This is a genomic window from Kutzneria sp. NPDC052558 (assembly GCF_044547355.1).
GTDB lineage: Bacteria > Actinomycetota > Actinomycetes > Mycobacteriales > Pseudonocardiaceae > Kutzneria.
Window position 1 is genome coordinate 1 of sequence record NZ_JBIUAG010000043.1, and the last position, 55,492, is coordinate 55,492.

Sequence of the window (55,492 nt, forward strand, 5' to 3'; positions counted from 1 at the left end):
GACCGCGGCATCGGCGGCCCCATCCTGTCCGCCTCCTCCTACTTCATGAAGTCGCCGCCGGAGCAGTACTCCGACTCGCAGGCCCACGACGCCGTCGAGAAGTTCATCCGCGGCGAGCTGGAGCGCTAGAACTCGCCGTGCGGTGATCGGTCCAGACAGCAGGTGAACCAGTCGAACAGCGACTCCCGCACCTGTGCCACGTACGACGACGCTGCTGGATGGTCGGCGTCGAACCATCGCCCGAGCACGATCACGGCGACGCGTTCGGCGCCGGCCAGCCGCAGCCGGGCCGCCGCGGACTGGGCGTTGGCTCCGGTGGTCCAGGTGTCGTCCACCAGGAGCACCCGCAAGCCAGTCAGATCCGCGTCGGTGTCGAAGCGCGACGGATCGAAAACCCGGTTCCCGCGATCAGCGCCGACGCGAAGCAGGTTGCGGTAGCGCTGACTGGTTTGCCCGATGGTCCGGCCGAGCATCGCGCTCAGTGGATGCGGCGCCAGACCTCTGGTGCTTGGCACCGAGGTCACGACGTCGAACCGCGGCGCAGGCCACGGCGACACACCGCTCGTGGCCGCGGAGGTAGTTCGCCAACACCGCGGCCAGTCGGCGCTGTTTCTCTTTCCGCACCGCCTCGCGGGGCGAGCGCTTGTACTGGTGGAGGTCGTCGGCGAACTGTTTGCCGGCGAATGCCACCGATATCGGCACGACAATGTCGGCCAGCAGGTCGGCCGCCGCCTCGCGGTGCGAATTGCATCGATAGCACCGCCGGTGCGGCCCGGACACATCGCGATGACACGTCGCGCACACGCCCGGGCCGGATGGCGGCACGGGCACCAGGATGTTTCGGTAACTCTCAGCCAACCAGGACAACGGATTCAGACCTGGACCATCTCCGCGGTCAGTTCGCCGAGCACGCGGAGCAAATGCTCAGGACCTTCCAGGACGGTCGTGTTCGGCCGGTTGGCGAGGTCGACCGCCCACTTGTTGACCAGCACCTCAGGTAGCAGAAAGACGTGACGGCCGTGCTCGACGGCGATTCGGGCCTGGATCCGCGCGCCGCTGTGCTCCCCGGCCTCGACGACGACGGTGGCGATGCTGCAACCGCTCATCACCGCATTGCGCATCGGGAACTGATGTTTCGCCGGGCCGGCGTCCGGCCAGAACTGGGACAGCACCGCGCCGGTCCGGGCGATCTCGTTCTGGAGCTCCGCGTTCTCGGCCGGATAGCAGTGCCGAAGGCCGGTGCCGACTACCGCGACCGTGCGCGTTCCAGCATCGATCGCCGCCCTGTGGGCGGCGGTGTCGATCCCGGCGGCCAGGCCGCTCATCACCGGGAAGCCGTTGTTCGCCAGGGTGCTGGCAACAGCTCTCGCCCGCCGCAGCCCGGCGGCGCTGGCCTGTCGGCTGCCCACCACGGAGACCGCCGTGACGTCCTCGGCATCGACCATGCCACGGTAGGTCAGAAACGGAGGATGCTGGTGCACCAGCATCAGCTGCACCGGGTAGTCCTGGTCCAGGACGGTGGTCACGCGAATGCCCTCGGCCAACCAACTGTCGATCTCGTCGGCCGTTCGCCTCAGATCCGCGTCCAGGTCACGGTCGACGTGGTCCAGCGTCGGAGTGTTCGGGGCCAGGAGATCGTCCAGGATCTCCAGTGCGGAGCCGGCGTCCTCGACGGCGGCCGTCACGGCCGCCCAACCGCGATCGCTGTGTCGCAGTGCGAGCAGCAGCGCGGCTTGTTCGAGGTTGTCCGCCACCAGCTCATCCTAGTCGAACGCGGGTTCGAGACCGTCGGGCGAACGTCCGGACACAGTAGCTGGTGTCGCCCGTTCGGGTGCTGGCAGGATGCGCGGAGTGCGCATCCTGATGCCCTTGCCGGATCACGACTTCGATGTCACCGAGGTGGCGGTGCCGTGGCGGTTGCTGACCGATGCGGGCCACCAGGTGGTGTTCAGCACGGAGCGGGCCGGGGTGAGACCGGCGGCGGATCCGCGGCTGCTCACGGGCGTGATCTTCGGGCAGTTGGGGGCCGAGCCGGAGCCGAAGCGGTTCTATCAGGAGCTGACGGGCGACGCGGGGTTCGCGGCGCCGATCGCCTGGGAGGCGATCGAGCCGTCGGACTATGACGGCCTGATCCTGGCCGGCGGGCACGCCCCGGGCATGCGGCAGTACCTGGGCAGCGCCGAGTTGCAGGCGAAGGTGGCGGACTTCTGGCGGCTGGAGCGGCCGGTGGGCGCGATCTGCCACGGGGTGATCGTGCTGGCCCGGGCGGGCGTGCTGGCGGGACGGCGCACGACGTGCCTGCCCAAGTACATGGAGCGCATGGCCTACTTCTCGACGGCGTGGCGGCTGGGCCGCTACTACCGGACGTATCCGGCGTACGTCGAGGACGAGGTGCGCGCGACCGGCGCGAGATTCGAGAGAGGACCGATCACCTCGGCGAGAGGCACGGCGACCGACGACGGCCCGGCCTTCACCGTGCAGGACGGCAACTACGTCTCGGCCCGCTGGCCCGGGGACGCCTACCTGTTCGCGCGCCGGTTCGATCACCTCCTGACGACCTGACGTGCGCGAGGAGTGGCTCGACCCGGACGATGCCCAGCTGAGCTGGGACGGCCTGGTCGAACTCCGGCGCGTCGGCGAGTGGTGGCAGCCGCTGCGGCTGCCGTCCGGCCGGATCCCGACGGCGAGGCTGGCGGAGCTGGCCCGGATGCCGGCGGGAGTGCGCGTGGGCATGCGCACCGACGCGCGCCTGTTATCCATGCCGCTGTTCGGCGACCCGGACTACTCGTCGCCGGTGGACGTGCTGGTCGACGGCCAGCTGGCGCACCGGATGGCGGTCAAGCCGGGCGAGCAGGTGCTGACGGTGGCGCTGCCGGGCCAGCCGGCGAACGTCGACGTGTGGCTGCCGAACTACGGCGCCACCTTGGTCGGTCGCCTGCGGCTGGCGGCGCACAGCATGGTCCGGCCGATGACCCGCACCGGCCCGCACTGGGTGGCGTACGGCAGCGCGATCACGCAGTGCCGGCTGGTCGACGGCCCGAGCCAGACCTGGACCGCGGAGGTGGCGCGCCGGCACGGATGGCGGCTGACCTGCCTGGGTTTCTCCGGAGAATGCCATCTCGATCCGGTGGTCGCGCACACCATCCGTGAACAGCATCCCGACCTGGTGACGCTGGGCGTCGGCCTGGACATCCATCACGCGGCGAGCTTCAGCCGGCGCACCCTCGGCCCGGCGCTGGAGGCCTTCCTGGACGTGCTCGCCGACCAGCCGGTCGTGGTGGTCACGCCGCCGTTGGCCCCGGCCCGCGAGCAGGTGGTCAACTCGGTGGGCCTGACGCTGGCCGACATCCGCGGCCTGGTCGCCGAGGCGGCCAGCGGCGTGAGCGTGATCGACGGGCGCGACCTGGTCTACGCCGATCTCGTGGTGGACGGCCTGCATCTGGGACCGGAGGGCTACCAGTCGCTGGCCGAGCGGATTTCCCCGCTGCTGATCGCGGAGCTGGGTCAGAAGCCGGCGGCGGCGTACTCGGCGTAGTCGGTGGGCGGCGCGACGTCGACCCGGCTGCACTCGGTGTTGCCGGCCCGGGTCTTGGGCCACTGGGTCAGGTAGTAGATCTGCCGGCCGGTCCGGCGCGCCGCCTCGGCGAAGCCGGCGGCGGCGTCCTTGTCGTCGTAGTACGCCTCGCCGATGATCACCGGCTGGGTGGACAGGCCCTGCTGCCGCAGCTGCTGGTCGTTGTAGGCGAACAGGGCGGACTCGTCGCCGTAGATGTGAATGTCCATGATGGACGGTGGCTTGTCGCCGTACATCTTGCCCACGTTGAGAACCTGGCCCTGGTCGTTGCCGTAGATGGAGAAGCCGACGGTGTCGGCCCGGCCGAACTGCGCCGTGTACGCCTGCCACAGCTGCTGGTCGTAGCGCAGCACCAGGGGCTGGTCGGTGGAGGCGGTCAGCTCGCCGCCGAGGTCGAGGTGGAACGGCAGCCCGGCGGCCGCGATGATCGGGTGCAGGGACCGGATCAGCTGCCAGTTCTCCTGGTACAGCTCCTCCTGCCAGGACGACCAGGTCCGCGGGTCGTTGCCGTCGGAGGGATGCAGCACGACGGTGATCTCGGCGAAGCCGGCCTGTTTGACGGCGGCCAGCAGCCCGGCCAGGTTCTCCTGGCCCTGCGGCGTCAGCCGGCCGTCGGTGGAGTCCATCGCGGTGCCGTCGTCCGGGCCGTGGTGGTGGTAGACGCCGATGGACAGCCGGTTCTGGCCCGCGTGCTTCATGCCGGCCAGCTGGTAGGCGATGATTGTCGGTGCCTTGTTGAACGCGTCGACCACCTGGTACGGCTGCCGGTAGCAGCCGTCCAGGTAGTAGTAGTCGTAGTTGGAGCCGCCGGAGACGGCCGGCGGCGGCGCGACCGGATCGGCCCCGGCCGGGGGCGCCAGCGTCGTGACGAGCAGGGTGACCCCCGCGACGACCAGTGTCCGAGTGCCCATGACGGAACCCCCGTCCGGTCGCGACTGTGCTCTTCGGCCGAGCCTGACACCGTGGCCGGGATCCGACCGGCGCACGACGGCCCATTTCACCGCTTCGGGTGGGTTTTCGCAGGTTAGGCCGCGTGATCGCAGGTCGTGCAGCTGCAGTCCGCGCAGGTGCAGGCGCTGCACGAGTCGGAGCAGTTCGCGCACTGGCAGGTGGCATGGTTGCACGTGGCGCATGCGCAGTCGGCGCAGGTGCAGTTCGCGCAGGAGTCGTTGCAGTTGGCGCATGCGCACGCCGAGCACTCGTCGTAGTGCACGCCGTCGCCCGCGTTGTGCTCGCGGTGCACGTGGCCGTTGTGCAGGTAGTCCACGTGGTCGGCGTGGACCACGGCCTCGTGCCCGCAGCCCGGTCCGTGGGTGTGCCTGTGCTGTTCAGCCGGCCTGTGCTCGGTCGCGATGGTCATGCGTCCGATGCTCATATGCGCACTTGTGCACGACCATCCGAAGTACGGCCGTTCGCCCGAACGAGTTAGCTTGGGGATCATGACCTCCCGACCGACCGCCCTGATCACCGGAGCCTCCCGGGGCATCGGCGCCGCCATCGCCGCCGCCCTGGCCCCCACCCACCACCTGCTGCTCGGCGGCCGCGACGTCGAGGCGCTCAAGGCCGTCGCCGCCGGATTCCCGTCGGCCAGTCCCTGGCCGGTCGAACTCACCGACCCCGAGGCCCTCGCCACGGCCACCTCGGCTCTCGACCGCCTGGACGTCCTCGTCCACAGCGCCGGCGTCGCCACCCTCGGCACGCTGGCCGAGACCCCCGTCGAGGTCTGGCGATCCACCCTGGAGATCAACGTCGTCGCCGTCGCCGAGCTCACGCGCCACCTGCTGCCCGCCCTGCGCGCCGCCGCCGGCCAGGTCGTGCTCATCAACTCCGGCGCCGGCCTCAACGCCAACCCCAACTGGGGCGCCTACGCCGCCAGCAAGTTCGCCCTCCGCGCCTTCGCCGACGTCCTGCGGGCCGAGGAGCCCCGGCTGCGCGTCACCTCCGTCTACCCCGGCCGCACCGCCACCGACATGCAGCGCGAGATCCGTGAAAGCGAAGGCAGCGCCTACACGCCCGACGACTACCTGACGCCCGAGACCGTCGCCCAGGCCGTCACCTTCGCCCTGCTCGCGCCCCCGGACGCCCACGTCAACGAGATCAACGTCCGCCCCCGCTCCCGCTAGCCGCCGATGGGGTCCGGATCGTCGAATGGGGTGCCCACGAACGGGATTCGACGCAGGTCGTCGAGTGTGCCGGTGAGTCCGGCCAAGGCGCACACGACGAGTGTGTGCGGCGGAAAGCCCGGCGTTGACATGGGGGATCACGCTATCGAAGGCGTGGTGCGGGCGACGTGGGTGTCGAGCAGGTCGAGCAGCCTGAGCACGGCGGGGTGTTCGGCGACGGCGTCGCGGACGCGGACGGAGATGCCGCGGCGGGGCGTGGGGTTGACGATCGGCACGGCGACGGTGGACTCGGGCAGCGTGCCGAGGCCAAGTCGCGGGATGACGGTGATGCCCATGCCCTCGGCCACGAACTTGATCGCGGTGGGGTAGTCCTGGGTCTCGATGTGGAAGGCGGGGCTGAAGCCGACGGTGGAGCAGGCGTCGAGCACCATCTGCCGGCAGGCGCCGCGGGCCACGTCGTTGTCGACCCAGGCCTCGTCGCGCAGCTCGGCTAGGTCGATCTCGGCCCGGCTGGCCAGGGCGGAGGACTTCGGCACGACGGCGAGGTACGGCTCGGTGAGCAGCGCCCGCACCCGATAGCCCCGGGTGTCGCCGGACTGCGCGCCGTCGACGAAGATCTCGACGTCTGGCGGCCCGGCGTCCGAGCCGACCAGCTCGATCAGCCGCAGGTCCAGGCGCAGCCCGGGGAACTCGCGGGCGAGGGCGGCGACCATGGGCGGGATCCAGACGGCCCCGGCCGAGGCGAAGTAGCTCACGGACAGGGCGCCGACCCGGCCGGCCCGCAGGTCGGAGACGACCGACTCCAGCTCGGCGAGCCGTTCGAAGACCCGGGCGGCGTGGGCCGCGACGGTGCGGCCGGCGACGGTCGGCTCGATGCTCCGGCCGGAGCGCTGGACCAGCGTGAGGCCGGTTTCCCTTTGCAGCGCGGTGATGTGCTGGCTGATCGCTGACGGCGTGTAGCCGAGGCTGGTCGCGGCGCCGCGGATCGAGCCGTCCGCCACGACCGCCCGCAGCACCCGGAGCCGGTGAATGTCCACGCCCCGACACTACAGTCGTACTGAACAATGCGGCAGGTTTTCTTGCTTGTGCTTACGTTTCGGGCAAGTCATCGTCGGGGGCATGCCATCCAAGTACCGCGCCCTGGCCGCCGTCGTGACGACCGTGCTTCTCTGGGCCTCCGCCTTCGTGGTCATCCGCGTGCTCGGCGAGGAACTCTCCCCCGGATCACTGGCCTTCGCCCGTCTCGTGGTCGGCACGGTCGCGCTGGCTCTGGTGGCCCTTCGCCACCGCCGGCCCCTGCCCCGCGGACGGGCGCTCGCCTTCGTGCTCGGCTACGGCGTGCTGTGGTTCGCCGGCTACACCGTCGTGCTCAACTGGGCCGAGCGGCACCTGGACGCCGGCACCGCCGCACTGCTGGTGAACGTCGCGCCGATCCTGGTCGCCGTGGTCGCCGGCGTCCTCTTCCGCGAGGGCTTCCCGCGCCCGGTCATGATCGGCATGCTCGTCGCATTCACCGGTGTCCTCGTGATCGCCGTCGGCGGTGGCGGCGGCGGTGTGGTGGACACGCTGGGCATCGGGCTGGGCCTGGTCTCCGCCGTGCTCTACGCCGCCGGGGTGCTGATGCAGAAGGTCGCGCTGCGCTCGGTGGACGCCGTCACCGCCACCTGGGTCGGCTGCGCCGCCGGCCTGGTCGCCACCCTGCCGTTCGCCCCGCAGGCCGTGGTCGAGCTCTCCCACGCCTCCGCCGGCTCGATCGCCGGGGTCGTGTTCCTGGGGATCGGCCCCACCGCCATCGCCTTCACAACCTGGGCCTATGCCCTGGCCCGGACCGACGCCGGCCGCATGGCCGCCACCACGCTCTGCGTCCCGGGCATCGCCGTGCTGGTCTCCTGGGTGACGCTCGGCGAGATGCCCACCGCCCTGGGCCTGCTCGGCGGCGCACTCTGCCTGACCGGCGTCGCCATCAGCCGCCGCAAGCCCCGAGTCGTCGAGCCCGTCCCCGCGCAGGTCGCCGACGAACCCTGCGAATCAGCCGCCTAGGGCGCCTGCGGCCGCCCGACCGCAGGCGCCGCTGATCAGGCGTCGAGCAGGCGGCGGGTGACCTTGTGGACCTCGGCCGCGGCGGCGGCGCGGTCGACCTGGGTGGCCTCACCGGCGGCGACGACCTGGTCGCCGGCGACCCAGACGTCACGGACGCGGCGGGAGCCGGCGGCCCAGACGAGGTTGGACAGCAGCTGGGGGGAGGGCACGTCGATGCCGGCGGCGAAGGCGGGGTCGTCCAGGTCGACGTGGACGAGGTCGGCCCAGCAGCCGGGGGCGAGGGTGCCGATGTCGTGCCGGCCGATGGCGGCGGCGCCGTCGCGGGTGGCCATGAGCAGAGCCTGGGCGGCGGTGAGGGCGGCGGCGTCGGAGCCGGCGAGGCGGGCCAGCATGGCGGAGAGCTGGATCTCCTCCCACAGGTCGAGGTCGTCGTTGCTGGCCGGACCGTCGGTGCCGAGGCCGACGGGCACGCCGTGGCGGCGCAGGTCGGCCAGGCGGGCGATGCCGGAGGCGAGCTTGGCGTTGGAGCCGGGGCAGTGTCCGACGCCGACGCCGTTGGCGGCGTAGAGCTGGATGTCCACATCGGACAGATGCACGGAGTGGGCGGTGATGACCCGGCCGCCGAACACGCCGAGGGAGTTGAGCAGCAGCGGAACCGAGCCGTGCTCCTCCCGCAGGTGGGCGTCCTCGGCCAGCGACTCGGCGACGTGGATGTGCAGCAGGGCGGAGCGCTGCTTGGCCTCGGCGGCGATGACGGGCAGGGCCTCGGCGGGCAGGGTGTAGGCGGAGTGCGGCCCGTAGCCGAGCTCGATGCGCTCCCCGGGCCCGAACCGCAGCCCGTCGGCGTCGATCCACGCGCTGATCTGGTCGGTCATGTGCAGCCAGCTGCCCAGCCGGTCCCAGCCGGGCGCGGCGATGACGGCGGGGGTGAGCACCATGCGGGAGCCGACCTCCAGCACGGACTCGACCATGGGCTCGCCGTAGAAGTACATCTCGACGCTGGTGGTGACGCCGTGCCGCAGCATCTCCAGTGCCCCGAGCCGCATGCCGGCCCGCACGTCGTCGCCGTCGAGCCGGCCCTCGGCCGGCCAGATGACGTCCTGCAGCCACGACATCAGCGGCAGGTCGCCGCCCATGCCGCGCAGCACGGTCATGGGGCTGTGGGCATGGGTGTTGATCAGGCCGGGCAGCAGGATGCCGGAAAGCTCCCGCACGGCGACGCCGGCGGAGAGCTCAGGGGCGTTGGACGCGGGCCCGACATAGCCGAGCCGGCCGTCGGCGCCGACGTCGACCACGGCGTCGCGCACGACGGAGCAGTTGGCGTCACAGGGCAGCATGACCGGGGCGTGTAGCCGGAAAGCCTGATCCATGACCGGATTCTGTCATCCCCCGAGCGGCAGCCGGGCGACGACCGTCCAGCCCCCGTCCCCGCCGGGACCGGCGCTGAACTGGCCTCCGAGCAGCTCGACCCGCTCCCGCATGCCGACCAGACCGAAGCCGCCGGACCCGCCGACCGGGGCGGCGAGCTGACCGGTTCCGTCGTCGGCGACCCGCACACGCACGCAACCGTCGACGGTTCGGACGTCCACATCGATCCGGCTGACGCCGGCGGCGTGCTTGCGGGCGTTGGTGAGCGACTCCTGCACGAGCCTGATCACCGACTGCGCCAACTCGGGGGGCACGGCCTCGGAAAGCTGCACGTCCAGCCGCACCGGCCCGCCGACCTGCTCGACGGTGCGCCGGATCTGGGCGGCCAGCTCGTCGTTGTCGCGGCTGGTCGGGGTGGCCTCGGTGCCGCGCAGGGTGCCGACGAGCCGGCGCATGGCGGCCAGCGCCTCGTGCCCGCTGGCGGTGATGATCGGCAGCACCTGCCGGGCGGCGTCCGGGTTCTGGTCGACGATGGCCTCGGCGGCCTGGGAGTGCACGACGATGCCGGTGACGTAGTGGGCGACGACGTCGTGCAGCTCCCGGGCCAGGGCCAGCCGCTCGGCCTGCTGCGCGGCGGCGACCGAGGCTTCCTCGCTCTTGCGTCGTTCCCGGTCGCGGGCGCGGAAGTACAGGCCGGTGCCGATGGCGATGCCGAACAGGACGGTCGCGACCGCGATCAGGTTGGGCAGGCCGTAGTCGCCGGCGGCGTTCAGGTAGTTCATGCGGTCCAGGTACTGCGTGATCCCCCAGGCCACGACCAACAGAATGGTGCCGATGACGGCCCGCCCGCGCGGCGCCTGCCGCACGAGGATGGCGGTGATCGCCATGCCGGCGGCCAGCGGGACGAAGTCCCCGCCGATCCTGATCAGATGGAGCCCGTGCAGCAGCAGCGCGCTGCCGGCGGTGGCGATGGACGCGGCCAGCGCGGCGTCGAAGGGCCGGCGCGGCGAGACCACGGCCAGCACGGCGACGACAAGATCGGCCGGCAGTTGCAGCCAGACCCCCGGCTCCAGCCCGCGCCACGACACCATCTCCCCCGCGATGATCACGAAGAGGGCGGCGGCCAGCGGCCACTGCCGGCGGGCCAACGTCCGCCAGCCGAGGTACCTGTTCTCCACGCGGGACACCGTAGGACGTAGCCGGGGCCACCGCCGTCAACCTGGAGAACGGTGCCCTGTCAGACCTGCGGCGTAGCCAGGGACGATGCCCCGGGCCGACGCCGGATGACCCTTCCGCCGGCCAGGCTTGAGCCGACATCGGAGGAAGGGGCGCGAGATGGTGACGATGGTGATGACCTGGAGCGGCGCGATTGTCGGCCTGCTGGTGCTGGCGGTCATGGTGGTGACCGGACTGCTGGTGGACGCCGAGCAGTCGTAGTCCTCAGCCCAGCTGCTTGCGCAGCAGGGCAGCCAGCCGACCGCCGTGGGGTTCGGTCGGCTGGGTGTCGGCGAAGCGCGCCGGAGTGCCCTGTCGGGCCCGCTGCGCCGTCGACGAGTCGACACGGAACGCCGGCCGGTTGCCGCCGGCCCGCTGCCGCGACCGCAGCCACGCCAGCCGGTGCAGCGCCTCGGCATGGTGGTCGGTGATGGTCACCTGGGCGGCGTCGAACGAGTGCAGCACGGCCCGGTTGAGCTCGACGGTCGCCCGGTCCCGCCACAGGGTCCGCTCGGTGCGGGTGTCCAGCCCCAGGCGCGCGGCGACCTCCCGGGCCACGGCGTACGCGCCCTCGTCGGCGAGGCTGCGGGTGCCGATCTCGGCCCCGACGAACCAGCTGTTGAACGGGGCGGCCGGATAGGTGATGCCGCCGATGACCAGCCGCATGTTGCTGATCACGGGCACGGCGTGCCAGCGCAGCCCCAGCTCCACGAACCACGCCAGGTCGGGATGCTCCAGCGGCACTTCCTGGATGACGTCCCGCGGCACGGTGAACAGCTGCGGCCCCTCGTGCGCGGTCTCCACCACCAGCGGCAGGTGGTCGAAGCGGCCGCGCTGGGTCGGCGGCCGCCAGCCCATCTTGGTGACGGCCTCGGTGAAGTCGGCGTAGCGGGGGTCGCCGACGACCCGGCCGGTGGCGTCGCGGTAGCCCGCGTACCGCACCAGCTGCTCGTTCCAGATGCACGGGCCGGGCGTGGACGGGGTGTCCGGCGCGAACACGGTGACCAGCGGCCGGATCTGGCCGCCGTTGGTGGACAGCCGCAGGTGCTGCACGCACTCGGCGGCCACGGCGGCCGAGTTGCGCAGCCCGCGTAGGTCCCGGACCTTCAGCCGTCGCCACGGCACGCCGCTGGTGCACCAGCCGCTGTCGCGCAACGCCACCCGCGCGCCGTACGCGAGCTCCTGGGGCGTGTGCCGGTAGGTTCCGGTGTCGGCGATCTCGGCGCGGGCCTCGGTCAGCCGCTGGCCCACCGGCCCGGCCTCCGGGTGCGCGTCGTGGAACATGCGGAGGAACTCCTCGGCGGCGTCGAGGTCCACGCTGTCGAGGGCAGGGAGGGTTGCCAGAGCCGTCACGGTCGGCAACCGTATCCGCCGCCTGGCCTCACGCGTCACTGCCAGAAGGGGCACAGTTCGGCCTAGTCGATCTCCGCCCGAACGGGTGAGTGTTGGACTGAGAGTGGCCGACTCGACCGGCGTCCGCGTGGACTTGAGTACCTGGTCGGGTGACCTAGTCGACCTTGGCGAACATCAGGTCGTGGCTGACGCGGCCCTCGTTGTCGGCCCGGCTCTCGAACTTGGTGACCGGCCGCCAGTCGGGTCGGGGCGCCCACCCGCCCGGCTCATCGGCGTACACGTTGCGCAACCGACTCTCGCCGCTACACACAGTCATCATCTGGTCCGCGTACTCCTCCCAGTCCGTGGCCATGTGGAACACGCCGCCGGGCTGGAGACGGGAGGCGACCAGCGCCACGAAGTCGGGCTGCACGATGCGCCGCTTGTGGTGGCGGGCCTTGGGCCAGGGGTCCGGGAAGAACAGCCGCACGCCGGCCAGCGAGTCCGGCTCGACGTGGTCGGTCAGCACGGTCACGGCGTCGCCGCGCAGCAGTCGGAGCGAGGTGACCCCGAGCACATCGGCGCGCAGGATGAGCTGGGCCAGGCCCGGCTTGTAGACCTCGACGGCGAGGTAGTTCAGCTCCGGCTGCGCGGCGGCCAGCTGCGAGGTGGTCTCGCCCATGCCCGAACCGATCTCCAGCAGCACCGGGGCGTGCCGGCCGAACCACTCGTCCAGCGCGAGCGGACCGGGCGGCAGCGCCTTGACGTCCCGGCCCAGTTCGGGCCATCGGGTGTCCCAGGCCCGCTGCTGGCCGACGGTCATCCGCTCGCCGCGCTGGACGTAGCTGACGATGGAACGGTGGTGCGGGTGCCGCTGGTCGGCCCGGTTGGCATCTGGCTGGCTCACAGTGGTGAGACTCTTCCAGATCAGGTCGCCTCGATCGCGTCCAGCCTGCTCCGGAGGTCTTCCAGGCCGCGGACGGAGATCAACTTCGGCGGGGCGCCACGATGCGCCGGCAGCACGTCCAACCAGCCGCGGTGGCGGGCGGTGAACATGACGGTGGTGGGCACGGTCGGCGCCTCGCCGGCCGCGTAGACCTCGGACGGCACGTACTCCCAGTAGCCGTCCTCCCAGGGCACGTAGACCCAGCCCGGCCGGTCGGCCAGCAGCGTGGCGACCTCGTCCTCCATGCGGAAGGCGGCCGTGCGGGTGGGCAGCCCGCCGGCGGCCAGGGCCCGCAGCCACCAGGGCGCGGGCAGGTCGGGCTCGAACTTGCTGAGCACCCGGTACAGGCCGACCACCTGTCGTTCCGGGGCCCGGTGGATCCAGGCGCGGCGGATGTCCTCGGGTCCGGTCGCATCGGCCAGTTCGCCGGCCAGCTCGACTGCCTGTGACCACTCCAGCGTGGCCAGGGGCTCCACCCGCACTTGCTTCTTCACGTTTCGACGTGGGTGCGATTCGGTCACCGCCACCGCTCACCTCCAAGGGCTGCCTGACGGGATAAATCGATACGATCACTTTCCGCGCGTTTTCGCACGTTCCTGTGCGGGAGTTCACGTGGTCTTCATGCACTTCTTACGCCATTCGAGCGGCCGAACCACTTCACGCGACATGGTCTGGACCAAATGGCTGATCAGTCGGCATGGCACTCGACCGCGTCCCCGGTGCGGTGCAGGTAGGCGTCCTCCAACGTGCCCCGCCGCGGGCTCAACTCGTGCAGCACCACGCCGTGGGCGGCGGCCAGCTCGCCGATCTGGGCGGCGTCGAGGCCCGCGACCACAAGTGCGCCAGGCTCGTGTCGCACCGTCGCACCCTTGTGGACCAATGCCGTCTGCAATCGTTCCACCTGTGCGGTCCGAACCCGCACCGAGGACTCGGTGGCCTCGCTGATGAATTGGGCGGTCGGGCATAACGCGATCAGCCGGCCGCGGCCGATCACGATCAGCTCGTCGGCGGTCTGGGCCATTTCCGCGAGCAGGTGGCTGGACACCAGCACGGTCCGGCCGTTGTCGGCCATGGTCCGCATCAGCCGGCGCACCCAGGCGATGCCCTGCGGGTCCAGGCCGTTGACCGGCTCGTCGAACACCAGCACCTGCGGGTCGCCGAGCAGGGCGGCGGCGATGCCCAGCCGCTGCGACATGCCCAGCGAGAAGTCGCCGGCCGGGCTGCGCGCCGCCTTGGCCAAGCCGACCAGCTCCAGCACCTCGTCCACGCGCCCGCGGGGCAGGTCGGCGGCCCGGGCCAGCCAGCGCAGGTGGTTGCGGGCGGTCCGGTGCGGGTGCACCCACTTCGCGTCCAGCAGGCCGCCGATCACGCGGGACGGCCGCGGCAGGTCCTCGAAGCGCTTTCCGTCGATCAGCACGAAGCCGGTGTCGGGCCGGTCCAGGCCCAGCACCATCCGCATCGCGGTGGACTTGCCGGCCCCGTTCGGCCCGAGGAAGCCGGTGACCACGCCTGGCCGGGCGGTAAAGGACAGATCGTCGACGGCGACGGTCCGGCCGTAGCGTTTGGTCAGCCCCACCGCTTCGATCATGTCGCCGATGATCCCAGCAACAGGGCCGGATGCGGCAAGGGTCCGGGCCGCCCCCCGATCGGCGGTCCGGACCCTCGCCCGAGCGGGCCCCGATTCCCACTCGTTCCCCAGCCCCTGTACCGGTGTGACGACACACGTGCGCCGCCATGACGCGGTTCAGGCGTCTCTTTTTTCGACCACCACCAGGGCCGCCACCAGCAGGGCCGCGGCGACCGCGGCGAAGTACGCCAGGCCACCCCACGGGCCGTAGGGCAGGCCCTTGTCCACGGTGCTGGCGAACTGGCCGGCGGCCACGAACGGCATCCACTCGTGCAGCTGGTCGCCCACCCGCGGAATGATCTCCACCAGCTGCTCGACCAGCAGCGGGAACACCAGCAGGACGGCCACGGCGGCGGCGCTCTGGCGCAGCAGCGCCCCCACGGCCATGGCCAGCACGGCGGCGATCGCGTACACCAGGCCCATGCCGGCGATCTCCCGCCACTGCGCGCCGGTGACGATGTCGGTGGCCGGGCTGCCGGTGATCAGCCGGGCCGCGCCCCACGACCCGAACGACGACACCTCGCCGACCGCCCCGGCCACCAGGGCCAGCACCGTCGCCTTGGCCAGCAGCGCCCGGGACCGGCTGGGCACCGCCTGGAAGGTCGCCTTGATGGTGCCGAAGCGGTACTCGGTGGTGACCGACAGCGTGGCCATCACCATGATCACCACCAGGCCCAGGATGTACATGGTCTGCGTGCCCTCGGGCGAGACCGTGCCGTCGCGGGCGGTCAGCGACACCAGCCCGGCGGTGACGCCGATGGTCAGCGCCAGCGCGGTGGCGATGCACCACACCGGGGCGCGAGTGGAGAACAGCTTGATGCGTTCGACGGCGAGCAGCGTCATGCCACGGTCACCTCGTCCGCCTGGTACTCGACCGCGTGGCCGGTCAACCGCATGAACGCCTCCTCAAGCGAACCCTGCTGCGGGCTCAGCTCGTGCAGCACGACGCCGTGCGTCGCGGCCATCTCCCCGATCTGGTCGCTGCTGCCGCCGCTGATCACCAACGCGTCATCCTCGGTGTTACGCACCGACATGCCCCACTGGATCAGCACCTCGGCCAGCTTCGCCACCTGCGGACTGCGCACCAGCACGGTGGTCTCGGTGGCGCCGTCGATGAAGCGGGCGGTGCTGCCCTGGGAGATCAACTGCCCCCGGCCGATGACGATCAGGTCCTCGGCGGTCTGGGCCATCTCCGAGAGCAGGTGGCTGGACACCAGTACGGTGCGGCCCTGCCCGGCCAGGCCCTGCATGAACCGTCGGATCCACAGGATGCCCTCCGGGTCGAGGCCGTTGACCGGCTCGTCGAACAGCAGCACCTGCGGGTCGCCGAGCAGGGCGGCGGCGATGCCCAGCCGCTGTGACATGCCCAGCGAGAAGCTACCGGCCCGCTTGTCCGCGACGGCGGTCAGCCCGACCTGGGCCAGCACCTCGTCCACCCGGGACTTCGGCAGCCGGCTGGCCTTGGCCAGCCAGCGCAGGTGGTTGCGGGCCGAGCGGTTGGGGTGCACCCACTTGGCGTCCAGCAGCGCGCCGACCGAGCGCATCGGGTGCCGCAGCTGCTGGTACGGCCGGCCGTCGATCAGCACGCGGCCCTCGGTCGGACGGTCGAGGCCGAGGATCATGCGCATGGTCGTGGACTTGCCGGCGCCGTTCGGCCCCAAGAAGCCGGTCACCCGCCCGGGCTGGACCGTGAACGACAGATCCCGCACGGCCACGGTGCGCCCGTAGCGTTTGGTCAGGCCGATTGCCTCGATCATGAGTGCAAGCATGCCCGGGCGCGCAGTCATCGGACATCGGCCCCGGGGGCGATCCCGGGTAGTACTCGCGTAGGACCGCTACGGTCGGTCGTATGGCTGAGACCGACAACGGCTGGTGGCGGGAATTCATCGAGGAACTGCCGGCCAGGACCGCGAAACTGGCGGTGGTGCGCAAGGACGGATCGCCGCACGTGGCCCCGATCTGGGTGGCGCTGGACGGCGACACCATCGTGTTCAACACGGGCCGGGATTCGCTGAAGGGCAAGTCGATCCTGCGGGACGGCCGAGTGGCCCTCAGCTTCGACGACGAGCGGCCGCCGTTCAGCTTCGTGCTGGTCCGGGGCCGGGCCGAGGTGGTCGAGGACCTGGCCCAGGTGCGCCACTGGGCCGGCGTGATCGGCGGCCGCTACATGGGCGCGGACCGGGCCGACGAGTACGGCGAGCGCAACGGCGTGCCCGGCGAGCTGCTGGTCCGCGTGGTCGACGCCAAGATCACCGCCGCCAAGGACATCGCGAGCTGAGCAGCGCCGGGCAGGGGGCATTCCGAGGAATGCCCCCTCCCAGGCATCAATGCCGGAGCATCACGGGAAAGCCGGGTCGACGCCGTCGGTCAGCGCCGGGAAGGCCGGGTCGACGCCGTTGGTGACCACCGGCGCGCCGGTCGTCGGCGCGGGCGCGGCCAGGGCCGGCCCGGCGCAGATGGCGAGTGTGATGAGCACGGCGAAGCCGACAATGGTCTTGCGCACGGCGATCCCCCCTCGGATCCGGGACAGAGAATCCGACGATAGCCGGGGGATCGCCGATTTTCCGGCGAATCAGTGACCGGTCAGGGAGTTGATGTCGGCGACCTGGTCGGCCGGCGGGGCCTGCACGTCGACCTGGCCGCCCCAGTCGGTGTAGTGGATCTTGGCGGTGTACTTGTCGCCGGCCGCGGCGGTGACCTGAAGCGGCAGGTTCTCGTTGTTCAGCCACAGGTCCACGGTCATCGGCCCGGCCGCGCCGGCCAGCTGCGGCGGCAGGCCGGCCTGCACCTTGGCGGTGTCCACATCGACCGTGTAGTGGGTGACGGCCTGGCCGTCCAGGGTGGTCTTCTCGGTCTTGGTGACCTTGCCGCCCTGGGAGATCTGGTTCAGGAAGGTGGTCGGGTCGTTCTCCTGGGCCAGCTGGTCCAGGCCGCCGCTGATCAGCTTGGACAGCTCGTCGTCGGAGCCGCCCATCTTGATCCACGGCTTGTCGGAGTGCAGGAACTGGGCGGCGCTGGCCGGCGGCTTGACGTACGCGACTTTGTCGACCAGCCGCAGTTCCATGGCGCCGCCGGCGGTGCCCAGCTGCATGGCCATCTTCGAGGCGTCGCCGCCGAAGGAGCCCTGGCCGGTCATGGTGACGTGGGCGCCGCTGGTGTCGACGGTGGCGTCGATCTTGACGGTGCGGCTCTTCGAGGTGCTGGTCCTGGCCATCGCCACCAGCTGCACCGCGTCGGTGGACACGGTCGCCTGGTTGGCGGAGTTGTCCGGGGCCGGCGCGCCGGCGGTCTGGGTGCTGCACGCCCCCAGCGCCACTAACAGCGCGGCGCCAACACCGATTACGGACTTGCGCACTAGCTCATCCCCTCGTCGAGAAGTCGGTCGAGCACGGTCGCCACGCCATCCTCCGCGACGGTACCCGTCACCTCGTCGGCGGCGGCCCGAACGTCGGCCGCGGCATTGCCCATGGCCACGCCCAGCGCCGCCCAGCGGAGCATCGCGATGTCGTTGTGCCCGTCGCCGAAGGCCACGGTGGCCTGCGGGGACACGCCCAGCTCCAGGCGGAGCTGTTCGAGCGCGCTCGCCTTGGAGATGCCCTCGGCGACGACGGTCAGCCACGCGTCACTGTGATGGTCGTATGTCCACGTGACGCCCGCAATGTCAGAGACGTCCATCAGGTCGGCCAGTTGCTCCTTGGTGACGCCGTGCCAGTAGGCGACCATGCGCGTGGTCGGGGTCGCGCCCAGCTCCAGGTCGTCGACCTGCCGGCGGGTGCCGACGATGTCGCCGGGATAGCCGTCGCTGACCCGGTTGCCGACGCCGGGCTCCTCCAGCGAGAACACCACTCCGGGCAGCAGCGACCGCAGCCGGGCGATCACCGGCGCCGGTTCGAAGGTGGCCAGCGCGATCACCTCGCCGGTGGCCAGGTCTAGCCGCACCGCGCCGTTGGAGCACAGCACGGTGCCGTCGGTGAAACCAAGCAGGCTGATCACGTTGCGCACGCCGAGCACGGTGCGTCCGGTGGACAGCACCACATGCGCGCCGGCGGCGCGGGCTCTGGTTATGGCGGAGCGCACGGCCGGCGAGATCACGCCGGTCGAGTCCAGGATCGTGCCGTCGACGTCAAGGGCGATGAGGGCAGGGCGCACAACACGGAGCGTAACTACCCCTGCGGGGTGAATCCGCTGTGACCGCGATCACCGAAACGGTAATGGGTCGTTTCGCATTATGCGCGCCGGCAACGGGGCCGGCGCCTGCGGAAGCGGAGGGCGTCCGTGGGTCCTGTCGCACGCTCCCTGACCGGGCTGGCCCTGGTCACGGCTGCTTTGATCGCCACCACCTCGACCGCGTCGGCGAGCGAGTCCGCCGCCGGCCCGGCCCAGCCCAACATCGCCGCGGCGGCGTTGTACGCACTCAGTCACCCGACCGCCTCACCGCCGGGGTCGAACGACTTCTCCTGCAAGCCGACCGCCGCCCACCCGCGGCCGGTCGTGCTGTCCAACGGCACCGGCGCCAACGCCTACGACGACTGGGCGGGGCTGTCCGGAGTGCTCAAACGGGACGGCTACTGCGTGTTCGCGCCCAATCTCGGCGGTCCCGAGGGCGGCATGTTCCAGGCCCTTGGGGACATCCCCACCACGGCCGGCCAGTTCGGCCAGTACATCGACAAGGTGCTCGCCGCCACCGGCGCGTCCACAGTGGACATCGTCGGTCACTCCCAGGGCGGCATGATGCCCCGCTACTACCTCCGCAATCTCGGCGGGGCGAGCAAGGTCGGCACGCTGGTCGGCCTGGCGCCGTCCAACCACGGCACGGATCTGGACGGCCTGGTCACGGCCGTGCGGAAACTGCCCGGCGGCGGCGACTTCGCCGACGGCGTGGTCGGCGTGGTCTGCCCGGCCTGTGTGCAACAGGAGGTCGGCTCCAGCTTCATCACCAGCCTCAACGGCGGCGGCGACACCATGCCCGGGGTCAACTACACCGTCATCGCCACCCGCACCGACGAAGTGGTCACGCCGTACACCTCGGCCTACCTGTCCGGCTCGAAGGTGACCAACCTGCGGCTCCAGGACTACTGCCTGCTCGACGGCACCGAACACATCAACATCACCTACGACCACATCGCGATCCAGCTGGTGCGCAACGCGCTCGATCCCGCGCACGCCTGGACGCCGAACTGCCTGACCTAGCCGGACATCCCTGTCCTGATCCGGCCCGGATCACACGTCGCCGGGTCGGACCAGCCCCGTCTCGTAGGCCAGCACCACGGCCTGCACCCGGTCCCGCAGCTCCAGCTTGGCCAGGATGCGGCCGACATGCGTCTTCACCGTGGCCTCGGACAGGAACAGCTTCTGGGCCAGCTCGGTGTTGGAAAGGCCCTTGGCGATCAGCACCAGCACCTCGCGCTCACGTTCGGTGAGCACGTCCAGCACGGTGGCGTCGCGCAGCTCGCCGCCGCCGGACGGGCCGAGGAACCGGTCCAGCAGCCGCTTGGTCACGCTGGGCGAGACCACCGCGTCGCCGCTGGCCACCGCCCGCAGCGCCGAGACCAGGTCGGCCGGCGGGGTGTCCTTGAGCAGGAAGCCGCTGGCCCCGTTGCGCAGCGCCGACAGGGCGTACTCGTCCATGTCGAACGTGGTCATCACCAGCACCTTGGCCGTGCCGGCCTCGGTGATCTGCTTGGTCGCCTCCACCCCGTCCAGCCGTGGCATGCGCACGTCCATCAGCACCACGTCGGGCCGCAGCTCGTCGGCCAGCCGCACCGCGTCCACGCCGTCCGCGGCCTCGCCGATCACCTCCAGGTCCTCCTGCGCGTTGAGCACCATGCGGAAGCCCATCCGCATCAGTTCCTGGTCGTCAACCAGCAGAACTCGGATCACGGCCATCAGACTAGGGGGCCCGCCGCCGCGCCCACCGGCAGCACGGCGTGAACACGCCAGCCGCCGCCCGGCCGCGGCCCGGCCTCCAGGCTGCCGCCCAGCACGCCGGCCCGCTCCCGCATGCCGATCAGGCCGTTGCCGCCGGAAAGGCCGGACAGCTCACGGGGCGTGCCGAAGCCGTTGTCGTCCACGACCACGCTGATCTGGTCGTCGGTCCTGGTCACGAACACGTCCGCGGACGCGCTGCCGCCGGCGTGCTTGAGCGAGTTGGTCAGCGCCTCCTGCACGATCCGGTAGACCGACAGGCCCACGCCCGCCGGCAGCTCGTTCAGGTCGCCGCGCAGGGTCAGGGTCACCGGCAGGCCGGCCGAGCGGACCTGCTCGGCCAGCTGCGGCAGCGCGCCGGTGTCCGGCTGCGGCACCCGGTCGGTCTCGCTGTCCGACTCGTTGCGCATCAGGCCGAGCAGCCGGCGCAGCTCGCCCAGCGCCTGCCGGCCGGTGTCGGAGATGGTGGTCAGCGCCATCTGCGCCATCTGCGGATCGGACTGCAGCGCGTAGCTGGCTCCGTCGGCCTGCACGACCATCACGCTCACCGCGTGCGCGACCACGTCGTGCAGCTCGCGGGCGATCCGGCTGCGTTCCTCGGCCACGGCGATGCGGGCCTGCTGGTCCCGTTCGACCTCGAGCAGCTTCAGCCGCTCCATCAGCTCCACGTTGAGCGCGCGGCGGGCCCCGACGAACTCGCCGACCGCCCAGCAGAAGCCGAACACACACACGACCATGAAGAAGGACAGGGCGATCGCGGCCGGCTGCTGGACCCGCCAGATCTCCCACAACACGGTGCCCAGCAGCAGCCAGGCCGCGTAGATCACGCCCTGCCGCCGGCCGACGTAGGCGACCATCGTGTAGAGCGCCACGCCCAGCGCGAAGTCGGCCGGCCGGATCGGCACGCCGTTCATGAAGCCGTACTCGTCGTAGGTGACGTTGTGGGTGACCAGCTGGGCGAAGCCGGCGATCAGGATGATGTTGCAGACCAGCTTGGGCCGGGCCCGGCGGAAGATCAGCGGGCCCCACAGGAACAGACCGACCAGCAGGTAGACCCCGCGCGGGGTGTCGCCAAGGCTGTTGGCGGTGGTCGCGAGGTCGGGAAGGCCGAGCAGCCCGGCGATCAGGGAGTCCCCGAACACCGGGTGAGCACGCATCCACAGGCTCAGCCGTCGCACCAGAACAGCCTAGAAGCGCGACCCGGCCGCCAGCGTCCCTCTGGGGTACGACTACCGCCTGCTACCCCAGAATGAGTGATCCACATCGGCGGCATGGCACCATCTGCCGGGTGACGTCCTGCATGGCCGGGCCGCTGTCGGCCGCGGTGGCGCGGTTGGTGGCGACGCTGCGGCCGCAGGTCGGCCCGGCCACCGCCGCCGGCTTCGACGAGGTGGCGCGCCGGCTGTCCGCGCCGTTGCAGGTGGCCGTGGCCGGGCGCATCAAATCCGGCAAGTCCACCCTGGTCAACGCCCTGATCGGCCGGCGGGTGGCACCGGTCGGCGTCGGCGAGTGCACCCGGCTGGTGACCCGCTTCCAGTACGGCGCGGTGGACCGGATCGAAGTGGTCGGCGTGGACGGCTCGCGCCGGGTGCTGCCCTTCGACGCCGACGGCATGATCCCGGCCGACCTGGACGTGGATCTGGACACCGTGTCCCACCTTGAGGCGTACCTCACCAACGAGGTGCTGCGGGACCTCACCGTGATCGACACTCCCGGGCTCGGCTCGCTGGACTCGGACTCGGTCTCCCGGACCGAGAAGGTGCTGGACCAGGTCTCGCAGGACGCGGTCGCCGGGGCCGAGGCCGTGCTCTACGTGTTCACCCAGACCGTGCGCGCCGACGACCGGGACACGCTGCGGGCCTTCACCGCGGCCACCGCCGGCCGCGAGGCCGGTCCGGTCAACGCGATCGCCGTGCTGAACAAGGCCGACACCGTTGCGCCGGAGTCGGTCGCCGGCTCGGACGGCGACGTCCGGCGGGCGGCCGAGATCCTGGCCGGCAAGCAGGCCGCCGCGCTGCGACCTCGGGTCGCCGACGTGCTGCCGGTGATGGGGCTGCTGGCCGAGTCGGCCGAGACCGGGGCGTTCACCTCGGCCGACGCCGACGCGCTGCGGGCCCTGGCCGAGCTGGACGAGGCCAGCTGGACGACCATGCTGATGTCGGCCGACCTGTTCACCACCTGGGAATGCGCGGTGCCGGCCGCGACCCGGTCCCGGCTGCTGGCCAAGCTCGACCTGTACGGCATCGACCGCGCCGTGCGGGCCGTCCGCGCCGAGCCCGGCATCGCCGCCGGTGCCCTGCGCCGGGCGCTGCTCGACGCGTCCGGGCTCGACGCCGTGCGGGCCAAGCTGGACGCCGTGTTCCGGGCCCGCGCCGACGGCATCAAGGCCGCCGCCGCGCTGGCGTCGATCACCGCCCTGGCTGCCAGCGACCCGGGCGAGCGGCAGCGGGTGCACGACGCCATCGAGCAGCTGCTCGGCCGGCCCGAGGCGCATCAGCTGCGGCTGCTGGAGGCGTTGACGCTGATCGCCGCCAATGCCGTGACCATGCCCGAGGACCTGGCCGACGAGGTGCTGCGGGTCGGCGGGTCCGGCGACATCCCGACCCAGCTGGGCCTGGTCGGCCGGCCGCCGCACGAGCTCATGGCCTACGCGCTGGAACGGGCCGGCTGGTGGCGGTCGTTCGCCTCGTTCGGGGCCACTCCCGCGCAAAGCCGCGTCGCGCACGTCGTGCATCGGGCATATTTCCTCATCTGGCAGCAACTGAGGGGGGCCGGTGGAGGCGCTTGACGAGCGCATGGCGTTGATCAGGCTCTGTCTGTACGCCCTGGACCGGGCACGCAGCGCCGGCGTGGTCGAGCGGCTGGAGGCCGGGCTCGCCGAGGTCGGCGTGCAGGCGGTGCGTCCGGACGGCGAGCGGTTCGATCCGTCGGCGCATGAGGCCGGCGGGGCCGAGCCGACCGACGACCCGGCCCTGGTCGGGCTGGTCGCCGAGACCGAGGTCCCCGGCTTCACCGACCGCGGCCAGCCGCTGCGGGCCCCAATCGTGATCGTCTACGTGGCCCGGGATTCCTTGTGACGCCGCCGACTCCGCAGCTGCCGCAGCTGGTCAAGCAGGCCCGGGAACGGCTGGCGACGCTGCTGCGCGAGCACGACAAACGGGCCGCCGACCAGGTCGACCGGCTGCTGGCCCGCCGGGACGACACGCCGTCGATCGTCGTCGTCGGCGAGACCAACCGGGGCAAGAGTTCCCTGGTCAACGCCCTGATCGCCACGCCGGGACTGTCCCCTGTGGACGCCGACGTGGCCACCGCGACCTACCTCGTGCTGCGGCACGGCCCGCAGTGGTCGGCCTCGGCCGGCTACGCCGAGCCGATCGACATCCCCATCGAGGATCTCGGCCGCTGGGTCACCGGCGGCGAGCAGCAGCCGCCTCGGTGCGTCGACGTGCGGGCCCCGATTCCCTTGCTGCAACGACTGTCCATTGTGGACACTCCTGGCGTCGGCGGCCTCAACTCCATGCACGGGGAGCTGGCCGCCGAGGCCGCCGCCACCGCGACCGCGCTGCTGTTCGTGGTCGACGCCTCGTCCCCGTTCACCAAGGGGGAACTGGACTTTCTCGCCGCCGTGGGCGAACGCGTGGAGACGGTGCTGTTCGCACTGACCAAAGTGGACCAGTTCCGGGGCTGGCGGGAGATCCTCGACGCCGACCAGCGGCTGCTGGCCGAGCACGCCCCCCGCTTCGCCGGCGCGAAATTCCACGCCGTGTCGCCCCGGATGTTCGAGATGGCGGCGAAGGCGCCCAACCCCGCGGCGCTGAATTCTGGGGCGCTCAGCATGCTGCGGGAGAAGTCCGGCATCGGTGATCTTCAGGTCGCCGTGCAGGAACTGGTCGTCGGCCGCTCCCTGATGCTGGCCGAGGCCAACGCCCTGCGCACCCTGACCACCGCCATCGGCGAGGTCGAGGTCCGGCTGCGGGCGTCGGCCCGGGCGCTGGACACCGGCCACGACGAGGCCGACGCGCTGCGGGCCCGCCGCGACCGGCTCGCCGCCGAGCGCAAGTCGTCCACCCGAAGCTGGCAGGTCAAGCTCCGCACCGAGATCCAGCGGGCCCGGCTGGAGTCGCTGCACGAGGTCAGCCGACAGATCCGGGACGCCCAGTCCTGGTTCCGCCAGGCCATCGACGCCGCCGACCGGGACGCCCTGGCCGCCCTGCCCCAGCAGCTGGACGCTGCCCTCCAGGTGATCTCCGCGCGGATCAACGCCGTGCTCGCCGACCGTCTCGGCCGCGCCGCCGACGCCGCGCTGGCCGAGCTCTTCGCCGCCGACGAGCTGGCCGTCATCCGCGCCCAGTTCGCCCGCGGCGACCAGCCGCCCGTGCTGCTGCGGGCCCCCGAGAAGCGCGCCGCCACCGCCGAGGACCGGCTGCTGGTGTTCATGGGCATCTCCGGCGGCATGGGCGCCGGCCGCATCGCCGCCCTGCCCCTGGCCGGCCTCGCCGCCCTGAATCCCATCGTGCTGCCCGTGACCATCGTGCTCGGGCTCGGGGCCGGCTACTGGATGGCCCGCACCCGCAAACACCTGGCCGACAAGCAACACCTTCGACAGTGGCTCTCCGACGCACTCGCCGACGCCCGCTCCACCCTCGACCAGCTGGTGTCCGAGCAGCTCATCGACGCCGAGGGGCAGCTGTCGCTGGCCCTGGACGAGGCGCTGACCGGGCGTGTCGAGGCCATCGAGGAGGAGCTGCGGGAGGTCGACCGGGCCCTCAAGCTCGACGCCGCCGACCGGGCCGCCCGGCAGCAGTCCGTCGCCCACGACCTGGCCGACGTCACCGCCGCCCGTGACCGTGGCGAGGCCCTGCTCACCACCATCCGGCAGCTTCGGGACCGGGGCTGACTGGTTGTGGGAACCGATCCGCCCTACCGTGAGTCCAATCGGCACAAACCAGCGGAGACGGGGGTAGAGCGGTGTACATCGACAACAGCGGCGCCGACGGTCACGAGCTGAAGATCGAGGTCGACGGCCACGAGTACACCGACGAGGCCACCGAGAGCTACCACCACGACGGCGCCCTGGACACCGCCGACGTGGACGGCGAGGACGGCGGGCACACCGCCTACACCGACACCGACCACGACGGCACCGCCGACCTGGCCACCCGCTACGACAACACCGGCCACGTCGTCGGCGAGGCCCACTACAACTCCGCCACCGGCCAGTGGACCCAGTCCTCCGCCGGCTCCGGCATGATCGTCGACACCGCCCAGGGCCAGCAGAACGTCGGGCCCGCCACCACCGACACCGACGGCGACGGCGCCAACGACACCGCCGTCGTCACCGACGCCGAGGGCAACACCTTCCTCTACACCGACACCGACGGCGACGGCAAAGCCGACTACGCCATGGAGATCGCCTCCGACGGCCAGGTCACCATCTCCCACCACACCGGCGACCACCAGTGGACCCCGGTCGAACACGGCCACCTCGACGGCAGCGGCAACTACCAGAAGGACAGCTCCGCCAACCCCCTGCTCACCTTCGGCGCCGACGACCACTCCTGGGGCGGCGCCTCACAACCGGCCCCCGACGGCCAGGGCCTCGTCCGCACCGACCCCGCCACCGGCGAGTGGACCTGACCAGGGGTCTTCTCCGCACTGCCGCATCGCATGGGCTGGCGACTCCCCCGCCCAGACCGACGTCGCCCGCAGTCCACCAAAGCCTGGTACACCCAGCCTGCCGCCCCCGAGAGGAACCAACCCCGACCAGCACGCCCAGGCCCGACTGAAGCCCATCCCCCACCACTCCCTGGGGTGGCCGCCCCGTCGCCAGCCTACCCAAGGCGCCCGGAAGTCGACCTTGAACTGGGCGGCCCTGTGGACAACTCCGAGGCCTGTGGACAACCGGGACAAGCCGATCGTGGGTAAGCCTGGACACATCCTCGATACCATCAGGTGTCGGGGATGTCTCTTTTTCCGTCGACAAATTCGGCGGGGTGATCCACGTGGTCCGTCATGGTCTGAACCAATGGGATTTCCGAAACGATTCCGGAGTGACCGGGGTTACAGCGTGGAAGCGCTCTCAGTGATCGGTTTTCGGGGTTCTGGCGTGCTCAAAAAGAGTGCTGAATCGATTCCTTGATCGCTTATGTGAGGTGGCTGACAGGTGAACGGTCGGCCACTGGTGTGTAACCCGGATACAGTGGGGCATCCCCTAAAACCTCACACCCGGACGCCGCCGGGTGTGGTTCCGCATTTCATGAGGACGCCGTCGTCTGCCTAGGGACAGCGGCGTCCCTGTGCTTTCGTCCGGCAGACCCCAGGGCAGGAGACGAGATGACCGCACTGACCATCCCCGGTCTCGACCAGGCACCGACCACCAACGAGCGGCTGCTGAACTGGGTGCAGGAGGTGGCGGAGCTGACCACGCCGGACCGGGTGGTCTGGGTGGACGGGTCCGAGGCGGAGTCGAAGCGCATCAACGCGGCCCTGGTCGAAGCGGGCACCTTCGTGCCGCTGAAGAAGAAGCCGAACTCCTACTGGGCGGCCTCGGATCCCACCGACGTGGCCCGGGTCGAGGAGCGCACCTTCATCTGCTCGGTCGACCCGGCCGACGCGGGTCCGACCAACAACTGGATGGACCCGGCCGAGATGAAGGCCCTCATGACCGAGCTCTACCGGGGCTGCATGAGCGGTCGCACGATGTACGTCATTCCGTTCTGCATGGGTCCGCTCGACGCCGAGAAACCCATGCTGGGGGTGGAGATCACCGATTCGGAATACGTCGTCGCCTCGATGCGCATCATGACCCGCATGGGCAGCAAGGCCCTGGCTCGCTTCACCGATGACGCGGAGTACGTGGAGGCACTGCATTCCGTCGGCGCGCCGCTGGAGCCGGGCCAGGACGACGTGCCGTGGCCGTGCAACGACACGAAGTACATCACGCAGTTCCCGGAGGAGCGGCGGATCTGGTCCTACGGCTCGGGCTACGGTGGCAACGCCCTGCTGGGCAAGAAGTGCTACTCGCTGCGCATCGCCTCGGTGATGGCCCGCGACGAGGGCTGGCTGGCCGAGCACATGCTGATCCTCAAGCTGATCTCGCCGGAGAACAAGGTCCACTACATCGCGGCTGCCTTCCCGTCGGCCTGCGGCAAGACCAACCTGGCCATGCTGGAGCCGACCATCCCGGGCTGGAAGGTCGAGACGCTCGGCGACGACATCGCGTGGATGCGGTTCGGTGAGGACGGCCGGCTGTACGCGGTGAACCCGGAGTACGGCTTCTTCGGCGTCGCCCCGGGCACCGACTACCACACCAACCCGAACGCCATGCGCACCATCGAGCAGGGCAACTCGGTGTTCACCAACGTGGCGCTGACCGACGACGGCGACATCTGGTGGGAGGGCATGGGCGAGAAGCCGGCCCACCTGATCTCGTGGAAGAAGCAGGACTGGACGCCGGAGTCGACCGAGCTGTCCTCGCACCCGAACTCCCGCTACTGCACGCCGATGCAGCAGTGCCCGATCCTGGCCCCGGAGTGGGACGACCCCAAGGGCGTGCCGATCTCGGCGATCTTCTTCGGCGGCCGCCGCGCCAGCACGGTGCCGCTGATCACCGAGTCCCGCGACTGGCAGCACGGCGTGTTCATGGGCGCCACGCTGTCCAGCGAGACCACGGCGGCGGCGGTCGGCCAGGTCGGCGTGGTGCGCCGCGACCCGATGGCCATGCTGCCCTTCATCGGCTACCACGCCGGCGACTACTTCAACCACTGGATCCAGCTGGGCAAGAACGCCAACGCGGAGAAGCTGCCCAAGATCTTCTACGTGAACTGGTTCCGCCGCGGCGAGGACCGCGGCTTCCTGTGGCCCGGGTTCGGCGAGAACAGCCGGGTGCTGAAGTGGGCCATCGAGCGCCTGGAGGGCACGGCCGCGGCCGAGGAGACGCCGATCGGCCACGTGCCGACCCCGGCCGACCTGGACCTGACCGGCCTGGACGCGCCGGCCGAGGCCGTCGCCGCCGCGCTGGCCTTCGACGCCGACGAGTGGCGGGCCGAGCTGCCGCTGATCGAGGAGTGGTTCGCCAAGATCGGCGACAAGCTGCCCACCTCGCTGCGTGACGAGTTCGAAGCGCTCAAGCAGCGCCTGGGCTGAGCAGTGTCATGAAGGGCCCCTTCCTCGCGTTGAACGTGAGGAAGGGGCCCTTCATGACGTGAAAACGGCTCCCCCGGACGAGTGAGCAACCGGACTGCGGCGTGCGGCGTCCTCCTCATCGAAAGAGGAGGTGTGTCACGTGATTTTCGCGGCCTTGGCGATGCTGGTGCTCGCGGCGATCGCCCTTCCCATGGCGACCATCGCGCTGACCAGATCCGCCCACAAGACGACCGTCGACGGGGAGCCACCGGCGGCCACGGATCAGCTCGACAGCGATCCGGCGGCGGCCCACTAGGAACTCAGCTCGGCAGCGGCCCGCTGCCGATGTGCTCGAGGCGGGCGCCGACCGGGCGCGCGGCCTCGGCGTAGCAGATGAGGTTGGTGTATCCCTGCGCCCAGGCCTGCCGGGTGTCGGGGGCCCGCCAGGTGTAGGTGACGTCCGTCCGCGACGCCGTGCCCAGGTAGCTGACCAGCTCCTGCGAGCAGCGGTCGCGGGCGATCTGGTTGATCACCTCGGTCGCCGGCATCGGATCGGTGTACCGGCCCAGCGCCTGCACGCCCGGCAGCGCCTCACCCAGGTGCGGCTTGTCGCACGAGCCGAACTCCAGGGTCTGGCTGTGCGAGGGCGAGCTGACCGTGCACGTCTGGTACTTGGCGAAGCCGGCGCCGGTCAGCACGTGCCGCAGCGAGCCGGCGATGGTGAGCGGATTGCCGGCCGAGTCGATCTGCGTGGCCGCGCACACCATCCACCGCTCGCCCTGCGTCCACGCCTCGGCCTGCGGCCAGAACGCCCAGGCCTGGATGTCGGTGGCGTCGGCATCCTTGGCGCCCAGGTAGTCGCCGAGCGCGTCCCGGCACTGCGGCAGGGACTCCCGGGTCATCGTGGTGTCGTCGGGCATCGACGTGGGCAGCCCGTCGGGGAGCTTGCCGACCAGGGTCACTTCGCCCTGGTGCGGCTGCCCGCACGCGACGGTCCGGTGGTTGGCGTCGATGCAGTCGCCGACGGCCGGCAGCGTGTCGTGGCTGACGCCGCCGCTGTCCACCTTCGGCACCGGCAACGGGCCGTCCCCGGCCGCGTTGTTCGGCGAGCTCGGAGTGACCGACAGCGCCTCGGACAGGTCCATGGTGGGTCTGCCGCAGGCCGCCGTCATGCCAACCAATGCCAGCACGATGACCGCCAACCAGCCGTGCCGCACCATCACTCCCCTCGTCCGAACCGACCATCGGCCGTTCGACCGTACCGGCTCAACCGGCCGTCAACCTGGCAATGACCTGAGGGATGCTTGCACGCTGCCGTGGCGGGCAAGCATCCCCCAGGTCGGCTACCCACTGTCAGCTCAAAGCATTCGCCGCGGCCGTGACCAGTGCGACGGCCTGGTTGGCGATCGCGGTCCGCCGGGCCTCGAACGCCGGGTCGGTCAGCGCCGTCGGGGCGGTGGGGACGCCCAGCACCGGCGTGTGCAGGTGGCCGCCGCGCACCGCGGTCGCGCCCAGGCCCAGCCGCACCCGGTTGGACCGGTACATGCTCTCGTTGGACAGGTAGTCACCGCCGCCGCCCTGTGCGGCGATCTCGCCCGGCTTCGGCGCGTCGGTCCGGCAGACCTGCTGGCCGGTGCCCGGGTGGCTGCTGTCGGACCAGACGCAGAACAGCAGGTCGAAGTTCACCGGATAGCTGCCGGTCGGGGTGGCCTGCATCTGCTGGTACGGCAGCGTGGTCTCGATGAACTGGTCGGCCGGCTGCGGCCAGCCGGCGGCCGCCGGCACCGGGCCGGTGGAGCTGGCGTCCAGGTTGTCCGGGAAGCCGCCGCGCCAGTCGCCGGCCCAGCGCTCGATGTCGAACTGGCCGGGGCGGCCCTGGCTGATCGTCATGATCAGGTCCGGCCGGTGGGCGGCGTCCTTGATCGCCGTGCCGTAGGCCGCCTCGACGATGCCCTGGTCGAAGTAGCTCCACACCACCGGGAAGCTGACCGCCTGCACCACCGCCGGCCCGCCGGGCGTAGTGACGGTCAGGCCGTCGAGCTGGAGCGCGGCCGCGCCGGCCGGGTTGGAGATGCGCACGCCGGCGCCGTCCAGCTGGAACGGGTCGAAGCCGCTGACCATGATCTTCTTGACCCCGGAGCCGGCCGGCAGCCGGTCCGAGTCGAGGCCGCGGGAGCCGTGGTCCAGGGCGGTGAGCAGGGCGGTCCGGTCGGCCGTGGAGACGGTGAACTTCGGCTGCCACTGCCGCAGCGCCTTGGTCATCTGCAGCCGGGCCCAGTACAGCGGGCGGTCGTCGTGGGGGTCGAGCGTGCCCAGGCCGGGGCGGCGGCCCTGGGCGCGGTCGACGGCGGTCTGCCAGAGGTTGTCGCCGGCCGCGGTCACCAGCGTCCGCGCGGCCGGGAGCGACCTGGCCGCGCACAGCTGCTGGCTCAGGTCGGCGACCAGCGGGTCGAAGCCGGCCTGGGTGACCAGGGTCGGGCCGACGGCGGGGCCGCCGGCCGGCATGGTCGCGGCCAGCCGCTGCTCCTCCACGGTGAGCTGGGCGTTCGGGGTGAAGCACTGGGCGTCCGGAGCGGCCTGGGCGACCGCAGGGCTCAGCAGGGTGAGCGCCAGCACCGCCGGGGCCAGGATGTGAATTTTCTTCGTAATCGCCACCTGAACGAGTGTTGTGCATCCGTGCGTAGAGCAACACGGCAAGTAGTCGGTTTTCGCGCGGAGGGTCAAACGCCGATGGCACGCAGAGGCATGGCCGGGGACGTGGCGATCGTCGGCGCGGCGGTGCTGGTCGCGGCCGGGGTGCTGGTCGCGGTGGCCACTCCCAGCACCAAGGTGCAAGCGTTTGCCAACGAGCTGACCGGCGGTGGCGACGCGCCCGCGGTGCCGCTGCCCGGCCCGCCCGCGGCCTCCTCGCACGCGTCGCCGGTGCCGACCACCACCGTGCAGGCGCAGATCGTCGTGCAGACCGACGCCACCGGCCGCATCGTCGGCATGCAGCCGCGGACCCCGCTGCCCTCGACCGCCGGCAGCTCCCCGGCGCAGGCCGCCCAGTCCCACCTCGACGACATCGCCCAGGTCTGGCAGGTCGACCCGTCGACGCTGCGCCTGGCCGACGTGCGGCCGGTGCCGTTCGGCACGGTCGTGCGCTACCAGCAGACGATCGGCGGCGTGCCGGTGTTCGGCGGCCAGATCGTCGAGGCCCTGAGCAAGGACGGCTCGCTGGTCAGCGCGGTCGGCAAGACCACCAAGGCCCGGTCCGGCGGCTTCCCGACCGACCAGTCGCAGACCGTGCGGGCCGCCGGCCAGAAGGCGGTGGCCGCGACCGCCGACGCCAAGAAGCTGTCGGCCAAGGACCTGAGCGTGCAGGCCACCGACCAGTACTGGTGGGACCCGACGCTGGGCGGCACGACCGGCAAGGCCGTGGCCAAGCCGGTCTACGTGGTGCACATCCGGGGCGCCCGGGCCGACCAGCAGTGGTCCATGGTCGTCGGCGCCAGCAACACCGACGTGGTGCAGTCCTGGTCGGAGACCCGGGAGGCGACCAACCGGGACGTCTGCGACGCGCGCCGGCAGCTGGTCAGCGGCAGCCAGGGCTCGGTCCGCTGCGGCACCTCGTTCCCGCTGGTCCGCACCGAGCGCGGCGGCACCGCCACCGGCGACGTCGGCTCGGTGTTCAAGTTCTTCGGCGACGCCCAGAACTTCTACGCCCGGTTCACCGGGCTCGACCTGACCTCGCTGATCGGCGCGGACTACGGCGACGGCACCGGCAAGGCCATCCGCGGCACGGTCCGGATCTGCATGGTCGGCGAGCGCTGCCCGTTCCTCAACGCGTTCTGGGACGGCGAGCAGATGGCCTTCGGCGAGGGCGTCACCACCGAGGACATCACCGGCCACGAACTCACCCACGGCGTGACCCAGCACACCTCGGGCCTGCAGGGCGGGCAGGCCGACGCCATCAACGAGGGCATGTCCGACGTGTTCGGCAAGTTCATCGGCATCACCTCGAACGACCCCAACAGCGCCGGCGCCGACCGCTGGTCCATCGGGGCCGGCTCGGCCATCGGCGTCATCCGGGACATGCGCAACCCCAACCGGTTCCAGCAGCCCGACCGGGTCAACGGCGCGTTCTGGGTGACCGACAACCCCGATCCGCACGTCAACGACGGCGTGGTCAACAAGGCCTCGTTCCTGATCACCGACGGGGCCACCTTCAACGGCCGGACCGTGCGCGGGCTCGGCGTGGCCAAGGCCGTGCAGGTGTGGTTCGGGGTGGAGAACCTGCTCACCCCGCGGTCCACCTTCCAGGACCTCGGCAACGCGCTGACCGTCTCCTGCCAGGCCAACCTGGCCGCCGGCGTCGCCGGCATCACCCAGGACGACTGCGCCCAGGTCGCCAACGCCGTCGCGGCCACCCAGCTCGATCAGGCTCCCCGGTGACCAGCCCCCACCCAATCCCAGGGGGGCGACCCCGCTGCCAGTCTATCGGCCAGGGGGCTCGGACGGGTGGGGTGAAGATCGACATGTGGACAACTCGGGGCCTGTGGACAAGCCACGCTGGCGATCCACGGTCACAATTCAGACACCTGATCACCTGATCGGGGCAGGCGCGATCATCCCGGCTTAACATCCGCTTCATCCGCGACGCCGGGAGGATGACATGTCGAACGAACCGCCACCGCGGCGGTGGAACCCGTGGAACCTGTTGCTGCTGGTCCCGCTGCTGATGTTGATCACGCCGTGGTACAACTTCGACGGGCCCCGGGTCTTCGGCCTGCCGTTCTTCTACTGGTACCAGTTCCTGTTCGTGCCGGTCGGCGTGATCTGCGTTGGCGTGGTCTACGCCAAGAGCCGGGGTGAGGGCCGATGAGCACCGAGCAGATCGTTGAGCTGTCCGTCTTCCTGGTGCTGTTCGTGCTGGTCGCCGTCATGGGCTTCATGGCATCGCGCTGGCAGGCCGGCAACACCCTGGACCACCTGGACGAGTGGGGCCTGGGCGGCCGCAAGTTCGGCGCCTGGATCACCTGGTTCCTGGTCGGCGGCGACCTCTACACCGCCTACACCTTCGTGGCCGTGCCCGCGCTGATCTTCGGCGCCGGCGCGCTCGGCTTCTACGCGCTGCCCTACACCATCGTGCTCTACCCGATCATCTTCCTGCCGTTGCAGCGGATGTGGTCGGTGTCCCGGATGCACGGCTACGTCACCCCGGCAGACTTCGTGCGCGGCCGCTACGGCTCGTCGCTGCTGGCCCTGCTGATCGCCATCACCGGCATCGTCGCCACCATGCCGTACATCGCGTTGCAGCTGGTCGGCCTGGAGTCGGTGCTGCGGACCATGGGCATCAACGGCAGCGGGCTGCTCGGCCACCTGCCGCTGTTCATCGCCTTCGTGATCCTGGCGCTCTACACCTACCAGTCCGGCCTGCGGGCTCCGGCGCTGATCGCCTTCGTCAAGGACGCGCTGATCTACCTGGTGATCATCGTGGCCATCGTCTACCTGCCGTCCAAGCTCGGCGGCTGGGGGCACATCTTCGACCAGGCCTCGACCTCGCTGGCCAAGACCAACCCCACCACCGGCAAGCCGTTCGGCTCCATCCTGCTCAGCCCGACCAACCAGCTCCAGTACGCCACGCTGGCGCTGGGCTCCGCGCTGGCGCTGTTCCTGTACCCGCACTCGATCACCGGCATCCTGGCCTCCAAGAGCCGGACCGTGATCAAGAAGAACATGGTCGCGCTGCCGGCCTACTCGCTGGTGCTGGGCCTGCTGGCGCTGCTGGGCTACGTCGCCCTGGTGTCCGGGGCCAAGCCGATCGTCAACCAGGCCACCGGCAAGGCCGACTCCAACACCATCGTGCCGGTGCTGTTCGGGCAGCAGTTCCCGGCCTGGTTCGCCGGCATCGCCTTCGCCGCCATCGGCATCGGCGCCCTGGTGCCGGCCGCGATCATGTCCATCGCCGCCGCCAACCTGTGGACCCGCAACATCTACAAGGAGTACTTCCGCCGCAACGCCACCCCCAAGCAGGAGGCCACCCAGGCCAAGCTGGCCTCCCTGGTGGTCAAGTTCGGCGCCGTCGCCTTCGTGCTGTTCGTGGACCCGCAGTTCTCCATCGACCTGCAACTGATCGGCGGCGTGATCATTCTCCAGACCCTGCCGGCCGTGGCCATCGCGCTCTACACGCGCTGGCTGCACCGCTGGGGCCTGGTCGCCGGCTGGATCGTCGGCATGGGCTGGGGCCTCTACCTGCTCTACACCATTCCCAACCCCGCCAACGGCCACGCCCACTTCGGCGGCTCCGCCCTGGCCCTGAGCAACCTGTCCCTGCTCGGCTGGCATCCCTTCGCCGGCTCCGCCGTCCAGATCTACGTCGGCGCCGTCGCCCTGGTCGCCAACCTGGTCATCGCGGTGATCGTCACCCTGATCGCCCGCCAGGCCAAGTGGTTCAACGGCCTCGACGCCACCAACCGCGGCGACTACGACGCCGACGACGGCAACCCCAAACTGAAGGAAATCGCCCTCCACTGACCCCCGCGTCACACATCCCCGCTTGGAAGGGGGCTTTCCTACACTCGGAGTGGAGGAAAGCCCCCTTCCAAGCGTTCAGGTCATGGGGAACAGGCGGCGCATGAAGGCGTCCCAGAGCGGGGTCGGCAGGGTGCGGTAGAGCAGGGGCAGGATCCGGGCCGCCGGGCCGATCTTGTAGCGGGCCTTGGGGTTTCGCGCCGTCACGGCCCGCAGCACGACCTTGGCCACCTGCTCCGGCGTGGACATACCCGGGGCGCCGGGGCGGGTGTAGCGGATCATCCGCTCATGGTGGTTGGTGCGGAACTTCTCATACGGGCCAACGGTTTCCGGCCAGGTCGAGGCCTGCGTGGCGGCGAAGGAGGAGACCACGCCGCCGGGTTCCAGCAGCGACACCCGCACGCCGAACCGGCGCACCTCCATGCGCAGCGCGTCGGACAGGGCCTCCAGCGACCACTTGGTCATGTCGTACGCGGCCGAGGCCGGCACCCCGATCAGCCCGCCGGCCGAGCCGACGTTGACGATCACGCCACGGCCGCGTTCCCGCATCGCCGGCAGCGCCAGCTGGCAGAGCCGGACCGCGCCGAACACGTTGGTCTCGAACTGCGCTCGCAGCCGGTCGAGCGACACCTGCTCGACCGGGCCGGCCTGGGCGTAGCCGGCGTTGTTCACCAGGGCGTCGAGCGGGCCGGCGGCCTCGATCGCCGCGACTCGGGACTGCTCGTCGGTGACGTCGAGCTGGACCAGCCGGCAGCCCTGGTCGGCCAGGTCGGCAATGGTGTCGATCTTTCGCGCGGATGCCCAGACCGGCAAGCCCGCGCGGGCCAGGGCGACGGCGGCGGCGCGACCGACGCCGGTCGAGCAGCCGGTGATCAGAACGGCCATGACTCCCCCTTACTAAATGCTCAGTAAGTGCCACGGTAGGGCCTTACTGAATGTTCAGCAAGTAGGCTGGGGGCCGTGGCCGACACCAAGCAGCGCATCCAGGACGTGGCCCGCGAGCTGTTCGCGCGCCAGGGCTACACCGGCACCTCGATGGCCGACATCGCGGGCCGGCTGTCGATCACGCCGGCCGCGCTCTACTACCACTACAAGTCCAAGGCCGACGTGCTCGACGCGCTGCTGGCCGAGCCGCTCGCGGCCTACGCGGAGCTGGCCGAGCGCGCCTCGGTGCTGACGCCGGCCGAACTGCTGGCGGCGTTCGTCGACTTCACCGCACGGGCCAACGCGGTGATCCCCGTGGTCACGGGCGACCCGGCCGTCCGCGACCTGCTCGACGAGCGGTTTCCCCGCAGCCCCAAGGAGATGATGGACGCTGTGATCGCCGCGCTGGCCGGGCCGGACCCGGACCGGCCGGCGCTGATCCGCGCCCACGCCGCGTTCGCCGTCGTCAAGGAGGCGACCGCGGCCGTGCTGGCCGAGCGCGGCCTGGAATCCGCTGACCGCAAGGAGATCCTGGCCGCGGCGCGCCGGGTGCTCGACGCCTAGAGCAACACCAGCGCGGCCGCGCCGACGAGGCCGGAGTCGTCGCGCTCGGCTTTGACCACCCGCAGGCCGCGCAGGAACGACAGGCCGGCGTGCACCTTCAACGTGCGGCGGATGGGGTCGAAGAGCAGGTCGCCGGTCTTGGAGATGCCGCCGCCGATGACGGCGAGGTCGAGGTCGCAGATGGCGGCGGCCGCGGCGATGGACAGGCCGACGGCCTGGCCGCAGCGTTCGAAGGCGGCGGAGGCGACGGGGTCGCCGGCGCGGGCGGAGTCGGCCAGCGCGATGGCGTCGGCGCCGGACCAGCCCTGTGCCCGGGCCCACCGCACCATGTTGGGCCCGCCGGCGACGGTCTCGACGCAGCCCCGGCCGCCGCAGGTGCACGGCCAGCCGTCGGGCTCGGCGACGACGTGGCCGATGTGCCCGGCGTTGCCGGTGCGCCCGCCGAAGGGCTTGCCGTCCAGCACGAGCCCGCCGCCGACGCCGGTGGACACGACCATGCCGACCATGAACCGGCTGCCGCGGCCGGCCCCGAGCCAGTGCTCGCCCAGGGCGATGCACAGGCCGTCGCCGGCCAGCGAGACCGGCGCCCCGGGCAGCAGGGCCTGAACCCGGTCGCGCAGCGGGAAAGCCTGCCAGCCGTTGATGTTGATGGGGCTGACGGTGCCGGCGTCGGAGTCGACGGGGCCGGCGGAGCCGATGCCGACGGCGCCGGGAACCGTGCCGTCGAGCACCTCGGCGACCAGGTCGGCGACGGCCTGCCAGGCCAGCTCGGCGTCGTGCGCGGGAGTAGGCCGGACGGCGCGGCGCAGCACCTCGCCGCGCGAGTCGACCAGCCCGGCGGCGATCTTGGTGCCGCCCACGTCGAGCGCCAGCACGTGGTCGGTCACCGGTGTTCCTCCCTAGGCCTTGACTGCTCCGGCCATGCTAAAGCCGCCGCCGAGCCAGCGGGACACCACCAGATACAGCCCCAGCACCGGCGTGGTGTAGAGGATCGAGTAGGCGGCCAGCTGCCCGTAGGCCACCAGGCCGTTCTGGCCGAAGAAGTTGTAGATGTTCACCGAGGCCGGCGTCTTGGCCGGATCGAGCAGCAGCACGAACGGCACGAAGAAGTTGCCCCAGGCCTGGATGAACGTGAAGATCCCGACCACGGCCACGCCCGGGGCCATCAGCGGCAGCACGATCGAGCGCAGCGCCTGCATCGACGACGCCCCGTCCACCCAGGCCGCCTCCTCCAGGCTGACCGGGATGCCGTCCATGAAGTTCTTGCACATCCAGATGGCCATCGGCAGCGCGGTGGCGGCCAGGAAAACCGTGGTGCCCCACAGGGAGTCGACCAGGTCGAGCCGGACGAACAGGCCGTACACCGGCACCATGATCGCGGTCACCGGCAGGCCGGTGGTGAACAGGATCGTGTAGAGGAACGGCCGCCGGAACCGGAGTTGGTAGCGGGACAGCGGATACGCCGCCAGCACGGCCACGATGATCACGATGACGGCCGCGCCGCCGCTGATGAACAGGCCGTTGAGCAGCGGCCGCCCGCCGATCTCCCAGGTCAGGATGTGGCCGAAGTTGGACAGGGTGAACTGGCCGGGCACCTGGGCCGACAGGCCGCCGCGGGCGTCGAACGACGCCGTCACCAGCCACAGCAGCGGCGCCACGAACAGCAGGGCGATGACCAACAGCACCAGGTTGACCACCAAGCGGGGCCCACGCATTCAGACCTCCGCCTTCAGGCTGCGGATGTAGACCAGGGAGAACACCGCGCCGAGCACCAGCAGCACCAGCGCGATCGCGGTGCCGTAGCCGATCTGGCCGAACTTGAACGCCTGCTCGTACATCAGCAGCGGCAGCGTCTGGGTCTTGTTGTCGGGCCCGCCCGCGGTCAGCACGTAGATCAGCCCGAACACGCCCAGCGTCTGGAGGGTGATCAGCATCAGGTTGGTGACCACGGTCCGGCGCATCACCGGCAGCACCACGTGCCAGAACCGGCCCAGCGGCCCGGCCCCGTCCACCTCGGCCGCCTCGACCAGATCGCTGGGCACCTCGGACAGCGCCGCCTGGTAGACCAGCATGGAGAACGCCGTGCCCCGCCAGACGTTGGCCAGCACCACGGCCAGCATCGGCGCGGTGTAGAGCCAGTTCTGGCTCAGGCCGAACCAGCCGAGCACCTCGTTGAGCGTGCCCTGGGCGTTGAGGAAGGCGTAGATGGCAAACGCCGCAACGACTTCCGGCAGCACCCAGGCCGCGACCACCACCGTGCCAACGACCCCGCGCAGCACCTTTCCGCGGTGCTGCATGAAAACCGCCAGCAGCATGCCCATGCCGTTCTGCCCGACCACGGCCGAGAGCACCACAAAAACCACCGTCAGCCACAGCGACGCGGCCACGTTGGGGCTGGTGAACGCGGTGGTGAAGTTGTCGAGACCGACGAACCGGGGCCGCCGGGCCGCGATCCCGCTCAGCGCGGAGTTGGTGAACGCCGCGTAGAAGCACCACAGGATCGGGCCGGCGACGAACAGTCCCAACAGGACGATCGACGGGGCGAGCGGCGGCAGCCACACCCCGATGCGGGGGGAGCGCCTCAACCGGTCTTCACCTTGTCCGCGCCGACCGCCTTGGCCACGTCCTTGCCCCACTGCTCGGCCGCCTGCGCCGGGTCGCCGCCGTTGACCACCGAGTCACCGGCCACGTCCATGGCGTTGGAGACCTGCGGGTACTCGGCCAGCGTCGGCCGGTACCGGGTGAAGGAGACCAGGCTGCTCCAGAACGGCTCGGTCGGGTCCGACGCGGCCAGCCGCGGATCGGACTTCACGTCCTCGCGCACCGGCAGCCACGAGCAGGCCACGTCGATGGCCGCCGAGTTCTCCTTGTTCAGCGCGGTCTGGATGAACTTCATGGACGCGTCGGCGTTGCCGGTGGACGCGCCGACCGCCAGAGTCCAGCCGCCGGACAGCGTCACGTTGCCGGGGGCCTGGCCGTTCTGGGTCGGGAACTTGGTGGTGCCCAGGGTCTTCGACCACGCCGGCCACGGCGCGACGCCGCCGTCCTGCCAGTACCGGGCGTACCAGCCGCCGTCCATCATGAAGCCGATCTTGCTCTGGGACATCAGCAGCGGCATCTGGGTCTGCGCCCACTGGGTGTCCTCGGCCTGGGCGGCGGTCTGGGCCAGGCCCTCCTTCATCACCGTCTGCACGAAGCCGAGCGCGTCCTGGAAGCCCTTGCTGGGGGCCACCCACTTGCCGGCCTGCTCGTCGTAGAGGTTCTTGGTCGGCGTGCCGTAGAGCAGCATCTCCAGCGTCTGCATGGACATCGCCTCGGCCGCCGGCTTGCCCAGCGGCAGGTACATCGGCTCCACGTCGGGCTGGGTCTGCTTGATCTTGCGGGCCGCGTCCAGCACGTCGTTCCAGGTTTTGGGCTGCCAGTCGGCCGGCAGCCCGGCCTTGGCGAAGATGTCCTTGTTGAACCACAGGCCGCGCGAGTCGGTGCCCATCGGCACCGCGTAGGTCTTGCCGTCCACCGCCTTGCCGGCCTGCTTGGTGGTCGGGATGAACTGGCTGCTCCAGTCCGGCCACTTGCTCAGGTAGTCGTCGATGGGCAGCAGGTAGCCGGCGGCGGCGTCCGCGTTGACGTTGAAGCTGTCCTCGAACAGCACGTCCGGCGCGGTCGACGGGGACCGCTGCATCAGCTGCACCTTGGCCAGGTAGTCGCTGTCCAGACTGGACACCGGCGTGAGCTGGGCGGTGATGCCCGGATTGGCCGCCTCGAACTGCTTCTTCACGTCCTTCATGAACGTGTCCATCTGCGGGAAGTCACTGTAGTTGCGGTAGACGATCTTGATCGTCTTGGCGTCGCCGCTCGCGGAGTCCCCGCCCCCGCCGCAGGCGGCCAGCGGCAGGGTCAGGGCCGCGACGGCCAGACCTGCGACGACGGTGCGTGCCCGCATGGGCGCCTCCCCTTGGTCGACTGCGACGTGGACCACAGGGGGCGACCGTAAATCCGGTGATCGAACAAAGTCAACGCACTGTCGTGACTTGGCGGCAGTTCGTGACAGGAACGGACATCGTCACGCGTTGTCACCGGTCGGGTTGAGCACGCGGGCCAGGAACGTCCGGGTCCGCTCCTGCGTCGGCGCGCCGATGACCTGGGCCGGCGGGCCCTGCTCGACGACCACGCCGCCGTCCATGAACAGCACCGTGTCGGCGACCTCGCGGGCGAACTGCATCTCGTGGGTCACCACCAGCATCGTCATGCCCTCGCCGGCCAACGTGCGCATCACGCCCAGCACGTCGCCGACCAGCTCCGGGTCCAGCGCCGAGGTCGGCTCGTCGAACAGCATCACCTGCGGGTCCATCGACAGCGCGCGGGCGATCGCCGCCCGCTGCTGCTGGCCACCCGACAGCTGCGCGGGCATCGACTGCTCGCGACCGTCCAGGCCGACCTTGGCCAGGTTCCGCCTGGCGATGCGCTCGGCCTCCTCCCGGTTGCGCCCCAACACCTTTCGCTGCGCGATGGTCAGGTTGTCCAGCACCGTCAGGTGGGTGAACAGGTTGAAGCCCTGGAACACCATGCCCAGCCGGCGGCGGGCCTTGTCGATGTCCACGTCCGGGTCGGTCAGCTCGGTGCCGTCGACCACGACCGTGCCGGAATCGGGCTGCTCCAACAGGTTCACGCAGCGCAGCAGCGTGGACTTGCCCGAGCCGGACGGCCCGATGATGCACACCACGTCGCCGCGCTCGACCGTCAGGTCGATGCCGCGCAGCACCTGGAGCGGGCCGAAAGCCTTGTGCAGCCCGGAAATCTCGACGACGTTCGCGCTCACGTGAGCACCTCCAGGCCGCGCTTGGACTTGCCGCCGGTGCGCCGCTCCAGGTAGCGGGACAGGTAGGACAGCGGGATCGTGATGATCAGGTAGCACAGGCCGGCGACGATCAGCGGCGTCATCGACTGCACCGTGTTCATCGCGTCCCGGCCGTACTTGGTCAGCTCGTACTCGGCGCCGGTCAGGCCGAGCAGGTAGACCAGCGAGGAGTCCTTGGCCAGCAGGATCAGCTCGTTGGTCAGCGGCGGCAGCACGATCCGGAACGCCTGCGGGATGATGATCGACACCATCGCCCGGAACTGGGACATGCCCAGCGAGCGGGCCGCCTCCAGCTGCCCCTTGGGCACGGCCTGGATGCCGGCCCGGATGGTCTCGGCCATGTACGCCGCGCCGACCAGTCCCAGCGCCACCACCACCGTGCTCAGTGTGGTGAACCGGATGTGGAAGGCGATCGGCACGCCGAAACCGAAGGCCAGGAACACCAGCAGGGCCGGCACACCGCGGAAGAACTCGATGTAGACCCCGGCGATCCAGCGGTAGGGCGGCACCGAGGACAGCCGCATCAACGCCAGGATCAGACCCAGGATCAGACCGAAGAGGAAGCCCAGCACCGTGTACTTGACGGTGTTGACCAACGCCACCGACAGCACGTCCGGGAACAGTTGGCGGGCCGCGTCCAGGTCGAAGAAGCCGCGCTGGATGTCGCCCCAGTTGGTGGCGAACACCAACACCAGGATGACGACCACCAGCACGCCGTACTGCGTGCCCCTGATCGCCCGCTGCCGCTGCCGACGGGTCAGCGCCACCGGCTCAGCCCTTGCTGGTGGTGGTCGGGGACGCCGCGTCGCCCGGCTGCCAGGACGGCTTCTTGCCGAACCACTTCTCGTAGGCCGCCGCGTAGGTGCCGTCGCCGGCCGAGGCCTTGATCGCGTCGTTGAGCACCTTCAGCAGCGCCGAGTTGCCCTTCTTGACGCCGAAGCCGTACTGCTCGTTGGTGTTGAACTCGGCGCTGACCTGCGTGTCCGGGTTCTTCTTGGCGTAGTCGTAGAGGATGCCGTTGTCGTTGATGGACGCGTCCACCTGGCCGGTCTTGACCGCCGCCTCCAGCAGCGCCGAGTCCTCGAAGGCCACTGCGGTGATGTTGCCCTGGTGCTTGTCGTTCCAGCCCTTGATGTAGGCCTCGCCGGTGGTGCCGGTCTGCACGCCGACCTTCTTGCCGGCCAGCGACTCCAGCGTCTTCAGGTCGTTGCCGGTCTTGGTCAGCAGGGCCTGCGTCGCGGCGAAGTAGGGCACGGTGAAGTCGAAGTTCTTGGCCCTGGTGTCGTTGATGGTGATCGCGCCGGCCACCACGTCGCACTGGTTGGAGTTCAGGTCGGCGCCGGACTGGATGCCGTCGAACGGCGTGTCCACGATCTGCTGCGGCACGCCCAGCTTCTTGGCTGCGAAGTCGACCACGTCCACGTCGAAGCCGACCACCTTGTCGCCATCCTTGTACTGGAACGGCACGTAGGGCAGGTGCGAGCAGGTCAACAGCTTGCCCGACTGGACCAGCGCGACGCCCTCCGCGCCGGGGGCGGATGCGGTCGTCGACTCGACGCACCCGCCGGCGACCAGCGCCACGGCGACCGCCGGGATGACGGTCCACACTTTCAGCCGGGTCACGGGTTCTCCCTCGTCCGGGTTACTGGTGATCGGCAATCCTGCCACCGCGCGGCCCGGCTGCCCACTTGACCGGACACAAGACCACTATTCGGAATACGGTCGGCGCATGAGGGGACTAGCGACACTCGCCGTGGCCGGCCTGCTACTGGGCGGCACGGCCACCGCCCAGGCGGCCCCGGCCGTCGGGCACGAGCAGTTCACGTTCCAGTTCGGCGACTTCACCGGCGGCGGCCAGCTGGACTACCCGACCGGCGTCGCCCACGCGCCGGTGGTGGTGCTGATCCCGGGCTCAGGGCCGGAGAACCGGGACGCCAACGTGCTGGGCAAGTCGACGATCTTCGCCGACATCTCGGCCGGACTGACCGCCCGCGGCTTCGCCGTGATGCGCTACGACAAGCGGTACGTCAACGCCGACGGCACGGCCGACTACGTCAGCTACTACAACAAGCTCGACCTGCCCAAGATGCTCGACGACGCCGGCCAGGTGCTCGCCGCCGCCGAGGCCGACCAGCACGTCGACCCGCGCCACGTGTTCCTCTACGGCTGGAGCGAGGGCAGCACGGTCGCCGCCGCGCTGGCGGTCAAGCATCCGGAGCTGGCCGGCCTCGCCTTGCAGGGGCCGGTCGCCGAGCCGTGGCGGGACCTGTTCACCGACCAGGCCACCCGGGTCGCCCGGCCCTACCTCGCGACCTTCGGCCGGCAGCTGGCGCCGGACGATCTCCAGCGGGCGGCCAAGGGCGGCGGCGGCCTGGTCGCCACCGAGTACCTCGGCTTCATCCAGCCCGGGGCCTACCAGGGCGACTACACCATCGCCCCGGCCTTCGACGCCAATGGCGACGGCAAGATGGACGTGGACACCGAGTTCCTGCCGGGCCTGCGCAAGACGTTCGACGCCGCGTTCCAGCCGGACGGCGTGTTCAAGATCTACGCCCCCGGCCGCGCCCTGCCCTCGGTGCTGGACCAGGCCCGGGCCCTGGCCAAGTTCCCGACCCTGGTGCTGCAAGGCGGGCGGGACGCCAACGTGCCGCCGGCGGGGGCGTTCAAGCTGAACGCCGCCCTGCACGGCTCGTTGCGCTTCTACCCGGAGCTCGGGCACTCGCTGGGCCGGACGCCGTCGCTGTTCGCCGACGACTTCCAGCCCATCGACCGGCAGCCGATCAACGACCTGGCCCGCTGGCTGTCAGAGCACCTTCGCCAGAAATGACCGGGTCCGCTCGTGCTGCGGATCGGTGATCACGTCGCGGGGCGAGCCCTGCTCGACCACGACGCCACCGTCCATGAACACGAGCGAGTCACCGACCTCGCGCGCGAAACCCATCTCGTGCGTGACCACCACCATGGTCATGCCGTCGGCGGCGAGCTGGCGCATCACCGCCAGCACGTCGCCGACCAGCTCCGGGTCCAGCGCCGAGGTCGGCTCGTCGAACAGCATCAGCTTGGGCCGCATGGCCAGCGCCCGGGCGATCGCCACCCGCTGCTGCTGGCCGCCGGACAGCTGGCCCGGGTAGGAGCCGGCCTTCTCGGCCAGCCCCACCTGGGCCAGCAGCTCCAGCGCCCGCTCCCGGGCCTGCGCCTTCGGCTCGCCCCGGACCTGGACCGGCGCCTCCATCACGTTCTCCACCGCCGTCATGTGCGGGAACAGGTTGAAGCGCTGGAACACCATGCCGATCTCGCGCCGCTTGCGGGCCACCTCCCGGTCGTGCAGCTCGTAGAGCTTGTCGCCCTTCTGCCGGTAGCCGACCAGCTCGCCGTCCACCCACAGCCGCCCGGCGTTGATCTTCTCCAGGTGGTTGACGCAGCGCAGCAGCGTGGACTTGCCCGAGCCGGACGGTCCGATCACGCACATCACCTCGCCCGGCCGCACTTCGAGGTCGATGCCCTTGAGCACCTCGACCCGGCCGAAGCTCTTGTGCACGCCCTCGGCCCTGACCATGAGCTCGTCGGTCACCGGTTCACCGTCCCCCGCGCGAAGCGCTTCTCGATGCGGCCCTGGATCAGCGTCAGCACCGAGGTCAGCAGCAGGTACCAGATCGCCGCCACGATCAGCAGCGGAATGGTCTGGAAGTTGCGGGAGTAGATCTGCTGCACGGCCGTCATCAGCTCGAAGTAGGCGATCACCACCACCAGCGATGTGGTCTTGAGCATGGAGATCGTCTCGTTGCCGGTGGGCGGAATGATCACCCGCATGGCCTGCGGCAGCACGATCCGACGCAGGATCTTGGCCCGGGTCATGCCCAGCGCCTCGGCCGCCTCGGTCTGCCCGTGCTCCACCGACAGGATGCCGCCGCGCACGATCTCGGCCATGTAGGCCGCCTCGTTCAGCCCCAGCCCCAGCAGGGCCGCGGTGAACGGGGCGATCAGCGAGTTGGTGTCCACGCTGACGAACGTCGGCCCGAACGGAATGCCCAGCCCCAGCCGGGGAAACAGGGCGCCCAGGTAGAACCAGAACAGCAGCTGGGTGATCACCGGCGTGCCGCGGAACAGCCAGATGTAGCCGGCCGCGGCCCAGGACATCAGCGGGTTGGCCGACAGCCGCATCACGGCCAGCACGATCCCGCCCACGATGCCGATCAGCATCGACAGCGCGGTCAGGATCAGCGTGTTCTTCAGGCCGTTGAGGATGCTGTCGGTGGTCAGGTACTTGCCGACGATGTCCCAGTGGAAGTTCTCGTTGGTGACCAGGGTGTGCGCCAGCATCGCGGCCAGGACCAGGATGACCGCGGCCGCGAGCCAGCGCCCCGGGTGGCGGACCGGCACCGCCTGGATCGGGTTCGACATGGCCTACCTCAGCTGGAGGTCGCCGGGTTCAGCTCGGACTTGGCGACCGCGCCCGCCCCGACCCCCCACTTGTCCAGGATCTTCTTGTACGTGCCGTCGTCGATCAGGGCCTGCACCGCGCCCTGCACCGCCTTGGCGAAGTCGCCCTTGTTCTTGGCCACGCCGATGCCGTACGGGGCGTTGGCGTAGGAGGAGCCGACCTTCTCCAGCTGGCCGTTGGTCTGCTTGACCGCGTAGTCCACCACCGGGGAGTCGGCCAGCATGGCGTCGGCGCGCTTGGAGGTCAGCGCCAGCGCGACGTCGGTCTGGGCCTGGAACTCCGAGATGGTGATCGGGCCCTTGCCGCCCTGGGTGCAGGTGGCCGAGCGGGTGGCCAGGTCGTCGGACTGGGTGGTGCCCTTCTGCACCGCCACCGTGTGGCCGCACAGGGAGTCCAGGGTCAGGCCGGCCGGGTTGCCCTTGAGCACCGCCATCGAGGTGCCGGCGGTGAAGTAGCTGACCATGTCCACGGTCTGCAGCCGGTCGGCGTTCACGCTGAACGAGGACATCGCCAGCTCGAACTTGCCGGCCGACAGCCCGGCCAGGATGCCGTCGAAGCTGGCCGCCTGGAAGTCCGCGGTCAGGCCCAGCTCCTGGGCGATCGCGTCGCCCAGGTCGATGTCCATGCCGACCGTCTTGTTGCTGTCGTCCACGAACTCGTTCGGCGCGTAAGTGGTGTCGGTGCCGATCGTCAGCTTGCCGTCCTTGGCCACGTCGGCCGGCACCATCGCGGCCAGCGTCGCGTTCTTGCCCGGACCGCTCACCGCCGTCGACGACGTGCCGCCGGCGCTGCCCGTGTCGCCACTGCCGTTGCCGGTCGCGCCGCAGCCGGCCGCGAGCAACAGGACGATGGGCAGAGCCAGCGCGGCTCTCGCTCCGAATCTGGACACGGCGTGCCTCCGCTCACTGTCGGTTTTGCCGCATCCTGTCACCCGATCGAGCGAGTTGATAGACCTTTACGGTCACGGTTTGTCACCTACGCGTAAGAGATGTGCCAGGAAAGTTACCCAGCGTCATAGTTCGGCCAGGTCGCCAGCCGAGACGAAAGATCCGGCCTGCCAGCCAGCTCGTCGCCGACGTGCGCTGGATCGCGGAGGCTGCCCGGGACGGCTACGTGCTGCTCGGCGCAGACGCTCGGATTCGGCGCAATCCAGCCGAGCGCATCATCGCGAGGCGATCGAGGCTGTCGCGGTGGAGCCGGGCCCTTGGGTCCGGCACCTGACCGCTCGCGAACTCAGCCTTGTCGCGTTGGATTGTGAACCGGACTAGTCAGGAGTCGGGCCACCAACGCTGTCCAGCCGGTCTGGTGGGTGGCGCCGAGGCCCTCCCCGGTGTCGCCGTCGAAGTACTCGCTGAAGGCGATGTGCGGACGCCACAGGGGCGAGTCGGTGGCCTCCACGCGCTTGCCGTCGCACGGGCGGCTGCCGTCGGCGGTGGGCAGGAAGATGCTCACCAGGCGGCGGGCCAGTTCGTCGGCGGCCTGGCCGGCGGTCACGGCGTTGCCGGAGCCGGTGGGCAGGTCGACGTGGAACTGCCCGTCGTGGAAGTCGTCGACCTGGCGCAGCGCCTCCACCAGCAGGGCGTTGGTGGGGAACCAGATCGGCCCCCGCCAGTTGGAGTTGCCGCCGAACATCGGGGTCCGCGACTCGCCCGGCTCGTAGCCGATGAGATGGGCCTGGCCGGCGAACCGCACGTCCACGCCGTCCCGGTGGGCGGCCGACAGGGAACGGATGCCGTGCGGGGACAGGAATTCGGCCTCGTCGAGCATGTAGCCCAGCACCCGGCGCAGCTTGCCGGCGTCCAGCAGGGCGAGGCTGGCCCGGCGCTCGTCGCCCACCTGCTGCCAGGTGATGAACTGGGTGAACTCCGGCTGCTTGCGCAGCAGGTACTCCAGCCGGCTGGTGAAGCCGGGCAGCTCGGTGAACACCCACGGCTCCAGCACGGCCTGGGCCAGCACCGGCATCAGCCCCACCATGGACCGCACCCGGACGTGCTCGGAGTCGACGCCGCCGTCCGGCCGCTGCCGCGACACCAGGTCGTAGCAGAAGCCGTCCTCCTCGTGCCACAGGCCGCGGGTGCCGGAGCCGAAGTTGTTGAAGGCCCGGGCGATGTAGAGGAAGTGCTCAACGAACTTGGTGGCCACGTCCTCATAGGACTCGTCCTCGCGGGCCAGCTCCAGCGCCATCTGCAACAGGTGCAGGCTGAACGCGGCCATCCACGAGGTGGCGTCGGACTGCTCCAGCCGCCAGTCGCCCAGCATCGGCGCGGACCGGTTGACCGGGCCGATGTTGTCCATGCCGAGGAAGCCGCCCTCGAACAGGTCGCTGCCGTCGGCGTCCTTGCGGTTGACCCACCACGAGAAGTTCAGCAGCAGCTTGTGGAAGATCCGGGACAGGAAGCGCCGGTCCGGCACCGCTTCCGCCCGGTACACCTGCAACGCCGCCCACGCGTGCACCGGCGGGTTGGCATCGCCGAAGTCCCACTCGTAGGCCGGCAGCTGGCCGTTGGGATGCATCATCCACTCGCGACACAGCAGGAGCAGCTGCTCCTTGGCGAAGGCCGGGTCCACCAGCGCGAACGGCACCGCCTGGAAGGCCAGGTCCCAGGCCGCGAACCAGGGGTACTCCCACTCGTCCGGCATGGAGATCACGTCGGCCACGTCGAAGTGCCGCCAGTGCACGTTGCGCGCGCCGATGCCGCGGCGCAGGTCCGGGGCCGGCGGCTGGGCCGGGTCGCCCTCCAGCCAGTCCCGCACCTTGAACCGGTAGTGCTGCTTCGTCCACATCAGACCGGCCAGCGACCGGCGCAGCACCTGCCGCCGTGGCTCGTCCAGATCGGAGGCCAGGCTCTCGTGGAACTCGTCGGCCTCCGCACGGCGATCGCTCATCGCCGCCGCGAAGCTCGGGCCGAACGGGTCGTCGTGGCCGTTGCCGGCGACCAGCCGCAGCCGGACCGTCACCGTCTCGCCCGAGGCCACCTCGTCGAACCGGTGCCAGGCCGCCGCCTTGGTGCCCGGCCGGGACGCGACACCCTCGTGGATCACCTGGCATGTGCCCGTCGCGCCGCCGACCACGTGCTCGTCGATGCCGCACTTGGTGTAGCGGGTTTCGTTGCTGTCACTGCCGAACAGCGCCACCTCGTTGGTTTCGTTGTCCGTCACCAGCAACGTCGGCGCGCCGTCGAAGTGCAGCGTGTAGCGGCCGAGGGAGGAGTGCTCCGCCACCACCGCGCACCGGCCGCGCACCCTCGTCGCTTCCAACGCCGGCCGCCGGGCGTCCCGCCCCCACGCCCAAGTGTTGCGAAACCACAGCTGCGGCAACAGATGCAGCGGCGCCGCGTCCGGCCCCTGGTTCGTCGCCGCGATCTCCACGCAGATGTCGTACGGCCCCGCCTTGGCGTATGTGGTCACGACATCGAAGAACCGGTTGTCCGCCAACACCCCCGTGTCCGCCAGCTCCGGCTCCCGCCCCTCCCGTCCCGCCGCCCGGGCCATCTCCCGCAGCCGCTGGTACGGGTACTCCGCCTGCGGGTACCGGTAGAGCACGCTCATCCAGGAGTGCGTCGGCGTGCCGTCGAGGATCCACCAGTGCTCCTTGACGTCCTCGCCGTGGTTGCCCTCCTCATTGGCCAGGCCGAAGTAGCGCTCCTTGAGGATCGGGTCCCGGCCGTTCCACAGCGCCAGCCCCAGATTGAGGAACCCGTTCCGGTCGCAGATGCCGGCGATCCCGTCCTCGCCCCACCGGTAGGCCCGTGCCCGCGCGTGATCGAACGGAAAGAACGACCAGGCGTCCCCGCTGGCCGAGTAGTCCTCGCGAACCGTCCCCCACTGCCGCCCCGACAGGTACGGCCCCCAGTGCCGCCACGGCCCGTCGGCCCCGTCCGACTCGGCCAGCCGCGCCCACTCGATCTGCTCGCTCACCCCACCAGTCTGCGGCACGGTCGCCGGCAGCCCGTCCGATGTGGCCGGTCATTGTGCCCGGCCGGTCGCGCCGGCGCCCGAAAATCCCCTCTGGACCTGGGGGAGCACGGGTGCCGGCGCGGCGTCAAGTCAGTGCCGGGCGTGGGCGTCGAGCACCTTCGCGATGGCCACGGTGATCTTCTTGGCGTACTCGATGTGCAGCGACTCGTCGGGCACGTGGGCGTTGCTGCCGGGGCCGAGCGCGCCGGTGGCGACGAACTGGGCCTCGGGGTAGATGCCGTTGAGCAGGCCCATGAACGGGATGGAGCCGCCGACGCCCAGGGTCCGCCACGGGCCGCCGAAGACCTCCTGGCTGGCGCCGTCCAGGGCCCCGCGCAGCCACGGCGCGAGCTCGGGGGCGTTCCAGCCGTCGGCGTGCTCGAGGCGGGCCAGCTCGACGTGGGCCCCGTAGGGCACGTCGGTGGTCAGGGCCTTGACGACGGCCTCCAGCGCTGCGGCGGAGTCGGCGGTCGGCGGCAGCCGGAAGCTGAGCACGAGGGTGGTGGAGGGCCGCAGCACGTTGCCGGCGTCGGCCGGCTTGGGCAGCCCGTCGGCCCCGATGATGGACAGGGTCGGGCCCCAGGTGTTGTTCAGCACCTGCTCGACCTCGTCGCCGCTGACCGGGGCGACGCCGTCGGCGAACGGGATGCCGGCGCTGGCGAAGCCGGGCGCGGTGGAGACGCTCTCCCTGATCTCGGCCTGCCGGCCGGCGGGCACCTCCACGTGCATCTCGGAGAGGGCGATGCGGCCGGTGGCCGAGTCCTCGATGCGGTCAAGCAGCTGCCGGAAGATCCGGAACGAGCTGGGCACGATGCCGCTGACCATGCCGGAGTGCTGGCCGGACTCCAGCACCTGCACGGTGGCGGTCACCTGGACCATGCCCCGCAGCGAGGTGGTCAGCCACATCCGCTCGTAGTCGGCGGCGCCGGAGTCGAGGCAGACCACCAGGGTCACCCGGCCGAGCCGGTCGGTCAGGTGCCGCACGTACGCCTCGAGGTCGGGGCTGCCGGACTCCTCGCAGGCCTCCAGCATGATCACGCAACGGCCGTGCGCGCCGCCGTTGGCCCGCAGCGCCTCGACCGCGGCGATGGCGGCGTAACCGGCGTAGCCGTCGTCGGCTGCGCCCCGCCCGAACAGCCGGCCGTCCCGGACCACGGGGGTCCACGCGTCCAGGCCGTCGGCCCAGCCGCCGACCGGCGGCTGCTTGTCGAGGTGCCCGTAGAGCAGGGCGGTGCCGGCGTCCTCGTGGCCTGGCAGGGCGGGAATGTCGACCAGCAGCAGCGGGGTGCGCTCGGGCAGCTGGACGACGTCGAGTTCGACGCCCGGGAGATCGCGGTCGGCGATCCAGGACCGCACATGCGCGACGGCCGCGGCCAGGTGCCCGTTGGCGGCCCAGTCCGGGTCGAACGCGGGCGACACGGCCGGGATCGCGATGAACTCGGAGAGGCTGGGCAGGACGGCGTCGTCCCACAGCCGGCTGACGGTGCTGAACAGTGCTGTTGACTCCACCCGGCCGATACTAGGAGGCGGAGCGGCCGATCGGTTCGGAGTGGCGGCGGCCGGTGCTGGGCGCGTGCGGCATGACCCGCACCTCGTAGGTCTCGCACTCGTGGCAGCCGGTGCACACGCACTTGCGGCGCTCCAGCGTGGCGGAGTCCGTCTGGGTGACGGCGATCGTGGTGTAGCTGTGCTCCCCCTGCTTGCATCCGCACTCGCTGATCGCCGAGATCAGCTGGGTCGGGAAGTCACGCTTGGAGAACGGGTACTCACTGCCGTCGATCTGGCGTGTGAGCTTGGTGATGATCGGCATTAGCGGCCCTTCGGCAGGTATGGCTGCGCGGGTTGACACCCCTCGCACTCGCCGGCTGCCTCCCCCAGGTCCCGACGAATCCCCCAAGATCACTATAGCGAGCCGGGCTAACACCGTGGGCACGGTGGGCGACGAGTACTGGGCCGGTGTCGCCGGGTACTGCGCCGCCGCGGCCGGTTAGCCTGGGCCGGTCAGGTGTTTTCCCAGTTCACGGTGGTGTAGGTGGTCACGCTTGGTTGACTGTGGTGTGGTGACGCTCACCAGTTCGAGTGAGCGCGTGTCAGGATGGAAGAGAGTTCCGTCAGTGTCGACGGACCACCGTTTCACCCCACCGGGTCAGCGGTGGCCGGCGACCAAGTCGCGTCCGGTCCGCCACAAGCGGCCGGCCGGCGTCGTAGACGAGGAGAAGGCGCAATGTCGTCCCCAGAACGATGGACGCGACCGCAGCCGTCGGGAGCCCCAGCCGCCACCGCGGCCAGGCCAACGGCGGAGCAGGTGATCGCGGGTTTGCGGGCCACCAGCGAAGGCGGCCCGGAGCTGGTCCAGCTGCTGACCCCCGAGGGTGAGCGCGTCGACCACCCGGACTTCCACATCGACATCACCCCCGAGGAGCTGCGCGGCCTGTACCGGGACATGGTCCTGGTCCGCCGGGCCGACCGGGAGGCGAACGCGCTGCAGCGGCAGGGCCAGCTGGGCCTGTGGGTGCCGCTGCTGGGCCAGGAGGCCGCGCAGATCGGCGCCGGCCGGGCCCTGCGGCCGACCGACATGGCCTTCCCCAGCTACCGCGAGCACGGCGTGGCCTGGTGCCGGGGCATTCACCCGAACGACATCGTGGGCATGTTCCGCGGCGTCGACCACGGCGCGTGGGATCCGGTGGCCAAGCGGTTCCACCCCTACACGATCGTGATCGGCAACCAGTGCCTCAACGCCGCCGGCTACGCCATGGGCCAGCGCTTCGACTCCCATGTCGGCGACGACAACGGCGAGGCCACCATGGTCTTCTTCGGTGACGGCGCGACCAGCCAGGGCGACGTGCACGAGGCCTTCGTGTGGGCCTCGGTCTACGACGCGCCGCTGGTGTTCTTCTGCCAGAACAACCAGTGGGCCATCTCCGAGCCGACCGAGCGGCAGAGCCGGCTCCCGCTGTACCAGCGGGCCCGCGGCTACGGCTTCCCCGGCATCCGGGTCGACGGCAACGACGTGCTGGCCACGCTCGCGGTCTCCCGCTGGGCGCTGGACGAGTGCCGGCACGGCAACGGCCCGGTGCTGATCGAGGCGTTCACGTACCGCATGGACTCGCACACCACCTCCGACGACGCCACCCGCTACCGGCTGTCCACCGAGGTGGAGGAATGGAAGCTGAAGGACCCGATCGAGCGGGTCAAGGCCCACCTGAGCCGCAACGGCTTCGCCGACCACGACTTCTTCGACGGCGTCGAGGCCGAGGCCGACGAGCTGGCCGCCGTGCTGCGTGAGCACTGCGTCACCCTGCCGGAGCCGCCGCCCGGTCGGATGTTCGACAACGTCTACGCCGAGCCCAGCCCCGTGCTGCAGGCCCAACGGGACGAGTACGAGACCTACCTCGCCGGGTTCGCCGGAGGTGAGCACTGATGGCCGCGCCGACGATGGACCGCTCGACCGACATCCCGTCGGCCGCGCCGCAGACGATCACCATGATCAAGGGCCTCAACCAGGCCCTGCGCGTCTCGATGGAGCGCGACCCCAAGGTCATCGTCATGGGTGAGGACGTCGGCAAGCTCGGCGGCGTCTTCCGTGTCACCGACGGCCTGCAGAAGGACTTCGGCGAGCAGCGCGTGCTGGACACGCCGCTGGCCGAGTCCGGCATCATCGGCACCGCCATCGGCCTGGCCATCCGCGGCTACCGGCCGGTGTGCGAGATCCAGTTCGACGGCTTCATCTTCCCCGGCTTCGACCAGATCGTCAGCCAGCTGGCCAAGCTGCACTACCGGACCCAGGGCAAGATCAAGCTGCCGATCGTGGTGCGGGTGCCCTTCGGCGGCGGCATCGGCGCGGTCGAGCACCACTCGGAGTCGCCGGAGTCGTACTTCGCGCACACCGCCGGCCTGAAGGTGGTCGCCTGCTCCAACCCGGTCGACGCGTACTGGATGCTGCGCCAGGCCATCGAGTGCGACGACCCGGTGCTGTTCTTCGAGCCCAAGCGCCGCTACCACGAGAAGGCGGAGCTGGACACGACCGTGACCCCGCAGCCGCTGTTCAGCTCGCGGGTGCTGCGCCCGGGCTCGACGGCGACCATCGCCACCTACGGCCCGATGGTGCGGACCAGCATGGACGCCGCCATCGCCGGCGCGGAGGACGGCCTCGACCTCGAGGTCATCGACCTGCGCTCGCTGTCCCCGCTCGACCTGGGCCCGGTCTACGAGTCGGTGCGGCGCACCGGCCGGCTGATCGTGGTCAGCGAGGCGCCCAGCGAGTCCTCGATCGCCGGCGAGATCGCCGCCAAGGTCCAGCAGGAGTGCTTCTACTCCCTGGAGGCGCCCGTGCTGCGGGTGACCGGATTCGACACCCCGTACCCGCCGGCCAAGTTGGAGGAGAACTTCCTGCCCGACCTGGACCGGGTGCTGGCCGCCGTCGACCGTTCACTGGCCTGGTAAGGGGATCGCGCAGTCATGCCGCAGTTTAAGCACTTTCCCCTGCCCGACGTGGGCGAGGGGCTGGTCGAGGCGGAGATCCTCACCTGGCACGTCAAGCCGGGCGACACGGTCACCGTCAACCAGATCATCGTGGAGATCGAGACCGCCAAGGCCGCGGTGGAGCTGCCCTGCCCGTTCGCGGGCGTGGTGACCGAGCTGCTGGCCGAGCCGGGCAAGACGGTCGACGTCGGCACCCCGATCATCGTGATCGACACCGATCCGAACGGGGAGGCCGCGCCGGCCAACGGCTCGGTCGAGCCGGAGCGGGTGCCCAACCTGGTCGGCTACGGCGTCAAGGCGGTCACCGCCAAGCGCCGCGCCCGGGTCGGCGCCCCGGCGGCGGTGCCGGCCTCGGCCGCCGTTTCGGCCGCGGTCGCCCCGGCCGCCATCGTCCCGACGCCGCCGGTCGTGACGGCGCCGGTGATCGCGCCCGAGCCGCAGCCGGTCGCCGGCGGCTACGTGCCGCTGGCCAAGCCGCCGGTCCGCAAGCTGGCCAAGGACCTGGGCATCGACCTGGCCGCGCTGGCCGGGAGCGGTCCCGGTGGCGTGATCACCCGTGAGGACGTTGAGCAGGCCGCGACCCCGGTCGCCGCCGCTGCTCCGGCGGTCGCCTCCCGGGGCGAGCGCCGGGTGCCGATCAAGGGCGTGCGCAAGGCGACCGCCCAGGCCATGGTCGACAGCGCCTTCACCGCCCCGCACGTCACCGAGTTCCTGACCATCGACGTCACGCCGATGATGGAGCTGCGGGCCAAGCTCAAGGACAGCCCGGAGTTCCGGGGCGTCAAGCTCACCCCGCTGGTGTTCGCGGCCAAGGCGGTCTGCCTCGCGGTGCGGCGCACCCCGGACGTCAACGCGACCTGGGACGCCGCCGCCAACGAGATCGTCTACAAGGACTACGTGCACCTCGGCATCGCGGCCGCCACGCCGCGGGGCCTGGTCGTGCCCAAGGTCCGCGACGCCGACCAGCTCTCGCTGCGGGGGCTGGCCGAGGCGTTGCAGCAGCTCACCGACACCGCTCGGGAGGGCAAGACCACGCCCGCCGACATGCTGGGCGGCACCATCACCATCACCAACGTCGGCGTGTTCGGCGTGGACACCGGCACGCCGATCATCAACCCCGGCGAGTCGGCGATCCTGGCCTTCGGCGCCATCCGCGACATGCCGTGGGTGGTCGACGGCCAGGTGGTGGCGCGCAAGGTGTGCCAGCTGGCGCTGAGCTTCGACCACCGGGTGGTCGACGGCCAGCAGGGCTCGCAGTTCCTGGCCGACGTCGGCGCGCTGCTGGCCGACCCGGCGGTCGCGATCACCTACTGAGGACACCGGCAGGGGCGGCCGTACTCCGCCCCTGCCGGCCCCGTTCAGGCCATCTCCAGGCTGAACCGCTCGCCCGCGTCGTCGATCGCCAGGATGCGCACCCGCACCGGCTGCCCGTCGCTCACGGTCTTGACCTGCGGCAGCAGGCCGTCAAAGCCGGCCACC

General features: G+C 70.7%; 55 protein-coding genes and 2 pseudogenes (1 of these 57 cut by a window edge). 23 read left to right on the forward strand and 34 right to left on the reverse strand.

From position 1 onward, the window contains the following. Window positions 1–129: pseudogene (locus tag ACIG5F_RS43795) on the forward strand (inositol-3-phosphate synthase); the annotation flags it as partial. Here the strand turns inward: ACIG5F_RS43795 and ACIG5F_RS43800 are convergent. Continuing rightward, window positions 126–515, reverse strand: a complete 390-nt coding sequence (locus ACIG5F_RS43800) for a hypothetical protein (RefSeq protein WP_396526162.1) — start codon at window positions 513–515, stop codon at window positions 126–128. The pseudogene ACIG5F_RS43795 and the gene ACIG5F_RS43800 sit on opposite strands and share 4 nt — an antisense overlap. 357 nt (window positions 516–872) lie before the next feature. After that, window positions 873–1,754 (reverse strand): DNA-processing protein DprA, encoded by an 882-nt coding sequence (locus ACIG5F_RS43805; RefSeq protein WP_396526163.1) that lies wholly within the window; start codon window positions 1,752–1,754, stop codon window positions 873–875. Window positions 1,755–1,842: 88 nt separating this feature from the next. On the opposite strand from ACIG5F_RS43805, the gene ACIG5F_RS43810 reads away from it, so the two are divergent. Both ACIG5F_RS43810 and ACIG5F_RS43815 read left to right on the forward strand, forming a co-directional pair. After that, window positions 1,843–2,562, forward strand: coding sequence for a type 1 glutamine amidotransferase domain-containing protein (locus tag ACIG5F_RS43810; RefSeq protein ID WP_396526164.1), 720 nt, complete (start codon window positions 1,843–1,845; stop codon window positions 2,560–2,562). A 1-nt stretch (window position 2,563) separates the two neighbouring features. Beyond that, window positions 2,564–3,535, forward strand: a complete 972-nt coding sequence (locus ACIG5F_RS43815) for a hypothetical protein (protein ID WP_396526165.1) — start codon at window positions 2,564–2,566, stop codon at window positions 3,533–3,535. Here ACIG5F_RS43815 and ACIG5F_RS43820 read toward each other — a convergent pair. Further along, window positions 3,505–4,485 carry a hypothetical protein gene (locus ACIG5F_RS43820; RefSeq protein WP_396526166.1) on the reverse strand — a complete coding sequence of 327 codons (981 nt, stop codon included), beginning with the start codon at window positions 4,483–4,485 and terminating at the stop codon, window positions 3,505–3,507. The two genes, ACIG5F_RS43815 and ACIG5F_RS43820, sit on opposite strands and share 31 nt — an antisense overlap. 135 nt (window positions 4,486–4,620) lie before the next feature. Between ACIG5F_RS43820 and ACIG5F_RS43825 the strand changes: the two genes are divergently transcribed. Together ACIG5F_RS43825 and ACIG5F_RS43830 are read left to right on the forward strand one after the other, a co-directional pair. Beyond that, window positions 4,621–4,782 (forward strand): hypothetical protein, encoded by a 162-nt coding sequence (locus ACIG5F_RS43825; RefSeq protein ID WP_396526167.1) that lies wholly within the window; start codon window positions 4,621–4,623, stop codon window positions 4,780–4,782. Window positions 4,783–5,013: 231 nt separating this feature from the next. Then, window positions 5,014–5,697 carry an SDR family oxidoreductase gene (locus ACIG5F_RS43830; protein WP_396526168.1) on the forward strand — a complete coding sequence of 228 codons (684 nt, stop codon included), beginning with the start codon at window positions 5,014–5,016 and terminating at the stop codon, window positions 5,695–5,697. Window positions 5,698–5,834: 137 nt separating this feature from the next. Here the strand turns inward: ACIG5F_RS43830 and ACIG5F_RS43835 are convergent, their stop codons facing one another. Continuing rightward, window positions 5,835–6,734, reverse strand: a complete 900-nt coding sequence (locus ACIG5F_RS43835; protein ID WP_396526169.1) for a LysR family transcriptional regulator — start codon at window positions 6,732–6,734, stop codon at window positions 5,835–5,837. A gap of 82 nt (window positions 6,735–6,816) precedes the next feature. On the opposite strand from ACIG5F_RS43835, the gene ACIG5F_RS43840 reads away from it, so the two are divergent. After that, the gene (locus ACIG5F_RS43840) at window positions 6,817–7,737 is read left to right on the forward strand and encodes a DMT family transporter (RefSeq protein ID WP_396526170.1); all 921 of its coding nucleotides are present in this window, start codon (window positions 6,817–6,819) and stop codon (window positions 7,735–7,737) included. Between the two features lie 35 nt (window positions 7,738–7,772). On the opposite strand, the gene ACIG5F_RS43845 is transcribed toward ACIG5F_RS43840, so the two are convergent. From ACIG5F_RS43845 to ACIG5F_RS43880, 8 genes are all read right to left on the reverse strand, one after another. Beyond that, window positions 7,773–9,107, reverse strand: a complete 1,335-nt coding sequence (locus ACIG5F_RS43845; RefSeq protein WP_396526171.1) for an amidohydrolase family protein — start codon at window positions 9,105–9,107, stop codon at window positions 7,773–7,775. A gap of 12 nt (window positions 9,108–9,119) precedes the next feature. Then, window positions 9,120–10,283 (reverse strand): sensor histidine kinase, encoded by a 1,164-nt coding sequence (locus tag ACIG5F_RS43850; protein WP_396526172.1) that lies wholly within the window; start codon window positions 10,281–10,283, stop codon window positions 9,120–9,122. Window positions 10,284–10,545: 262 nt separating this feature from the next. After that, on the reverse strand, window positions 10,546–11,673 hold the full coding sequence (locus ACIG5F_RS43855; RefSeq protein WP_396526173.1) for a nitric oxide synthase oxygenase: 1,128 nt from the start codon (window positions 11,671–11,673) through the stop codon (window positions 10,546–10,548). Window positions 11,674–11,827: 154 nt separating this feature from the next. Beyond that, window positions 11,828–12,475, reverse strand: coding sequence for a tRNA (guanosine(46)-N7)-methyltransferase TrmB (trmB, locus tag ACIG5F_RS43860; protein ID WP_396526228.1), 648 nt, complete (start codon window positions 12,473–12,475; stop codon window positions 11,828–11,830). Between the two features lie 104 nt (window positions 12,476–12,579). After that, the gene (locus tag ACIG5F_RS43865) at window positions 12,580–13,092 is read right to left on the reverse strand and encodes a hypothetical protein (protein ID WP_396526174.1); all 513 of its coding nucleotides are present in this window, start codon (window positions 13,090–13,092) and stop codon (window positions 12,580–12,582) included. Window positions 13,093–13,286: 194 nt separating this feature from the next. Then, window positions 13,287–14,186 carry an ATP-binding cassette domain-containing protein gene (locus tag ACIG5F_RS43870; protein ID WP_396526175.1) on the reverse strand — a complete coding sequence of 300 codons (900 nt, stop codon included), beginning with the start codon at window positions 14,184–14,186 and terminating at the stop codon, window positions 13,287–13,289. A 156-nt stretch (window positions 14,187–14,342) separates the two neighbouring features. Beyond that, a complete protein-coding gene (locus ACIG5F_RS43875; protein WP_396526176.1) occupies window positions 14,343–15,068 on the reverse strand; it encodes a hypothetical protein in 726 nt (241 codons plus the stop codon). After that, on the reverse strand, window positions 15,065–15,982 hold the full coding sequence (locus tag ACIG5F_RS43880; protein ID WP_396526177.1) for an ABC transporter ATP-binding protein: 918 nt from the start codon (window positions 15,980–15,982) through the stop codon (window positions 15,065–15,067). Before ACIG5F_RS43880 ends, ACIG5F_RS43875 begins: the two co-directional genes overlap by 4 nt. 92 nt (window positions 15,983–16,074) lie before the next feature. Between ACIG5F_RS43880 and ACIG5F_RS43885 the strand changes: the two genes are divergently transcribed. Continuing rightward, window positions 16,075–16,503, forward strand: coding sequence for a PPOX class F420-dependent oxidoreductase (locus tag ACIG5F_RS43885; protein ID WP_396526178.1), 429 nt, complete (start codon window positions 16,075–16,077; stop codon window positions 16,501–16,503). Between the two features lie 60 nt (window positions 16,504–16,563). On the opposite strand, the gene ACIG5F_RS43890 is transcribed toward ACIG5F_RS43885, so the two are convergent. From ACIG5F_RS43890 to ACIG5F_RS43900, 3 genes are all read right to left on the reverse strand, one after another. Further along, window positions 16,564–16,728, reverse strand: coding sequence for a hypothetical protein (locus ACIG5F_RS43890; protein WP_396526179.1), 165 nt, complete (start codon window positions 16,726–16,728; stop codon window positions 16,564–16,566). Between the two features lie 69 nt (window positions 16,729–16,797). Continuing rightward, window positions 16,798–17,580 (reverse strand): hypothetical protein, encoded by a 783-nt coding sequence (locus ACIG5F_RS43895; RefSeq protein WP_396526180.1) that lies wholly within the window; start codon window positions 17,578–17,580, stop codon window positions 16,798–16,800. Continuing rightward, window positions 17,580–18,374: an HAD family hydrolase gene (locus ACIG5F_RS43900; protein ID WP_396526181.1), complete on the reverse strand. Its 795-nt coding sequence runs from the start codon at window positions 18,372–18,374 to the stop codon at window positions 17,580–17,582. Before ACIG5F_RS43900 ends, ACIG5F_RS43895 begins: the two co-directional genes overlap by 1 nt. A 126-nt stretch (window positions 18,375–18,500) precedes the next feature. Here ACIG5F_RS43900 and ACIG5F_RS43905 point away from each other — a divergent pair, with 126 nt between their 5' ends. Next, the gene (locus ACIG5F_RS43905) at window positions 18,501–19,415 is read left to right on the forward strand and encodes an esterase/lipase family protein (RefSeq protein ID WP_396526182.1); all 915 of its coding nucleotides are present in this window, start codon (window positions 18,501–18,503) and stop codon (window positions 19,413–19,415) included. Window positions 19,416–19,445: 30 nt separating this feature from the next. On the opposite strand, the gene ACIG5F_RS43910 is transcribed toward ACIG5F_RS43905, so the two are convergent. Both ACIG5F_RS43910 and ACIG5F_RS43915 read right to left on the reverse strand, forming a co-directional pair. Beyond that, window positions 19,446–20,105, reverse strand: a complete 660-nt coding sequence (locus ACIG5F_RS43910) for a response regulator (RefSeq protein WP_396526183.1) — start codon at window positions 20,103–20,105, stop codon at window positions 19,446–19,448. Window positions 20,106–20,110: 5 nt separating this feature from the next. After that, a complete protein-coding gene (locus ACIG5F_RS43915) occupies window positions 20,111–21,307 on the reverse strand; it encodes a sensor histidine kinase (RefSeq protein ID WP_396526229.1) in 1,197 nt (398 codons plus the stop codon). Window positions 21,308–21,450: 143 nt separating this feature from the next. Here ACIG5F_RS43915 and ACIG5F_RS43920 point away from each other — a divergent pair, with 143 nt between their 5' ends. From ACIG5F_RS43920 to ACIG5F_RS43945, 6 genes and pseudogenes are all read left to right on the forward strand, one after another. Beyond that, entirely contained in the window at window positions 21,451–22,938 is a 1,488-nt protein-coding gene (locus ACIG5F_RS43920; RefSeq protein ID WP_396526230.1) for a dynamin family protein, read from the forward strand. Next, window positions 22,931–23,227: pseudogene (gene grpE, locus ACIG5F_RS43925) on the forward strand (nucleotide exchange factor GrpE); the annotation flags it as partial. The gene ACIG5F_RS43920 and the pseudogene grpE, both read left to right, overlap by 8 nt. Beyond that, entirely contained in the window at window positions 23,224–25,047 is a 1,824-nt protein-coding gene (locus ACIG5F_RS43930) for a dynamin family protein (protein WP_396526184.1), read from the forward strand. The pseudogene grpE and the gene ACIG5F_RS43930, both read left to right, overlap by 4 nt. A 71-nt stretch (window positions 25,048–25,118) precedes the next feature. Beyond that, the gene (locus ACIG5F_RS43935) at window positions 25,119–25,787 is read left to right on the forward strand and encodes a hypothetical protein (protein WP_396526185.1); all 669 of its coding nucleotides are present in this window, start codon (window positions 25,119–25,121) and stop codon (window positions 25,785–25,787) included. Window positions 25,788–26,483: 696 nt separating this feature from the next. Next, window positions 26,484–28,295, forward strand: a complete 1,812-nt coding sequence (locus ACIG5F_RS43940; protein ID WP_396526186.1) for a phosphoenolpyruvate carboxykinase (GTP) — start codon at window positions 26,484–26,486, stop codon at window positions 28,293–28,295. Between the two features lie 139 nt (window positions 28,296–28,434). After that, the gene (locus ACIG5F_RS43945) at window positions 28,435–28,590 is read left to right on the forward strand and encodes a hypothetical protein (RefSeq protein ID WP_396526187.1); all 156 of its coding nucleotides are present in this window, start codon (window positions 28,435–28,437) and stop codon (window positions 28,588–28,590) included. Window positions 28,591–28,594: 4 nt separating this feature from the next. On the opposite strand, the gene ACIG5F_RS43950 is transcribed toward ACIG5F_RS43945, so the two are convergent. Both ACIG5F_RS43950 and ACIG5F_RS43955 read right to left on the reverse strand, forming a co-directional pair. Then, the gene (locus ACIG5F_RS43950) at window positions 28,595–29,491 is read right to left on the reverse strand and encodes a septum formation family protein (RefSeq protein ID WP_396526188.1); all 897 of its coding nucleotides are present in this window, start codon (window positions 29,489–29,491) and stop codon (window positions 28,595–28,597) included. A 136-nt stretch (window positions 29,492–29,627) separates the two neighbouring features. After that, complete coding sequence (locus tag ACIG5F_RS43955; protein WP_396526231.1) at window positions 29,628–30,923, reverse strand: hypothetical protein; 1,296 nt, start codon at window positions 30,921–30,923, stop codon at window positions 29,628–29,630. Between the two features lie 81 nt (window positions 30,924–31,004). On the opposite strand from ACIG5F_RS43955, the gene ACIG5F_RS43960 reads away from it, so the two are divergent. The 3 genes from ACIG5F_RS43960 to mctP all read left to right on the forward strand — a co-directional run bounded on the left by ACIG5F_RS43960 (window position 31,005) and on the right by mctP (window position 34,790). Beyond that, complete coding sequence (locus tag ACIG5F_RS43960; protein WP_396526189.1) at window positions 31,005–32,708, forward strand: M4 family metallopeptidase; 1,704 nt, start codon at window positions 31,005–31,007, stop codon at window positions 32,706–32,708. A gap of 220 nt (window positions 32,709–32,928) precedes the next feature. Next, a complete protein-coding gene (locus tag ACIG5F_RS43965) occupies window positions 32,929–33,138 on the forward strand; it encodes a DUF3311 domain-containing protein (RefSeq protein WP_396526190.1) in 210 nt (69 codons plus the stop codon). Then, a complete protein-coding gene (gene mctP, locus ACIG5F_RS43970; protein ID WP_396526191.1) occupies window positions 33,135–34,790 on the forward strand; it encodes a monocarboxylate uptake permease MctP in 1,656 nt (551 codons plus the stop codon). The genes ACIG5F_RS43965 and mctP overlap by 4 nt, the downstream gene beginning before the upstream one ends. A gap of 75 nt (window positions 34,791–34,865) precedes the next feature. On the opposite strand, the gene ACIG5F_RS43975 is transcribed toward mctP, so the two are convergent. Beyond that, window positions 34,866–35,672 (reverse strand): SDR family NAD(P)-dependent oxidoreductase, encoded by an 807-nt coding sequence (locus tag ACIG5F_RS43975; protein WP_396526192.1) that lies wholly within the window; start codon window positions 35,670–35,672, stop codon window positions 34,866–34,868. 75 nt (window positions 35,673–35,747) lie between these two features. On the opposite strand from ACIG5F_RS43975, the gene ACIG5F_RS43980 reads away from it, so the two are divergent. Then, entirely contained in the window at window positions 35,748–36,275 is a 528-nt protein-coding gene (locus ACIG5F_RS43980; RefSeq protein ID WP_396526193.1) for a TetR/AcrR family transcriptional regulator, read from the forward strand. Here ACIG5F_RS43980 and ACIG5F_RS43985 read toward each other — a convergent pair. The 7 genes from ACIG5F_RS43985 to ACIG5F_RS44015 form a co-directional block, all read right to left on the reverse strand. After that, window positions 36,272–37,162 carry an ROK family protein gene (locus ACIG5F_RS43985; RefSeq protein ID WP_396526194.1) on the reverse strand — a complete coding sequence of 297 codons (891 nt, stop codon included), beginning with the start codon at window positions 37,160–37,162 and terminating at the stop codon, window positions 36,272–36,274. The two genes, ACIG5F_RS43980 and ACIG5F_RS43985, sit on opposite strands and share 4 nt — an antisense overlap. A 12-nt stretch (window positions 37,163–37,174) precedes the next feature. Then, a complete protein-coding gene (locus ACIG5F_RS43990; RefSeq protein WP_396526195.1) occupies window positions 37,175–37,990 on the reverse strand; it encodes a carbohydrate ABC transporter permease in 816 nt (271 codons plus the stop codon). After that, window positions 37,991–38,860, reverse strand: coding sequence for a carbohydrate ABC transporter permease (locus tag ACIG5F_RS43995; protein ID WP_396526196.1), 870 nt, complete (start codon window positions 38,858–38,860; stop codon window positions 37,991–37,993). Continuing rightward, window positions 38,857–40,218 (reverse strand): extracellular solute-binding protein, encoded by a 1,362-nt coding sequence (locus tag ACIG5F_RS44000; protein ID WP_396526197.1) that lies wholly within the window; start codon window positions 40,216–40,218, stop codon window positions 38,857–38,859. Before ACIG5F_RS44000 ends, ACIG5F_RS43995 begins: the two co-directional genes overlap by 4 nt. A 120-nt stretch (window positions 40,219–40,338) precedes the next feature. After that, a complete protein-coding gene (locus ACIG5F_RS44005) occupies window positions 40,339–41,094 on the reverse strand; it encodes an amino acid ABC transporter ATP-binding protein (RefSeq protein WP_396526198.1) in 756 nt (251 codons plus the stop codon). After that, on the reverse strand, window positions 41,091–41,900 hold the full coding sequence (locus ACIG5F_RS44010; protein WP_396526199.1) for an amino acid ABC transporter permease: 810 nt from the start codon (window positions 41,898–41,900) through the stop codon (window positions 41,091–41,093). The genes ACIG5F_RS44005 and ACIG5F_RS44010 overlap by 4 nt, the downstream gene beginning before the upstream one ends. 4 nt (window positions 41,901–41,904) lie before the next feature. Then, window positions 41,905–42,756, reverse strand: coding sequence for an ABC transporter substrate-binding protein (locus ACIG5F_RS44015; protein WP_396526200.1), 852 nt, complete (start codon window positions 42,754–42,756; stop codon window positions 41,905–41,907). Window positions 42,757–42,862: 106 nt separating this feature from the next. Here ACIG5F_RS44015 and ACIG5F_RS44020 point away from each other — a divergent pair, with 106 nt between their 5' ends. Continuing rightward, a complete protein-coding gene (locus ACIG5F_RS44020; protein WP_396526201.1) occupies window positions 42,863–43,960 on the forward strand; it encodes an alpha/beta hydrolase family protein in 1,098 nt (365 codons plus the stop codon). Here ACIG5F_RS44020 and ACIG5F_RS44025 read toward each other — a convergent pair. From ACIG5F_RS44025 to ACIG5F_RS44035, 3 genes are read right to left on the reverse strand one after another with little or no spacing between them, the layout of a single operon-like run. After that, window positions 43,937–44,689, reverse strand: a complete 753-nt coding sequence (locus ACIG5F_RS44025) for an amino acid ABC transporter ATP-binding protein (RefSeq protein WP_396526232.1) — start codon at window positions 44,687–44,689, stop codon at window positions 43,937–43,939. The genes ACIG5F_RS44020 and ACIG5F_RS44025 overlap by 24 nt on opposite strands. Window positions 44,690–44,700: 11 nt before the next feature. Continuing rightward, entirely contained in the window at window positions 44,701–45,534 is an 834-nt protein-coding gene (locus ACIG5F_RS44030; RefSeq protein ID WP_396526202.1) for an amino acid ABC transporter permease, read from the reverse strand. Between the two features lie 8 nt (window positions 45,535–45,542). Next, complete coding sequence (locus tag ACIG5F_RS44035) at window positions 45,543–46,463, reverse strand: ABC transporter substrate-binding protein (protein WP_396526203.1); 921 nt, start codon at window positions 46,461–46,463, stop codon at window positions 45,543–45,545. Between the two features lie 188 nt (window positions 46,464–46,651). Here ACIG5F_RS44035 and ACIG5F_RS44040 point away from each other — a divergent pair, with 188 nt between their 5' ends. Beyond that, window positions 46,652–46,795, forward strand: coding sequence for a hypothetical protein (locus tag ACIG5F_RS44040; RefSeq protein ID WP_396526204.1), 144 nt, complete (start codon window positions 46,652–46,654; stop codon window positions 46,793–46,795). A 12-nt stretch (window positions 46,796–46,807) separates the two neighbouring features. Here ACIG5F_RS44040 and ACIG5F_RS44045 read toward each other — a convergent pair whose 3' ends face one another. The 3 genes from ACIG5F_RS44045 to ACIG5F_RS44055 all read right to left on the reverse strand — a co-directional run bounded on the left by ACIG5F_RS44045 (window position 46,808) and on the right by ACIG5F_RS44055 (window position 51,341). Next, window positions 46,808–49,492 carry an MGH1-like glycoside hydrolase domain-containing protein gene (locus tag ACIG5F_RS44045; protein ID WP_396526205.1) on the reverse strand — a complete coding sequence of 895 codons (2,685 nt, stop codon included), beginning with the start codon at window positions 49,490–49,492 and terminating at the stop codon, window positions 46,808–46,810. A 129-nt stretch (window positions 49,493–49,621) separates the two neighbouring features. Further along, complete coding sequence (locus ACIG5F_RS44050) at window positions 49,622–51,049, reverse strand: M20/M25/M40 family metallo-hydrolase (RefSeq protein ID WP_396526233.1); 1,428 nt, start codon at window positions 51,047–51,049, stop codon at window positions 49,622–49,624. 1 nt (window position 51,050) lies between these two features. Then, window positions 51,051–51,341 carry a hypothetical protein gene (locus ACIG5F_RS44055; protein WP_396526206.1) on the reverse strand — a complete coding sequence of 97 codons (291 nt, stop codon included), beginning with the start codon at window positions 51,339–51,341 and terminating at the stop codon, window positions 51,051–51,053. A gap of 414 nt (window positions 51,342–51,755) precedes the next feature. Here ACIG5F_RS44055 and pdhA point away from each other — a divergent pair, with 414 nt between their 5' ends. The 3 genes from pdhA to ACIG5F_RS44070 are packed head-to-tail and all read left to right on the forward strand — an operon-like array spanning window position 51,756 to window position 55,327. Then, entirely contained in the window at window positions 51,756–52,952 is a 1,197-nt protein-coding gene (gene pdhA, locus ACIG5F_RS44060; RefSeq protein WP_396526207.1) for a pyruvate dehydrogenase (acetyl-transferring) E1 component subunit alpha, read from the forward strand. Then, window positions 52,952–53,974, forward strand: a complete 1,023-nt coding sequence (locus ACIG5F_RS44065; RefSeq protein WP_396526208.1) for an alpha-ketoacid dehydrogenase subunit beta — start codon at window positions 52,952–52,954, stop codon at window positions 53,972–53,974. The genes pdhA and ACIG5F_RS44065 overlap by 1 nt, the downstream gene beginning before the upstream one ends. 15 nt (window positions 53,975–53,989) lie before the next feature. After that, the gene (locus tag ACIG5F_RS44070; protein ID WP_396526209.1) at window positions 53,990–55,327 is read left to right on the forward strand and encodes a dihydrolipoamide acetyltransferase family protein; all 1,338 of its coding nucleotides are present in this window, start codon (window positions 53,990–53,992) and stop codon (window positions 55,325–55,327) included. A 44-nt stretch (window positions 55,328–55,371) separates the two neighbouring features. Here ACIG5F_RS44070 and ACIG5F_RS44075 read toward each other — a convergent pair whose 3' ends face one another. Beyond that, window positions 55,372–55,492, reverse strand: the 3' portion of a protein-coding gene (locus ACIG5F_RS44075) for a S1 RNA-binding domain-containing protein (protein ID WP_396526210.1). Its footprint extends 92 nt past the window's final position; only the last 121 of its 213 coding nucleotides appear in the window; its start codon lies beyond the right edge, outside the window — the gene reads right to left on this strand; its stop codon occupies window positions 55,372–55,374.

What these genes read in the sequence shown, in the direction of transcription:
- ACIG5F_RS44020 (WP_396526201.1), top strand. Translation starts at nt 42,863, where the DNA reads ATGAGGGGACTAGCGACACTCGCCGTGGCCGGCCTGCTACTGGGCGGC.
- ACIG5F_RS43920 (WP_396526230.1), top strand. Translation starts at nt 21,451, where the DNA reads ATGGCCGGGCCGCTGTCGGCCGCGGTGGCGCGGTTGGTGGCGACGCTG.
- ACIG5F_RS43875 (WP_396526176.1), bottom strand. Translation starts at nt 15,068, where the DNA reads ATGACGCTGCTCGCCGTCGAACGCATCAAGCTGTTCTCCACTCGCGCC.
- mctP (WP_396526191.1), top strand. Translation starts at nt 33,135, where the DNA reads ATGAGCACCGAGCAGATCGTTGAGCTGTCCGTCTTCCTGGTGCTGTTC.
- ACIG5F_RS43885 (WP_396526178.1), top strand. Translation starts at nt 16,075, where the DNA reads ATGGCTGAGACCGACAACGGCTGGTGGCGGGAATTCATCGAGGAACTG.
- ACIG5F_RS44030 (WP_396526202.1), bottom strand. Translation starts at nt 45,534, where the DNA reads ATGTCGAACCCGATCCAGGCGGTGCCGGTCCGCCACCCGGGGCGCTGG.
- ACIG5F_RS43975 (WP_396526192.1), bottom strand. Translation starts at nt 35,672, where the DNA reads ATGGCCGTTCTGATCACCGGCTGCTCGACCGGCGTCGGTCGCGCCGCC.
- ACIG5F_RS44025 (WP_396526232.1), bottom strand. Translation starts at nt 44,689, where the DNA reads ATGGTCAGGGCCGAGGGCGTGCACAAGAGCTTCGGCCGGGTCGAGGTG.
- ACIG5F_RS43820 (WP_396526166.1), bottom strand. Translation starts at nt 4,485, where the DNA reads ATGGGCACTCGGACACTGGTCGTCGCGGGGGTCACCCTGCTCGTCACG.
- ACIG5F_RS43915 (WP_396526229.1), bottom strand. Translation starts at nt 21,307, where the DNA reads ATGCGTGCTCACCCGGTGTTCGGGGACTCCCTGATCGCCGGGCTGCTC.
- ACIG5F_RS44055 (WP_396526206.1), bottom strand. Translation starts at nt 51,341, where the DNA reads ATGCCGATCATCACCAAGCTCACACGCCAGATCGACGGCAGTGAGTAC.
- ACIG5F_RS43845 (WP_396526171.1), bottom strand. Translation starts at nt 9,107, where the DNA reads ATGGATCAGGCTTTCCGGCTACACGCCCCGGTCATGCTGCCCTGTGAC.
- ACIG5F_RS43840 (WP_396526170.1), top strand. Translation starts at nt 6,817, where the DNA reads ATGCCATCCAAGTACCGCGCCCTGGCCGCCGTCGTGACGACCGTGCTT.
- ACIG5F_RS43990 (WP_396526195.1), bottom strand. Translation starts at nt 37,990, where the DNA reads ATGCGTGGGCCCCGCTTGGTGGTCAACCTGGTGCTGTTGGTCATCGCC.
- ACIG5F_RS43960 (WP_396526189.1), top strand. Translation starts at nt 31,005, where the DNA reads ATGGCACGCAGAGGCATGGCCGGGGACGTGGCGATCGTCGGCGCGGCG.
- ACIG5F_RS43880 (WP_396526177.1), bottom strand. Translation starts at nt 15,982, where the DNA reads ATGATCGAGGCAATCGGCCTGACCAAACGCTACGGGCGCACCGTGGCC.
- ACIG5F_RS43810 (WP_396526164.1), top strand. Translation starts at nt 1,843, where the DNA reads ATGCGCGGAGTGCGCATCCTGATGCCCTTGCCGGATCACGACTTCGAT.
- ACIG5F_RS43940 (WP_396526186.1), top strand. Translation starts at nt 26,484, where the DNA reads ATGACCGCACTGACCATCCCCGGTCTCGACCAGGCACCGACCACCAAC.
- trmB (WP_396526228.1), bottom strand. Translation starts at nt 12,475, where the DNA reads ATGACCGTCGGCCAGCAGCGGGCCTGGGACACCCGATGGCCCGAACTG.
- ACIG5F_RS43965 (WP_396526190.1), top strand. Translation starts at nt 32,929, where the DNA reads ATGTCGAACGAACCGCCACCGCGGCGGTGGAACCCGTGGAACCTGTTG.
- ACIG5F_RS44000 (WP_396526197.1), bottom strand. Translation starts at nt 40,218, where the DNA reads ATGCGGGCACGCACCGTCGTCGCAGGTCTGGCCGTCGCGGCCCTGACC.
- ACIG5F_RS43830 (WP_396526168.1), top strand. Translation starts at nt 5,014, where the DNA reads ATGACCTCCCGACCGACCGCCCTGATCACCGGAGCCTCCCGGGGCATC.
- ACIG5F_RS43870 (WP_396526175.1), bottom strand. Translation starts at nt 14,186, where the DNA reads ATGATCGAAGCGGTGGGGCTGACCAAACGCTACGGCCGGACCGTCGCC.
- pdhA (WP_396526207.1), top strand. Translation starts at nt 51,756, where the DNA reads ATGTCGTCCCCAGAACGATGGACGCGACCGCAGCCGTCGGGAGCCCCA.
- ACIG5F_RS44065 (WP_396526208.1), top strand. Translation starts at nt 52,952, where the DNA reads ATGGCCGCGCCGACGATGGACCGCTCGACCGACATCCCGTCGGCCGCG.
- ACIG5F_RS44070 (WP_396526209.1), top strand. Translation starts at nt 53,990, where the DNA reads ATGCCGCAGTTTAAGCACTTTCCCCTGCCCGACGTGGGCGAGGGGCTG.